The sequence below is a fragment of the Streptomyces sp. NPDC001381 genome (assembly GCF_042895685.1).
Classification (GTDB): Bacteria; Actinomycetota; Actinomycetes; order Streptomycetales; family Streptomycetaceae; genus Streptomyces.
Genome location: NZ_JBIAWO010000007.1, coordinates 112,865 through 169,781, shown reverse-complemented (window position 1 = coordinate 169,781; position 56,917 = coordinate 112,865). Strand labels below are relative to the sequence as shown.

The 56,917-nt window shown below is 72.4% G+C and carries 50 protein-coding genes (1 of these 50 only partly in view); 31 read left to right on the top strand and 19 right to left on the bottom strand.

Features of this window, described 5'->3' with window-relative positions; genetic code table 11:
* Window positions 1–358: the 3' portion of a hypothetical protein gene (locus tag ACFY2L_RS28570; protein WP_390823833.1), read on the top strand. The gene continues 347 nt to the left of window position 1, outside the view; only the last 358 of its 705 coding nucleotides appear in the window; the start codon falls outside the window, past its left edge; it ends in the stop codon at window positions 356–358.
* An 81-nt stretch (window positions 359–439) separates the two neighbouring features.
* Complete coding sequence (locus tag ACFY2L_RS28565) at window positions 440–1,297, top strand: endonuclease/exonuclease/phosphatase family protein (RefSeq protein ID WP_390823908.1); 858 nt, start codon at window positions 440–442, stop codon at window positions 1,295–1,297.
* A 33-nt stretch (window positions 1,298–1,330) separates the two neighbouring features.
* On the opposite strand, the gene ACFY2L_RS28560 is transcribed toward ACFY2L_RS28565, so the two are convergent.
* Entirely contained in the window at window positions 1,331–1,939 is a 609-nt protein-coding gene (locus ACFY2L_RS28560; RefSeq protein ID WP_390660342.1) for a DJ-1/PfpI family protein, read from the bottom strand.
* A gap of 629 nt (window positions 1,940–2,568) precedes the next feature.
* Between ACFY2L_RS28560 and ACFY2L_RS28555 the strand changes: the two genes are divergently transcribed.
* The 6 genes from ACFY2L_RS28555 (at window position 2,569) to ACFY2L_RS28530 (ending at window position 9,671) form a co-directional block, all read left to right on the top strand.
* A complete protein-coding gene (locus ACFY2L_RS28555) occupies window positions 2,569–3,312 on the top strand; it encodes an IPT/TIG domain-containing protein (RefSeq protein WP_390823832.1) in 744 nt (247 codons plus the stop codon).
* Window positions 3,313–3,526: 214 nt separating this feature from the next.
* Entirely contained in the window at window positions 3,527–4,582 is a 1,056-nt protein-coding gene (locus ACFY2L_RS28550) for an IPT/TIG domain-containing protein (protein ID WP_390823831.1), read from the top strand.
* Window positions 4,583–4,733: 151 nt separating this feature from the next.
* The gene (locus tag ACFY2L_RS28545; RefSeq protein ID WP_390823830.1) at window positions 4,734–5,225 is read left to right on the top strand and encodes an Ig-like domain-containing protein; all 492 of its coding nucleotides are present in this window, start codon (window positions 4,734–4,736) and stop codon (window positions 5,223–5,225) included.
* A gap of 244 nt (window positions 5,226–5,469) precedes the next feature.
* Window positions 5,470–6,336, top strand: a complete 867-nt coding sequence (locus ACFY2L_RS28540) for an LLM class F420-dependent oxidoreductase (protein WP_390823829.1) — start codon at window positions 5,470–5,472, stop codon at window positions 6,334–6,336.
* Window positions 6,337–6,403: 67 nt separating this feature from the next.
* A complete protein-coding gene (locus tag ACFY2L_RS28535; protein WP_390823828.1) occupies window positions 6,404–9,007 on the top strand; it encodes a bifunctional FO biosynthesis protein CofGH in 2,604 nt (867 codons plus the stop codon).
* Between the two features lie 67 nt (window positions 9,008–9,074).
* Window positions 9,075–9,671, top strand: coding sequence for a L,D-transpeptidase (locus ACFY2L_RS28530; protein ID WP_390660336.1), 597 nt, complete (start codon window positions 9,075–9,077; stop codon window positions 9,669–9,671).
* 5 nt (window positions 9,672–9,676) lie between these two features.
* Here the strand turns inward: ACFY2L_RS28530 and ACFY2L_RS28525 are convergent, their stop codons facing one another.
* Window positions 9,677–10,201 carry a DUF2165 domain-containing protein gene (locus ACFY2L_RS28525; RefSeq protein WP_390823827.1) on the bottom strand — a complete coding sequence of 175 codons (525 nt, stop codon included), beginning with the start codon at window positions 10,199–10,201 and terminating at the stop codon, window positions 9,677–9,679.
* A gap of 101 nt (window positions 10,202–10,302) precedes the next feature.
* Here ACFY2L_RS28525 and ACFY2L_RS28520 point away from each other — a divergent pair, with 101 nt between their 5' ends.
* Together ACFY2L_RS28520 and ACFY2L_RS28515 are read left to right on the top strand one after the other, a co-directional pair.
* On the top strand, window positions 10,303–13,620 hold the full coding sequence (locus ACFY2L_RS28520; protein WP_390823826.1) for a tetratricopeptide repeat protein: 3,318 nt from the start codon (window positions 10,303–10,305) through the stop codon (window positions 13,618–13,620).
* Window positions 13,621–13,720: 100 nt separating this feature from the next.
* A complete protein-coding gene (locus ACFY2L_RS28515; RefSeq protein WP_390660333.1) occupies window positions 13,721–14,839 on the top strand; it encodes an ADP-ribosylglycohydrolase family protein in 1,119 nt (372 codons plus the stop codon).
* A 41-nt stretch (window positions 14,840–14,880) separates the two neighbouring features.
* Here ACFY2L_RS28515 and ACFY2L_RS28510 read toward each other — a convergent pair whose 3' ends face one another.
* The gene (locus ACFY2L_RS28510) at window positions 14,881–16,446 is read right to left on the bottom strand and encodes a sodium:solute symporter family protein (RefSeq protein WP_390660332.1); all 1,566 of its coding nucleotides are present in this window, start codon (window positions 16,444–16,446) and stop codon (window positions 14,881–14,883) included.
* A 140-nt stretch (window positions 16,447–16,586) separates the two neighbouring features.
* Complete coding sequence (locus tag ACFY2L_RS28505; protein ID WP_390823825.1) at window positions 16,587–17,372, bottom strand: SDR family oxidoreductase; 786 nt, start codon at window positions 17,370–17,372, stop codon at window positions 16,587–16,589.
* 77 nt (window positions 17,373–17,449) lie between these two features.
* Here ACFY2L_RS28505 and ACFY2L_RS28500 point away from each other — a divergent pair, with 77 nt between their 5' ends.
* A complete protein-coding gene (locus ACFY2L_RS28500) occupies window positions 17,450–18,289 on the top strand; it encodes a hypothetical protein (RefSeq protein ID WP_390660330.1) in 840 nt (279 codons plus the stop codon).
* Here the strand turns inward: ACFY2L_RS28500 and ACFY2L_RS28495 are convergent, their stop codons facing one another.
* Window positions 18,290–20,203, bottom strand: a complete 1,914-nt coding sequence (locus tag ACFY2L_RS28495) for an MFS transporter (RefSeq protein ID WP_390823824.1) — start codon at window positions 20,201–20,203, stop codon at window positions 18,290–18,292.
* 170 nt (window positions 20,204–20,373) lie between these two features.
* Entirely contained in the window at window positions 20,374–22,875 is a 2,502-nt protein-coding gene (locus ACFY2L_RS28490) for a D-alanyl-D-alanine carboxypeptidase (protein WP_390823823.1), read from the bottom strand.
* A 216-nt stretch (window positions 22,876–23,091) separates the two neighbouring features.
* Between ACFY2L_RS28490 and ACFY2L_RS28485 the strand changes: the two genes are divergently transcribed.
* The 3 genes from ACFY2L_RS28485 to ACFY2L_RS28475 all read left to right on the top strand — a co-directional run bounded on the left by ACFY2L_RS28485 (window position 23,092) and on the right by ACFY2L_RS28475 (window position 25,434).
* Window positions 23,092–23,850, top strand: coding sequence for a GPP34 family phosphoprotein (locus ACFY2L_RS28485; protein ID WP_390823822.1), 759 nt, complete (start codon window positions 23,092–23,094; stop codon window positions 23,848–23,850).
* A 349-nt stretch (window positions 23,851–24,199) separates the two neighbouring features.
* A complete protein-coding gene (locus ACFY2L_RS28480) occupies window positions 24,200–25,057 on the top strand; it encodes a helix-turn-helix domain-containing protein (protein WP_390660326.1) in 858 nt (285 codons plus the stop codon).
* A gap of 185 nt (window positions 25,058–25,242) precedes the next feature.
* Window positions 25,243–25,434 (top strand): DUF397 domain-containing protein, encoded by a 192-nt coding sequence (locus ACFY2L_RS28475; protein WP_390660325.1) that lies wholly within the window; start codon window positions 25,243–25,245, stop codon window positions 25,432–25,434.
* Between the two features lie 131 nt (window positions 25,435–25,565).
* Here ACFY2L_RS28475 and ACFY2L_RS28470 read toward each other — a convergent pair whose 3' ends face one another.
* The 3 genes from ACFY2L_RS28470 to ACFY2L_RS28460 form a co-directional block, all read right to left on the bottom strand.
* A complete protein-coding gene (locus tag ACFY2L_RS28470; protein ID WP_390823821.1) occupies window positions 25,566–26,435 on the bottom strand; it encodes a MerR family transcriptional regulator in 870 nt (289 codons plus the stop codon).
* Between the two features lie 74 nt (window positions 26,436–26,509).
* Window positions 26,510–27,025: a glutathione peroxidase gene (locus ACFY2L_RS28465; RefSeq protein WP_390660323.1), complete on the bottom strand. Its 516-nt coding sequence runs from the start codon at window positions 27,023–27,025 to the stop codon at window positions 26,510–26,512.
* A gap of 9 nt (window positions 27,026–27,034) precedes the next feature.
* The gene (locus ACFY2L_RS28460; RefSeq protein WP_390823820.1) at window positions 27,035–28,096 is read right to left on the bottom strand and encodes an ArsR family transcriptional regulator; all 1,062 of its coding nucleotides are present in this window, start codon (window positions 28,094–28,096) and stop codon (window positions 27,035–27,037) included.
* Window positions 28,097–28,178: 82 nt separating this feature from the next.
* Here ACFY2L_RS28460 and ACFY2L_RS28455 point away from each other — a divergent pair, with 82 nt between their 5' ends.
* Window positions 28,179–29,453: an MFS transporter gene (locus ACFY2L_RS28455; protein WP_390823819.1), complete on the top strand. Its 1,275-nt coding sequence runs from the start codon at window positions 28,179–28,181 to the stop codon at window positions 29,451–29,453.
* A 184-nt stretch (window positions 29,454–29,637) separates the two neighbouring features.
* Here the strand turns inward: ACFY2L_RS28455 and ACFY2L_RS28450 are convergent, their stop codons facing one another.
* The 3 genes from ACFY2L_RS28450 to ACFY2L_RS28440 form a co-directional block, all read right to left on the bottom strand.
* On the bottom strand, window positions 29,638–30,207 hold the full coding sequence (locus ACFY2L_RS28450) for a DUF4232 domain-containing protein (RefSeq protein WP_390823818.1): 570 nt from the start codon (window positions 30,205–30,207) through the stop codon (window positions 29,638–29,640).
* 81 nt (window positions 30,208–30,288) lie between these two features.
* On the bottom strand, window positions 30,289–30,879 hold the full coding sequence (locus ACFY2L_RS28445) for a GNAT family N-acetyltransferase (protein WP_390823817.1): 591 nt from the start codon (window positions 30,877–30,879) through the stop codon (window positions 30,289–30,291).
* Between the two features lie 34 nt (window positions 30,880–30,913).
* A complete protein-coding gene (locus tag ACFY2L_RS28440) occupies window positions 30,914–31,198 on the bottom strand; it encodes an SHOCT domain-containing protein (protein WP_390660318.1) in 285 nt (94 codons plus the stop codon).
* A 120-nt stretch (window positions 31,199–31,318) separates the two neighbouring features.
* Between ACFY2L_RS28440 and ACFY2L_RS28435 the strand changes: the two genes are divergently transcribed.
* The 5 genes from ACFY2L_RS28435 to ACFY2L_RS28415 all read left to right on the top strand — a co-directional run bounded on the left by ACFY2L_RS28435 (window position 31,319) and on the right by ACFY2L_RS28415 (window position 35,879).
* Window positions 31,319–31,744, top strand: a complete 426-nt coding sequence (locus tag ACFY2L_RS28435; RefSeq protein ID WP_390660317.1) for a hypothetical protein — start codon at window positions 31,319–31,321, stop codon at window positions 31,742–31,744.
* 144 nt (window positions 31,745–31,888) lie between these two features.
* A complete protein-coding gene (locus ACFY2L_RS28430; protein ID WP_390660316.1) occupies window positions 31,889–32,740 on the top strand; it encodes an SDR family oxidoreductase in 852 nt (283 codons plus the stop codon).
* Between the two features lie 45 nt (window positions 32,741–32,785).
* Window positions 32,786–34,276: a cytochrome ubiquinol oxidase subunit I gene (locus ACFY2L_RS28425; RefSeq protein ID WP_390823816.1), complete on the top strand. Its 1,491-nt coding sequence runs from the start codon at window positions 32,786–32,788 to the stop codon at window positions 34,274–34,276.
* Window positions 34,273–35,328 carry a cytochrome d ubiquinol oxidase subunit II gene (locus ACFY2L_RS28420; RefSeq protein ID WP_390823815.1) on the top strand — a complete coding sequence of 352 codons (1,056 nt, stop codon included), beginning with the start codon at window positions 34,273–34,275 and terminating at the stop codon, window positions 35,326–35,328. Before ACFY2L_RS28425 ends, ACFY2L_RS28420 begins: the two co-directional genes overlap by 4 nt.
* Complete coding sequence (locus ACFY2L_RS28415) at window positions 35,325–35,879, top strand: gluconokinase (protein WP_390660314.1); 555 nt, start codon at window positions 35,325–35,327, stop codon at window positions 35,877–35,879. Before ACFY2L_RS28420 ends, ACFY2L_RS28415 begins: the two co-directional genes overlap by 4 nt.
* 370 nt (window positions 35,880–36,249) lie before the next feature.
* On the opposite strand, the gene ACFY2L_RS28410 is transcribed toward ACFY2L_RS28415, so the two are convergent.
* Window positions 36,250–37,995, bottom strand: coding sequence for a cation:proton antiporter (locus ACFY2L_RS28410; protein ID WP_390660313.1), 1,746 nt, complete (start codon window positions 37,993–37,995; stop codon window positions 36,250–36,252).
* Between the two features lie 203 nt (window positions 37,996–38,198).
* On the opposite strand from ACFY2L_RS28410, the gene ACFY2L_RS28405 reads away from it, so the two are divergent.
* A complete protein-coding gene (locus ACFY2L_RS28405) occupies window positions 38,199–38,570 on the top strand; it encodes a hypothetical protein (RefSeq protein WP_390660311.1) in 372 nt (123 codons plus the stop codon).
* A 20-nt stretch (window positions 38,571–38,590) separates the two neighbouring features.
* Here the strand turns inward: ACFY2L_RS28405 and ACFY2L_RS28400 are convergent, their stop codons facing one another.
* A complete protein-coding gene (locus ACFY2L_RS28400; RefSeq protein ID WP_390660612.1) occupies window positions 38,591–39,013 on the bottom strand; it encodes a DUF6325 family protein in 423 nt (140 codons plus the stop codon).
* A gap of 157 nt (window positions 39,014–39,170) precedes the next feature.
* On the opposite strand from ACFY2L_RS28400, the gene ACFY2L_RS28395 reads away from it, so the two are divergent.
* From ACFY2L_RS28395 to ACFY2L_RS28375, 5 genes are all read left to right on the top strand, one after another.
* On the top strand, window positions 39,171–40,478 hold the full coding sequence (locus ACFY2L_RS28395; RefSeq protein ID WP_390823814.1) for a hypothetical protein: 1,308 nt from the start codon (window positions 39,171–39,173) through the stop codon (window positions 40,476–40,478).
* A 1,117-nt stretch (window positions 40,479–41,595) separates the two neighbouring features.
* Entirely contained in the window at window positions 41,596–42,687 is a 1,092-nt protein-coding gene (locus tag ACFY2L_RS28390; RefSeq protein ID WP_390823813.1) for a YhjD/YihY/BrkB family envelope integrity protein, read from the top strand.
* Window positions 42,688–42,781: 94 nt separating this feature from the next.
* Window positions 42,782–42,991 (top strand): hypothetical protein, encoded by a 210-nt coding sequence (locus ACFY2L_RS28385; RefSeq protein ID WP_390823812.1) that lies wholly within the window; start codon window positions 42,782–42,784, stop codon window positions 42,989–42,991.
* The gene (locus ACFY2L_RS28380) at window positions 42,988–44,406 is read left to right on the top strand and encodes a DUF2252 domain-containing protein (protein WP_390660307.1); all 1,419 of its coding nucleotides are present in this window, start codon (window positions 42,988–42,990) and stop codon (window positions 44,404–44,406) included. Before ACFY2L_RS28385 ends, ACFY2L_RS28380 begins: the two co-directional genes overlap by 4 nt.
* A 14-nt stretch (window positions 44,407–44,420) precedes the next feature.
* A complete protein-coding gene (locus tag ACFY2L_RS28375; RefSeq protein ID WP_390660306.1) occupies window positions 44,421–46,244 on the top strand; it encodes a glycoside hydrolase family 15 protein in 1,824 nt (607 codons plus the stop codon).
* Here the strand turns inward: ACFY2L_RS28375 and ACFY2L_RS28370 are convergent.
* Window positions 46,192–47,499 (bottom strand): chloride channel protein, encoded by a 1,308-nt coding sequence (locus tag ACFY2L_RS28370; RefSeq protein WP_390660305.1) that lies wholly within the window; start codon window positions 47,497–47,499, stop codon window positions 46,192–46,194. The genes ACFY2L_RS28375 and ACFY2L_RS28370 overlap by 53 nt on opposite strands.
* A gap of 193 nt (window positions 47,500–47,692) precedes the next feature.
* On the opposite strand from ACFY2L_RS28370, the gene ACFY2L_RS28365 reads away from it, so the two are divergent.
* The 3 genes from ACFY2L_RS28365 to ACFY2L_RS28355 all read left to right on the top strand — a co-directional run bounded on the left by ACFY2L_RS28365 (window position 47,693) and on the right by ACFY2L_RS28355 (window position 51,444).
* Window positions 47,693–48,118 carry a helix-turn-helix domain-containing protein gene (locus ACFY2L_RS28365; protein WP_390823811.1) on the top strand — a complete coding sequence of 142 codons (426 nt, stop codon included), beginning with the start codon at window positions 47,693–47,695 and terminating at the stop codon, window positions 48,116–48,118.
* 5 nt (window positions 48,119–48,123) lie between these two features.
* The gene (locus tag ACFY2L_RS28360) at window positions 48,124–50,499 is read left to right on the top strand and encodes an ATP-binding cassette domain-containing protein (protein WP_390660303.1); all 2,376 of its coding nucleotides are present in this window, start codon (window positions 48,124–48,126) and stop codon (window positions 50,497–50,499) included.
* A 93-nt stretch (window positions 50,500–50,592) separates the two neighbouring features.
* Window positions 50,593–51,444, top strand: coding sequence for a hypothetical protein (locus tag ACFY2L_RS28355; protein ID WP_390823810.1), 852 nt, complete (start codon window positions 50,593–50,595; stop codon window positions 51,442–51,444).
* Between the two features lie 80 nt (window positions 51,445–51,524).
* Here the strand turns inward: ACFY2L_RS28355 and ACFY2L_RS28350 are convergent, their stop codons facing one another.
* A complete protein-coding gene (locus tag ACFY2L_RS28350; RefSeq protein ID WP_390823809.1) occupies window positions 51,525–52,853 on the bottom strand; it encodes a hypothetical protein in 1,329 nt (442 codons plus the stop codon).
* Window positions 52,854–53,127: 274 nt separating this feature from the next.
* Entirely contained in the window at window positions 53,128–53,325 is a 198-nt protein-coding gene (locus tag ACFY2L_RS28345; protein WP_390660300.1) for a hypothetical protein, read from the bottom strand.
* A gap of 133 nt (window positions 53,326–53,458) precedes the next feature.
* Between ACFY2L_RS28345 and ACFY2L_RS28340 the strand changes: the two genes are divergently transcribed.
* Entirely contained in the window at window positions 53,459–53,827 is a 369-nt protein-coding gene (locus ACFY2L_RS28340; RefSeq protein WP_390660299.1) for an amphi-Trp domain-containing protein, read from the top strand.
* 873 nt (window positions 53,828–54,700) lie between these two features.
* Here ACFY2L_RS28340 and ACFY2L_RS28335 read toward each other — a convergent pair.
* Window positions 54,701–55,048: a carboxymuconolactone decarboxylase family protein gene (locus tag ACFY2L_RS28335; protein ID WP_390660298.1), complete on the bottom strand. Its 348-nt coding sequence runs from the start codon at window positions 55,046–55,048 to the stop codon at window positions 54,701–54,703.
* A 429-nt stretch (window positions 55,049–55,477) separates the two neighbouring features.
* Between ACFY2L_RS28335 and ACFY2L_RS28330 the strand changes: the two genes are divergently transcribed.
* A complete protein-coding gene (locus ACFY2L_RS28330) occupies window positions 55,478–56,011 on the top strand; it encodes a hypothetical protein (RefSeq protein ID WP_390823808.1) in 534 nt (177 codons plus the stop codon).
* Between the two features lie 131 nt (window positions 56,012–56,142).
* On the opposite strand, the gene ACFY2L_RS28325 is transcribed toward ACFY2L_RS28330, so the two are convergent.
* On the bottom strand, window positions 56,143–56,469 hold the full coding sequence (locus tag ACFY2L_RS28325; protein WP_390660611.1) for a GYD domain-containing protein: 327 nt from the start codon (window positions 56,467–56,469) through the stop codon (window positions 56,143–56,145).
* Window positions 56,470–56,917 lie beyond the last annotated feature (448 nt).

Sequence of the window (56,917 nt, the reverse complement as noted above, 5' to 3'; positions counted from 1 at the left end):
GGAGTTCGAGGCCTCCGTGTCGGCGGAGGTCGCGCGCGCCAACGCGGCCGCCGAGAAGCAGCTCCAGGACGTCGACGGCCGGGGCAACGCCGTCTCCGACGTCTCGCTGACCGGAAAGCCGAGATCCGAGACGGGCGGTCTGCTCGCCGTCGTCGTGAACATCACCAACCGCACCGCCAGCACCGCGTCCTTCGCGGTCCAGGTCGACTTCCGTGACTCCGACGGCACGGTCGTGGAGACCCGGTTCGTCGGCGCCGAGGACCTCGCGCCGGGCGGCCGGGCCCATCCCCTCGCCATCAGCCGCAAACCCCCCGAGCCCCCGCTGACCGCCGAGATCGCCAAGGCCCAGCGGTACTGAGTCTTCGCGCCACTCCCGCGGACGAAGGGCCGGGACTGTTGCTTGAATGGGGGCCGGCGCGGAGGAGAGCGGGTGCTGCGGATGCGAGTCGTGACCTGGAACCTGTGGTGGCGCTTCGGACCGTGGCGGGAGAGACAGAAGGCGATCCTCGCCGTCCTGCGCGATCTGCGCCCGGACGTGGTCGGCCTCCAGGAGGTGTGGGCGGCGGCGGACGGGGAGAACCTCGCCGAGTGGCTCGCGGACGAGCTCGGCCTGCACTGCGCCTGGGCACCTTCCCCGGCCCCGGAACGCTGGCGCCGAAGGATCTCCGCCGCCGACTCCGACGGGGTCGACATCGGCAACGCGGTGCTGAGCCGCTGGCCGGTGACACAGCGGGAGACCCTGCTGCTCCCCGCACCCGCCGACCTGGCCGACGGCCGTATGGCGCTGTACGCCCGCCTGGCCGCCCCCGCCTACGACGTCCCCTTCTTCACGGCCCACCTCACGTCGGGGCCGGGTGCCTCCGCCGTCCGCCGCGAACAGGTCACCGCCCTGGCCGGGTTCGTGTCCCGGCACTCGGGCGGCACCCCGCACCCGCCGGTCGTCACCGGCGACTTCAACGCCCGGCCGGACTCCGACGAGGTCCGCCTCTTCGGCGGCCACCGCACCGCGCCGGCCGTCCCCGGGCAGGTGTTCCACGACGCCTGGGACTACGCCGACCCGTTTGCGCCCTCCGCCACCTGGACCCCGGAGAACCCCTGTGCGGCAAGGGTGCTGGAACCCCCCGTCCGCATCGACTACATCCACGTGGGCCCGCCGGGCCCGGTCGGCGAGGGCCATGTCCGGCACGTACGGCGAGCGGGGGACGGCCCGGTGGAAGGGGTCTGGCCCTCGGACCACGCGGCGGTCGTCGCCGACCTGGCGGAGGGGGCGGAGGAAGGCTCGGCGGAGGGGGAGTAGCCGAGCGGCCCTCACGGTGCCGACGGTCGGCTGTCAGCGCAGTGCGGCCTCGCCCGTGCCGACCGCGCGCAGGGCGCGGTCGACGGTCTGCGCGTTCTCGCCGACCGGGGCCACGTAGTCGAGGACGCCGCGGGCGGCGTCCTCCCCGAGGGTCCGGGTGACGACCCAGGTGGCGAGGTACTGGGACGACAGACAGCCGCCGGCCGTGGCGATGTTCCCCTCGGCGTGGAACGGCACGTCCAGGACCGGGATGCCGAGGGCTTCGACGAAGGGACGGCTCGTGCGGTCCGTACAGGCGGGCATCCCGTCCAGGAGCCCGAGCCGGGCGAGCACCAGCGCTCCGGAGCACTGCGCGCCGATCAGCTGGCGCGAGGCGTCGAGCGTCAGCCTGGAGATCAGCCGGTCGTCGGCGACGACGTCCCGCGTGCGCACCCCGCTGCCGATCAGCACGACGTCCGCCTCGGTCACGAACTCCATCGGCCGCTGCCCGGTCACCCGGACGCCGTTCATCGAGGTGACCACCGGCGTCGGCGTGGTGACGAAGGCTTCCAGGCCGTCCTTGCGGCACCGGTTGATCAGCGCGGACGCGATGAAGCTGTCGAGCTCGTTGAACCCGTCGAAGGTGATCACGGCTGCCTGCATCACGACTCCTCCCGGCACGGCGGGCTCCCCGGCCTCCGCGGCACGCCGTAGCGGCCCTCCTCATGGAGTAGCCCACTCGTCACGGGGAGTGGCAAGAGTAGAGAGCATATGTCACCCGAATGAGGGACGCGTTCGCAGATGCGCATCCAGCGATCGCGCAAGCTGACCCGAGTCCGTTCCGTGCCGGGCCGTGGTGTCGTCTTCGCAACACATCCGAAGCCGGACCGAGTTGTCTGATGAGCCGATTTTCATCAATGCGCCGCCACTGTGCCGTGTCTTCACACCGTGGCGCTCACCTGAACGGCTGATTATGTGCTGGCGAGCCTTGTCGGCCCATCACTCCGATGGGTTCATTTCTGTGTCCGCATCAGCGGCATTCGAGTCCGCAAACAGACATGGGCAAGCCTCTGGTCGGGCGGCAGTTGACGCCTGACGGATCGTGATCCCCGACAGGCCCTGCGCACGAGGCCGACGGCTGCAGACCGTCGGCCGGGCATCGGCGCAAGGCCGTCGGGACACCACCTGGCCAGTGGCACGAGAGCCGGCTCGCCCTCATCGGGGACGTACGCGGACCGAACGCCCCATCACTGCTCGGCAATGTACTGCATTGCGAGCGAGGAGGAACCCTCATGCCCATCAGCCCGAACCAAGGATCGAGCGGCGGCGGCACGACCGTCACCATCACCGGCACCAACCTCACCGGCACCACCGCCGTGCGCTTCGGCACGCGGCTCGCGACCAACGTCGTCAACGTCTCGCCCACCCAGGTCACCGCGGTCTCCCCCTCCGGCACCGGAGCGGTCGGGGTCACCCTGACCACCGCGGGAGGGACGAGCAACCCGATCCCGTTCTACTACGTCGGGGCGCCGTTCAAGCAGGCTCTCAGTCCGACCACCGGGTCGACCGCGGGCGGCGAGACCATCACCCTCACCGGCACCGGACTCTCCACCGCCACCAGCGTCGCCTTCGGCGCCAACAGCGTGACGCCCACGGTGGTGTCCGACAGCCTGATCACGGCCGTCGCACCGGCCGGCACGGCGGGCTCGGTGGGCGTCACCGTCACCACGGCCGGCGGCACCAACAACGGGCTCTCGTACACCTACGTCGCCGCTCCGACGCTGACGGCGATCGCCCCGACCGAGGGACCGACCTCCGGAGGCACCCTGGTGACCGTGACCGGTACGGGCTTCACCAGCACCAACCAGGTCACCTTCGACGGCGTTCCGGCGCCGTTCACCGTGCTCTCCGACACCGCGGTGTCGGCCGCCACGCCGCCCGGCGCCGCGGGCACCGTCGACGTGGTCCTGACCAACGACGCGGGCAGCGCGACGCTCGCGGACGCGTTCACCTACGTCGCCGGCCCCGGCGTCTGACCACTCCTCAGCGGCCGGCTCTCCCAGGGGCCGGCCCGTCCGGAGCGGACGCGGTGACTCTCGCGGGGTCCGTCCGTCTCCAGCCCCCGGCCCAGGCCCCCCCGGGCCGGGGGCCCTCCGCCCGCGGCCGGCAGGCAGCGGCCCGGGGCGACCACCCGACCAGCGTGCTCTTCGGCCTTCCCGGCCGCCCCGCCCGACACCCATCGGAGACACCGTGAAAGACAGCTCACCCGCGGAGGCGGCGGTCCGGCCCACCGCCGTGATCGCCGCCGCTCCCGTTCTCACCTCGGTCGTGCCCAGTACGGGCCCCGCCGCAGGCGGCAACAACGTCGTCCTGAACGGCAGTGGATTCGCCGGAGTCACGGCCGTCATGTTCGGTACCAAATCGGCCCTCGGCTACACGGTCGACTCCTCGACGAAGATCACCGCGGTGGCCCCGTCCGGAACCGGGACGGTCGCCGTGACCGTCAAGACGCCCGGCGGAACCAGCAACTCGGTCGCCTACGCCTACGCGCCACCCCCCTCCCTGAGCGCCGTGTCGCCGGTCCAGGGGCCGTCCGCGGGCGGGACCTCCGTCGTCCTCACCGGGGCCGGCCTGACCGGTGCCACGGCGGTCACCTTCGGCACCACGGCCGCCACCGCCTACACCGTCAACTCCGCCACCCAGATCACCGCCGTCGCCCCGGCGGGGACGGGCGCGGTACCCGTCACCGTCACCACGCCAGGCGGTACGACCGGGCCCGTCTACTTCTTCTATGTCAACGCCCCCTCCCTGAGCGCCGTGTCGCCGGTCCAGGGGCCGTCCGCGGGCGGGACCTCCGTCGTCCTCACCGGGGCCGACCTGACCGGCGCCACGGCGGTCACCTTCGGCACCACGCCCGCCACCGGCTTCACCGTCGACTCCGCCACCCAGATCACCGCCGTCGCCCCGCCCGGAGCGGGCTCCGTCCTCCTGACCGTCACCGGTCCGGGCGGCCTCAGCAACTCCCTCGTCTACACCTATGTGACCGCACCGGTCCTCTCCTCCCTCGTCCCCGGCCAGGGGCCGGCCGGTGCCGGAACCGCCGTCACCCTCACCGGCACCGGCCTGACCACCACGACCGCCGTCCGGTTCGGCGCCGTACCCGCGGCGTTCTCCGTGCTGTCCGACACCAAGGTCGCCGCGACCGCCCCGGCGGGGGCACCCGGCCCGGTCTCCGTCACCGTGACGTCGATCGGCGGCACCAGCAATTCCCTCGTCTACACCCGGGTCGCCTCTCCCGTCATCTAGCGCCGCGGCCCGCCGTTCTTCTTGCCGAAATGCGTGGCCCAAGTGGGTTGACCGTGCCTCAGCCTCCCCGGAATGCGAGGAACCGCGGCGTAGCGTGACGCTCCCGGAGCCGTCATGACGGAATTCCGTCCGGACCGACAAAGGAGTGACTGTGAAACGCACGCATCACCGAAGAACGTGGAAGACGGCCACCGCCGTGGCGCTGGCCGCGGTCGTGGGACTCGCCTCACCGGCGGTGGCGGCGCCGACGACGTCGACGACATCGGTCACGGCGTCACCCGCCGCGGCGTACGCCGGTGCGTACGTGACCCTGAACGTCACCGTGACCTGCGAGGGGGACCCGAGCGGAAACCCCCTGGGCGTGACGTTCTTCGACGGTGCCGACCCGCTGGAGCCGAACGCGGCCGTCGGGCCGGACGGAAAAGCCGTCAAGACGGTGAAGTTCACCACGCCCGGCTCGCACGTCATCACGGCCGCCTACAACGGAAACGACAACTGCTTCGCCTCCAGCGGCAAGACGACCGTCGAAGTCACCGCCCTGCCCACGCCTCCCACGCCGCCCGCGAACGGGTTCTGTTTTCTCGTCTGCAGCCTGATCGGTTTCTCGGTCGGCAACATCGGCAACCACATCGAAATCCACTGATCCCTGACGGGTTCAGCACCATCGACCGGCACGAGTTCCGCGTCTGTTCTCCCGCGAGACGGTGCCGTTTCGGCGCGGGCGCCCCGTTGGCGGTCCGCCGGCTCCCGCGCCGCCCGCCCCGCCCGATGCGCACAGCCGCGGGCCCGCGCAATGCCGACCGGTCGGTATGGACTTCCGTGCCACAGCCGGGTAGAGATGGGCACGTCACCCGCGACGAAGAGACGTACGCATCGAAGGGCCCGCCATGCGCATCGCCGTCACGATCTTCCTCACCGACGAGACGATCACCCCGACCCGCCTCGCCCGTGAGCTGGAGCAGCGCGGGTTCGCCGGGCTCTACCTGCCCGAGCACACGCACATCCCGGTGGAGCGGTCCACCCCGTACCCCGCGGGCGGCGAACTGCCCCGCGAGTACGGCCGCACCCTCGACCCCTTCGTCGCCCTCGGCCAGGCCGCCGCCGTGACGGAGAACCTCGGCCTCGGCACCGGCATCACGCTCGTCGCCCAGCACGACCCGATCGACCTCGCCAAGCAGGTCGCCACCGTCGACCACCTCTCCGGCGGCCGCCTCACCCTCGGCCTCGGCTTCGGGTGGAACGTGGAGGAGGCCGCCGACCACGGGGTCGGATGGCGGTCCCGGCGGGAGCTGGTCCGGGACCGGATGGGCCTCATGCGCGCCCTGTGGAGCGAGGAACCCACCGCGTACGACGGCGAGTACGGCTCGGTCCGCGCCAGCTTCGCCCACCCCAAGCCGGTACAGAAGCCGCGCGGCCCGGTCGTCGGGCCCCGCACCCTGGTCGGCGGCGCCGCCGGGCCGAAGCTGTTCTCCCACATCTGCGCGTACGCCGACGGCTGGCTGCCGATCGGCGGGCGCGGGCTGACCGAGTCCCTGCCCGTCCTGCGCGCCGCGTGGGCGGACGCCGGGCGCGAGCCGGAGGCGCTCCAGATCGTGCCGTACGCCGTCCACCCGTCCCCGGGCAAGCTCGCCCACTACGCCGACCTCGGCATCGAGGAGGTCGTGCTGCAGCTGCCGCCGGCCGGGGAGACGGAGGTCCTCGCGGTCCTCGACGAGTACAGCCGCTACCTGACCGGCGCCAGTGACACCGTGTAACGACCTCCCGCAGGGCCGGACAGGACTCCCTCACCGGCCCTGATCAGCCCGAACGTATGCTCAAGAAATGACGACTTCCGCGAGCTCCGGAACCGGCACCGGCCCTACTCCCGGCCCCACCGAGAACTCCATGCGTCGCGCCCTCAAACGCGCCCGGGACGGCGTCGCCCTCGACGTGAGCGAGGCGGCCGTCCTCCTCCAGGCGCGCGGCGAGGCCCTCGACGACCTCGCCGCGTCCGCCGCCCGGGTGCGTGACGCGGGCCTGGAGGCGGCCGGCCGGCCCGGTGTCATCACGTACTCGAAGAGCGTCTTCATCCCCCTCACCCGGCTGTGCCGGGACAAGTGCCACTACTGCACCTTCGTCACCGTGCCCGGCAAGCTGCGCCGCGCCGGGCACGGGATGTTCATGTCCCCGGACGAGGTCCTCGACGTCGCCCGCAAGGGCGCCGCACTCGGCTGCAAGGAAGCCCTCATCACCCTCGGCGACAAGCCCGAGGAGCGCTGGCCCGAGGCGCGCGAGTGGCTCGACGCGCACGGCTACGACGACACCGTCGCCTACGTCCGCGCCGTCTCCATCCGCATCCTGGAGGAGACGGGACTGCTGCCGCATCTCAACCCGGGCGTCGTCTCCTGGACCGACTTCCAGCGGCTCAAGCCCGTAGCGCCCAGCATGGGCATGATGCTGGAGACCACCGCCACCCGTCTGTGGTCCGAGCCCGGCGGGCCCCACCACGGCTCCCCGGACAAGGAACCGGCCGTACGGCTGCGCGTCCTGGAGGACGCCGGGCGCTCCTCCGTCCCCTTCACCTCCGGGATCCTCATCGGCATCGGAGAGACGTACGAGGAGCGGGCCGAGTCGCTGTTCGCCCTGCGGAAGGTCTCCCGCGCCTACCACGGCATACAGGAACTGATCATCCAGAACTTCCGCGCCAAGCCGGACACGGCCATGCGCGGCATGCCGGACGCGGAGCTCGACGAGCTGGTGGCGACCGTGGCCGTCGCCCGGCACATCATGGGGCCGGGCGCCTGCCTCCAGGCCCCGCCCAATCTCGTCGACAGCGAGTACGGCCGGCTGATCGGGGCCGGCATCGACGACTGGGGCGGGGTGTCCCCGCTCACGATCGACCACGTCAACCCCGAGCGGCCCTGGCCGCAGATCGAGGAGCTGGCCGCGAAGTCGGCGGCGGCCGGGTTCGAGCTGCGGGAACGCCTGTGTGTGTACCCCGAGTTCGTCACCCGCGGCGAACCCTGGCTGGACCCGCGGCTGCTGCCGCACGTCCGCGCGCTCGCCGACCCGGAGACCGGGCTGGCCCTGCCGGACGCCGCCGTCGAGGGGCGGCCGTGGCAGGAGCCCGAGGAGGTGTTCGTCGCCTCCGGCCGTACGGACCTGCACCACACCATCGACACCGACGGCCGGACCTCCGACCGCCGCGACGACTTCGACGAGGTGTACGGCGACTGGTCCGCGCTGCGGGAGGCGGCCGCCCCCGGCATGGCACCGGAGCGCATCGACACGGACGTACGGGGCGCCCTGCGGACGGCGGCCGACGACCCCACCCGGCTCACCGACGAGGAGGCCCTCGCCCTCTTCCACGCCGACGGGCCCGCGCTCGACGCCCTCACCCGGATCGCGGACGACGTCCGCAGGTCGGCGGTCGGCGACGACGTCACCTACATCGTCACCCGGAACATCAACTTCACCAACGTCTGCTACACCGGCTGCCGTTTCTGCGCGTTCGCCCAGCGGCGCACGGACGCCGACGCCTACACCCTCTCCCTGGACCAGGTCGCCGACCGCGCCCAGCAGGCCTGGGAGGTGGGCGCGGTGGAGGTCTGCATGCAGGGCGGCATCCACCCCGATCTGCCGGGCACGGCGTACTTCGACATCGCGCGGGCCGTGAAGTCCCGGGTCCCCGGCATGCACGTGCACGCCTTCTCCCCGATGGAGGTCGTCAACGGCGCCACCCGCACCGGGCTGTCCGTCCGCGAGTGGCTGATCGCGGCCAAGGAGGCCGGTCTGGACTCCATCCCCGGCACCGCCGCCGAGATCCTCGACGACGAGGTCCGCTGGGTCCTGACCAAGGGCAAGCTGCCCACGGCGACCTGGATCGAGGTGATCACGACGGCGCACGAGGTGGGCATCCCGTCGACCTCGACGATGATGTACGGCCATGTCGACCAGCCCCGTCACTGGCTCGGCCATCTGCGCACCCTCGCCGGCATCCAGGAACGCACCGGCGGCTTCACCGAGTTCGTCACCCTGCCCTTCATCCACACCAACGCGCCCGTGTACCTGGCGGGCATCGCCCGCCCCGGCCCCTCCCTGCGGGACAACCGCGCGGTCACGGCGATGGCCCGGCTCCTCCTGCACCCGCACATCCCCAACATCCAGACCAGCTGGGTGAAGCTGGGCACCGAGGGCGCGGCCGAGATGCTGCGCTCCGGCGCGAACGACGTCGGCGGGACGCTGATGGAGGAGACGATCTCCCGTATGGCGGGCTCGTCGTACGGCTCCTACAAGTCCATCAAGGACCTGATCGCGGTCGCGGAGGCGGCGGGCCGTCCGGCCAGGGCCCGGACGACCCTGTACGGGGAGGTGCCGGAGGAACGGCAGCGGGCCGGGCAGGCCTCGGACGGACATCTGCCGGAGCTGCTGCCCGTCCTGGAGTGAGTACGATGATCCGACCTCCCTTCGGAGGGGAGACCCCATCGGCGGGGTCCCGTAGCTGAGGAGATGCGTGCCCGTGCCTGCCCGACGGCTTCCCTCGTGGGTCTGGGTCACCGGTCTGACGACCGGCGCGATCGCCGCGGTCGCCGTGCTGACGGTGCGAGCCGAACAGGGCCCGCATCCGACGGCGTCGGCGGCCCGCGCGAGCGCGTCGGCGTCCGCCTCGGCCGCGCCCGACGCGAAGGCCTCCGCCTCGCCGAAGGCCTCGGCCTCACCGGCGGCGACGGATGTGCCGAAGGCGTCCGGCACGGGCCGCCGGGTCGTCTACGACCTGTCCGACCGCAGGGTCTGGCTGGTCGACGCCGACGACACGGCCCGCCGCACCTTCACGGTCTGGCCGGGCACCGTGGCCCCGGCCCCCGGCACCTACACGATCTCGGTCCGCAAGGACGCGACGACGGGCTCCGACGGCGTCGAGATCGAGCACATCATCTACTTCTCCGTCGTCTCCGGCGTGAACATCGCCTTCTCCAACGCCGTCGACGGCTCCTCCCCGCCCCCGGCCGCCTCCGGCACCCGGACCGGCGGCATCCGGATGGCCAAGGCGGACGGGGCGGCGCTGTGGGCGTTCGGCGACCTGGGGACGAAGGTCCGGGTCGTCGCCTAGGGCGGTCAGGCGGCGGTCTTCGGGCCGTCCGTGAACGGCAGATGGTTGACGAGCAGGACGACCCCGCTGAACAGGAAGACGCGCGTCGCCGCCTCCAGTCCGTTCCAGGTGTCCGACTGCCACATCGAGAACCACTCCCCGCCGATCGCGATGAAACCGGCGCCGAACAGCAGCATCAGCATCAGCAGGCCGTACGTGGAGAAGGCGCGGGCACGGACGAAGTCCCGGCGCGCCCACCACCACGTCCCGGCGGCCAGCACGACCGCGGTGACGGTCTCCCACGCGATGATCGCGACGTACGCCGCGTCCTGCAGCCCCCTGCTGGTCACCGCCCGCCACATCAGGTCGTCGTCCTTGAAGGTGTCGTCCATCGCGAGCACATGCCGGACGAACTGCTGGTTCGTCCCGAAGTCCGTGATGTTCCCGAACGCCACGAGCGCTATGTAGAGCGCGACCGTTCCGGTGAGCAGGGTGGCGGTCAGCGGCAGAACGCGCGAGGTCTGTGTGAGTCTTGAGGTGGGGGTGGTCATGCCGCTTCCCCTACCCCGCCAAGTCCCCTGTGTCCCCTCCGTGTTGCGTCACAATGGTGGGCGCCCGGCGTCGGGGGACGTCCGGGGGAGAGGGCGGACGGATGGCGCGGATCCAGCGGTCGATGCAGCAGCTGATCGCGCAGCGCAGACGGCAGGGTTTCGTCGGCCGGAGCGCCGAGCGCGCCGCCTTCCGGGAGAACCTGGAACTGCCCCCGGAGGACGAGCGGCACCGCTTCCTGTTCCATGTGCACGGCAACGCGGGCGTCGGAAAGACCTTCCTGGTAAGGGAGTTGGAGCAGCTCGCCCGGGAACGCGGCGCGCTCACCGCGTATGCCGACGAATCGGTCGGCAGCGTCCCGGAGGCGATGGCGGAGCTGGCGGAGCAGTTCGCCCGGCAGGGCCACCGGTTCAAGGAACTGGAGCGGCTGCTGGCCGCCCACCGGGAGCGGCGGCACGAGGCCGCGGCGGTCGTGGAGGCCGGGGCGGAGACGGGCGAGCCGTCGGCCGGGAGCATGGCGGCGGCCCGCGCGACCCTGGTGGTGCTGGGCATGACGCCGGGCGTGGGCCCCTTCGCGGGAGCCCTCGACCCGGCCCAGCTCGCGCAGGGCGCCGACCGGTTGCGGGCGGGCCTGAGCTCCCGCTTCCGCAGCCAGGAGGACCTGCAGCTGGTCCTGGCCCCCGAGCGCGTCCTCACCCCCGTGCTGCTGAGGGAACTCGCCGAGGCCGCGGCCGAAGTCCCCTGGCTGGTCCTGGTCTTCGACACCTACGAGCGGACCGGTCCCGTCCTCGACGGCTGGCTGCACGAGCTGATGACCACCGACCGGTACGGCGGTTCCCTGCCCGCGAACACGGTCGTCGTCACCGCCGGACAGCTCCCCCTCGCCCCGGCACGGTGGGGCGGCTTCGCCGACTTCGTCACGGAGGTCCCGCTCGGACCGTTCACCGAGACCGAGGCGCGCGGACTGCTCGCCGGCAAGGGCGTGGTGGCGGAGCCCGTGGTCGAGGAGGTGCTGCGGCTCACCGGCGGGCTGCCCGTGCTGGTGTCGACCCTGGCCGAACAGCGGCCCGCCGACCCGGACGACGTCGGCGATCCCGGCGCCACCGCCGTGGAGCGGTTCCTGAAGTGGGAACAGGACCCGGTGCGCCGGGCCGCGGCCCTCACCTGCGCGCTGCCCCGGCGCCTGGACCCGGAGGTGTTCCGGACCGCCTCGGACTGCCCCGAGGAGGACGCCGACGCGCTCTTCGGCTGGCTGCGCGGGCTGCCCTTCGTGGACGACCGCGGCGCCCATGTGCGCTACCACGACCTGGTGCGGGAGCCGATGCTCCGGCTGCAGCGGCGCCGTTCCCCGCGCGCCTGGAGCGGGCGTCACGAACGGCTGGCGGCGGCGTTCGCGGGCCGGCGCGAGGAGGCGGCGAGCGGGCTGCGCCCCGACGACGTGTGGGAACACGAACCGTGGCGCGAGCTGCGGCTGGAGGAGACGTACCACCTGCTCTGCGCCCGGCCGCGCACGGCGCTGCCCGCCGCGCTGCACGACGCCGTCGCGGCCTGCCGGGAGAGCCCGGCCGCCGGCCGCCGCTGGGCCCGGATGCTGGAGGAGGCGGGCGGCGCGGCGGACGCGCCGGCGGTCCGGGACTGGGGCCGGGACCTGCGCGAGACGCTCGCGGACGACGCCGGCGGGGTGCTCGGGGCGGCGGAGCTGCTCCTGGCCCGCCCCGGCCTCGACGGCCCCGGCCGGGCGGTCGCGCACGCGCTGCGGGGCCGGGAACTGCGCAACGACCACCGGTACGAGGCCGCCCTCGCCGAGTACGACCGGGCGATCGCCCTCGATCCCGGCCTGGTCAGGGCCCACTACGGCCGGGGCCTCACCCTCCAGCTGACGGGGGACCTCGCCGCCGCCACGGCGGCCTTCGACCGGGCCGACGAGCTGGCCCCCGGCACCGACTGGATCGTCGCCGAGCGCGCCGAGACCCACCGGCTGGCGGGCCGGTTCGCGGAAGCGGTCGCCGACTACGACCGGGCGATCGCCCTCGACCCGTCCTACGAGGAGGCGCTGGCCGGCAGAGCGGTGTGCCTGCACGCCCTGGGGCGCTACGACGAGGCCCTCGCGGACTTCGACCGCGCGGTAAGTCTGGACGGGGACGCGCTGTGGCCGCTCGTGCGCCGGGCCCGGCTGCGGCGTACCCGGGAGGAGTGGGACGAGGCCTTCGCCGACCTGGACCGGGCGGCGGGTCTCGCGCCCGACTCCGCGTGGGTCGCCTCGGAGCGGGGTGACGCCTACCGGCTGGCGGGCCGTCACGAGGAGGCCGTCACCGAACTCGGCCGCGCCCTGTCCCTCGACCCGGACTACGCCTCGGCGCTGGCGAGCCGCGGCGCGAGCCACCTCGGACTGGACCGGCCCGAGGCCGCCGCCGCCGATCTGGACCGCGCCGTCGAGCTGTCCCCCGAATACACCTGGGCGCTGGTCAAGCGGGCCGAGGTGCGCCGCCGGCTGGACGACACGGAGGGCATGTTCGAGGACCTGCGGCGGGCGGAGGAGGTGGGCCCGAAGGACGGCTGGGCCGCCGCCGAACTGGGGGAGGCCTACCGGGTCGCGGGCCGTCACGAGGAGGCGGTCGCCGCCCTGCGGCGCGCGCTGGAGCAGGACCCCGACTACGACTACGCGCTGGCGTCCCTGGGCGCCGCCCACCACGCCCTGAACGACCGTGCGCAGGCCCTGCGGTGTCTGGACCGCGCCCTGTCGCTCACCCCCGGCTACCCGTGGGCGCTCGCCCGGCGCGCGCAGGTCGGTCTGGCCACCGGGCGGGCCGAGCAGGCGCTGGCCGACCTGGACCGTTGCGTCGCCCTCGGCCAGGAGACGGACTGGGCACGGCGTACCGCCCTGGAGCTGCTGACGCGGTGCGGACGGTGGGAGGAGGCGGCCGCCCGGCTGGCCGAGGCGGACCGGGCGGGGACGGCCGACGACGAACTCGACTTCACCCGCATCGAGCTGCACTGGCGGACCGGGCGGTGGACCGAGGCCCGGCGCACCGCCGAACGCGTCCGGGAGACGGACCCCCTCAACGGCGTGTACCTGCTCGCCCTGACCGCGAGCCGGGCCGAGGGGCTGCGGGCCGCCGAACCCCTCTGGCGGGAGTTCGCGCGCCTGCTGTCCGAGGACGGCAGGCTGGTGCCCGGGGAACTGGCCCTGGGGCAGTGCGTCGTCGGCTGTGCCCTCGGGGACTGGGCCCGGGCCGACCGGGCGCTGGCCGAGGCCCTGGGCACGGACCAGGACTGGGACGACCTGGCCGACATCGGCACCGCCCTCACCGAGCTGCTGCACAGCCCCGGCGCCGACCGCGCCCGCCTGGCACCCCGCCTGGCGGAGATCACCGCGGCCCGCGACGCCGTCCGGGCCCGCTACGCGCCCGAACCGGGGTGAGAGACCTCCACCGCGCCTCCACGATCGCCTCTCTGCCCGGTGAGCCCGTTCGATTACAGTGACGAACGTCGTACGTACGGACGGTGCCCGGGAGGACTTGGTGAGTACGACATCAGGCGCCGTCTGGGGCCGGGCCGAGCAGCAGGACTTCCGCAGCCGGGTGCGCGGCACGCTGCTGGGCGCCGCCGTCGGCGACACGCTCGGGGCGCCCGTCGACGGACTCGGGATCGAGGAGATCCGGCAGGTCCACGGCCCGGAGGGGGTCGCCGACCTCGCCCCCGCCTACGGCCGGCGCGGTGCCGTCACCCACCACACCCAGCTCACCCTGTTCACCGTGGACGGGCTCATCCGCGCCCAGGTGCGGCGCGACACCGGCGCCTGGCATCCGCCGACCGATCTGCACCGGGCGTATCTGCGCTGGGCCGCCACCCAGCGCGACTGGGGCCCCGACCTGCGCCGCAAGGACGACGGCTGGCTGGCCCGGGAGGAGTGGCTGTACGTCCGCCGGGATCCGACCCGGGCCCTGCTCATGGGGCTCGGCGACGAGCGGATGGGGACGCTGGACTCGCCCAAGAACCCGGAGGCCGGCGGCCCCGAGCCCGTCGCCCGCTCGGCGCCCTTCGGGCTGCTCGTCGGCTGGGAGCCGCAGCTCGTCGCCCAGCTCGCCGTCGAGTGCGCGGCCCAGACCCACGGCCACCCGGCGGCGTACCTCTCGGCGGCCGCGTACGCGATCACCGTGCACGGGCTGGCCCGGGGCGAGAGCCTCGACGGGGCGGTGCAGCGCACGCTCGCGCTGCTGGCCGCGCGACCGGGGCACGAGCCCGTCTCGGCCGCCCTGCAGCACGCCCTGGGCGCCGTACGGCAGGGGCTGCCGGGGCCGGGCAGGGTGGAGGAGCTGGTGGGGGAGGGCGCGGCACCGGGCGTTCTGTCCGGCGCCGTGTACTGCGCGCTCGTCGCGGAGGACGTCAGACACGGCCTGCGCCTCGCGGTGAACCACGGCGGCCCCTCCGCCCCGACCGGCGCCCTCACCGGCGGACTGCTCGGCGCCCTGCACGGTGAAACGGCCCTCCCGCCGGCCTGGCTGGCCGAGCTGGAGGGCCGTCCCACGATCCTGGAACTGGCGGACGACTTCGCCATGGAGATGACCCAGGGCCCGGCCCTGCACAACCCGTCCGGAGCCTCCCCGGGCTGGCTGGCCCGGTATCCGCGCGGCGCCTGATCCCCGGCGGGATCCGCGGGAGGGACCGCGGTGCCCGGTGGTCAGTCCTGTGCGGGAGCGGGTACGGCGTCCCGCGGCGCCGGGACGGCGGCCGCCGCTCCCGAGGAGTCGTCGTCCGTGTTGATCTTCTCGATGAGGGCGAGCCGTTCCGGGGTGTCCTCCGGCTTGAGGAAGCCGATGAGGATGTAGAGCACCAGGGACACGGCGAGCGGGATGGAGACCTGGTACTGGAGCGGGACGCCGCCGTCGACGTTCCAGTTGATCGGGTAGTTGACCAGCCAGAAGGCCAGCAGGCCCATGGACCAGCTCACCAGGGCCGCGGTCGGGCCGGAGCGGCGGAACGGGCGGAGCAGGCCCAGCATCATCGGGATCGCCATCGGGCCCATCAGACCGGCCACCCACTTGATGACGACGGTGATGATGTCCTTGAAGGTGGGGGAGTTGACCTGCGTCGCCGCCGCCATGGACAGCCCGAGGAAGACCACGGTCGTGATCCGGGCGACCCGCAGCCCCTGCCCCTGACTCCAGCTCCGGGCCCGGCGCCACACCACCGGGGCGCAGTCCCGGGTGAACACGGCCGCGATCGCGTTGGCGTCGGAGGAGCACATGGCCATGGTGTGCGAGAAGAAGCCGACGATGACCAGGCCCAGCAGGCCGTGCGGCAGCAGCTGTTCGGTCATCAGGCCGTAGGAGTCGGAGCCGTCCGGCTTCTGCGCCTCGACCAGCAGCGGCGACATCCACATGGGGAAGAACAGGACGACCGGCCACACCAGCCACAGCACCGCCGACAGCCGCGCCGACCGCTCGGCCTCCTTCGCGCTCGCCGTGGCCATGTAGCGCTGGGCCTGGTTGAGCATGCCGCCGTTGTACTCGAAGAGCTTGATGAAGAGGAAGGCCAGGAGGAAGACCGTGCCGTAGGGCCCCACCAGCGCCTTGTCGTGCCCCTGGAGCGCGGGTTCGTCCCAGGCGCCGAAGAAACCGATGCCCTTGTCGTCCAGCTTCAGGACCACCGCGACGAACATCGCGATGCCGGCGAGCAACTGGATGACGAACTGGCCGAGTTCGGTGAGCGCGTCCGCCCACAGGCCGCCGATCGTGCAGTAGACGGCGGTGATCGCGCCGGTGATGAGGATGCCCTGGTTCAGCGACACACCCGTGAACACCGACAACAGGGTGGCGATGGCGGCCCACTTGGCGCCCACGTCCACGATCTTCAGCAGCATCCCGGACCAGGCGAGGGCCTGCTGGGTCTTCAGGTCGTAGCGGTTCTTCAGGTACTCCAGCGGGGAGGCGACATGGAGCCGCGACCGCAGCCGGTTGATGCGCGGCGCGAACAGCCTGGAGCCGATCGCGATGCCGAGGGCGATGGGGAAGGACCAGGTGACGAAGGAGGTGACGCCGTAGGTGTAGGCGATGCCCGCGTACCCGGTGAACATCACCGCGCTGTAGCCCGACATGTGGTGCGAGATGCCGGACAGCCACCAGGGCATCTTGCCGCCCGCGGTGAAGAAGTCGCTGACGTCGTCCACGCGCTTGTGCGACCAGACGCCGATCGCGACCATCACGCCGAAATAGCCGATGAGCACGGCCCAGTCGAGACCGTTCATGTGCGCCCTCCCAGGGTTCAGCCCGGCGCTCATCGTGGGCGCTGCCGCGTGAACACGACAAGCAACCGTAAGGTCAAAGGGAGGTAAAAGTATTCGGTATGGTGGTCTGTGTTCACCTACATGAACTCACTCCGTGCGTCTCACCGCATCAGCTCCCCCGCGTTGACCAGCAACGACTGCCCGGTGATGGCCCGCGCCCGGTCCGACGCCAGGAACACCGCGGCGTCGGCGACGTCCCCGTCCGTGGCGAGCTCGGGCAGAGCCGTCCGGTCCGTGAGCCGACCGAGGACCTCCTCCTCCGGAACGCCCTCCGCCTGGGCCGTGAACTGGACGTACGCCCGCACCGGCGGCCCCCACATCCAGCCCGGCAGCACGCTGTTGACCCGGATCCGGTACGGGCCGAGCTCCCGGGCCAGCGAGTACATCGCACTGGTCAGCGCCCCCTTCGAGGCCGCGTACGCCGCCTGGCGCACCTGGGACGGGGCCGCCACCGCCGACTGCGTCCCGATGAAGACCACCGAGCCGCCCCGCCCCTTCAGCCCGCCCAGGCACGCCCGGGTCATCCGCAGCGTCCCCAGCAGGTTCACGTCGATGACCGACTGCCAGGTCGTGAAGTCGGCGTCCTCCAGCCCGCCGAAGCAGGAGTCCCAGGCGGCGACCTGCACCATCGCGTCGATCCCCCCGAACCGCTCCAGCGCCAGGCCGGCCAGGGCCGCGCACTGCTCCTCGTCGGTGATGTCGGTCGCCCGCCAGGCGGTGTGCGACCCGTCGGGGTCGATCTCGGCCGCGCTCTTGCCGAGGTTCGCCTCGGTGCGGGCACCCAGCACGGCGTTCCCGCCGTCCCGGACGACCGCCGCGGCGACCTGGTGACCGAGCCCGGCACCCACTCCCGAGACGACGACGGTCCTGCCGGCGAGCAGTGACATCGGGACCTCCCTGACCCTGGCGCATTACCTGACGGAGCGTCAGAGTATGGTCCGGTCACCGAGGAAGGGGAAGACGCGTGAGCGAGGAGACCCGCAGCGAGACATACGCCGAACTGGCCGCCGTAGGACCGTACGGGGTCCGCCCCGGCCACGCCCTGATCACCCTGGTCGAACCGCACCCGGGCCACGAGTACGCCTACAACCGCTGGTACGAGGACGACCACTACTACGCCGGCGCGATGGCCATGCCCTGGATGTACGCGGGACGCAGATGGGTCGCCACCCGGGATCTGCAACTCCTGCGCCACCCCGAGAAGTCGGCGGTCGCCCGGCCCGTCACCGCCGGCTGCTACCTCTCCACGTACTGGATCACCGACGGACGCTACGACGACCACATGAGGTGGACGGTCGCGATCAACAAGCGCCTCAACCGGGACGCCCGGGTCTACCAGGACCGCACCCACGTCTTCACCGCGTTCCAGGACCACGAGGCGACGGTCTACCGGGACGGGGCGGCGGGGCCGAGGGACCACCACGCCCTCGACCACCCCTACGCGGGCCTCGTGCTGGAGGTCATCGACACCGACACCCCCGAACAGCGCCCGGCACTCCTGGAGTGGCTGCGCACCCGCCACCTCCCCCGACGCCTCGCCGGCTCCCCGGCCGCCCTGGTCACCGTCTTCCGTCCGACCCCTCTCCCCGGCGACCGCATGACCTACGTCAAGCAGGTCGAGGGCGTCGACACCCGGCTGACCCTGCTGTGGTTCCTGGAGACGGACCCGAGGGAGTGCTGGCAGACCCACTTCGCGGACCTGGGAGAAGCGGTCGCGGAAGCGGGCCTGGGCCGGGCGGAACTGGTGGCCCCGTTCATCCCGACGGTGCCGGGCACGGACCGGTACGTCGACCGGCTGCGCTGATCAGGGCTGCTTCAGTTCGTCCGGGCACGGGGTGCCGCGGGGCAGCTGGTAGGGGGCCGCCAGCCGGTAGGTGCCGGCCTTCGGGGCGAGCAGAACCGTCCACTTGTCGCCCTGGGGGTCCTCCTCCGTCTCGTAGAGGCAGCCGTTGGGGTTGGTGTACGACTTGGGCTCGCCCTCGGCGCGGTCCTTGGAGGCCTCCGTCTCCTGCGGGGCCCGGAGGCTCCTGCCCTCCGCGTCGACGACGCTCAGCCACGGCGAGTACGGGATGCGGATCGTGATCCGGCCCGCCTTCTTCACGTCGATCGTCATCTCGCCCTGCTCGGCGCGCTCCACGATCGCGTGCGGCTCGGCGAGCGGCGCCGGGTCGGTGACCCGGAACAGCTGCCAGTTGGCGTCGCCCCAGATCTGCTCCAGATACGGCAGCCCGCGCTGCACCAGCTCCCGCTCCCGTTCACCGCCGTCTCCGTCCAGCGCGTCCCTGGGGACGACGACGAAGTGCACGGCCCAGCGCTGGAGCCACTCGTGGTAGTTCGCCGAGTTGAGCGTGTCGTCGTAGAAGAGGGGGTTGCGCTCCATGTCGGCCTGGCGGTTCCAGCCGCGGGCCAGGTTGACGTACGGCGCGAGCGCGGAGGCCTCACGGTGGGAGCGGGCCGGTACGACCTCGACGCGGCCCTTCTCGGCGCCGACCCCCTGGAGTTCGTTGACCAGCGGCGCCAGCTCGCGCGCCCAGGAGGCCGCCGGGGTCGTACGGATGACGTCGTCGACCGACTTGAAGCCGATCCAGCCGGCGAACCCGACCGACGCCAGGACGATGACGTACCACTTGCGGCTGCGCGGCACCGCGAACGGCAGCGCGGCCATCAGCACCACACCCGCGAACAGCATCGCGAGACGCGTGATGTTGGACCCGATCTGGGAGCTGATCAGCCACACCAGCAGCACGCCGAGCCCGTACACCGCGGCCGTGATCCGTACGGTCCTCCAGTCGCGCGGGACGACGGCGAACACGACCGCCGAGAACAGCAGCGGCAGGGACGCCGAGCCGAAGGACATCGGCTGGGTGCCGGAGAAGGGGAACAGCCAGGCGGAGACGGCGACGACGGCGGTCGGGGCGAGCCCGAGGGCCCAGGCGCCCGGCCGCCGCTTCTGCAGGAACAGGGCCACGGCCACGATGCCCACGAACAGGCCCGCCACCGGCGAGCCCATCGTCGCGAGCGCGGCGAGCGGGGCGGCGCACAGCGCCTTCGCCCAGCGTTTGTAGCGCCAGCGGTACGGCCAGCAGAACACGACGGCCACGGCGGCCAGCGCGAACATGTTGCCGAGGCCGAAGGTCACGCGGCCGGACGCGGCGTTGCACAGGAGCGCGAAGACACCCGCGAGCGCCGGCCACACCGGGTTCTTCACGGGACGGCAGCGCAGCAGGACGAGGGTGAGGAGGCCGGCCGACAGGGTCCCGGCGATCATCATCGTCGTACGGACACCGAGGACCGACATCAGGTACGGCGACACGACGCTGTACGACACCGGGTGCATTCCGCCGTACCAGGCGAGGTTGTACGCGGAGTCGGGGTGACGGCCGACGAACTCGGCCCAGGCGTCCTGCGCCGCGAGGTCGCCACCGCTGTTCGCGAACGTGAAGAACCAGATGAGGTGGAGGATGCCGGACAGCGCGGTGACGGAGAGGACGAGGTGCCGGCGGAGGAGGCCGCCGAGGCGGTCGAGCACGGCGCGCGGCCCCGCCTTCGCCGGGTCCTGCGGCGCGGCGGCCCGCCCCGAGGCCTTCGTCGGGGCCGTCATCGCGTCGTGCGGGTCATGGTCGTGGTCACCGGACTGGGGTGCGGGCAGCTCGATGCGCGGGCCGGTGTCCGGGCCCGGACCGGTGTCGTCGGCGCGTGTCGGCTCCGCAGTGGCCACCTGAAGGCACTCCCCGTGTCCCGTCTTCTGTTCTCGGCCGCGTCCCGTTCGCGTCCGCCGCACGGCAGTGTCCTCGCGACCGGCGACCTGTCCCGTTTCGCGACGCTAGCACGCACCCCGCCGAGCGGCTGCCCGGCGGGGTGGTGAGAGGTACGGACGCGTCCGGCGGTTCAGCCGAGACGCGTCAGCTTGTCCGGGAAGCCCGGCTCGGCCAGGTCGCTCTGCAGGGCGACCGGCACCTCGACCGCGCCGCCGGAGGCGTCGCCGACGGTGAGCGTGCCCACCCGGGTGCCCGCCTTCGCCGTGTGCGGGACGTCGTCCGCGGCGAACGACAGCTTCACCGTCAGCCCGGCCCAGCCGACCGCCGGGACGTCCTTGGTGACGACGACCGGGGTGTGGCCGCCGAGCTGGTCGTCGACGTATCCGACGACGTCGCCCTTCTTCAGGATCTTCGCCGAGGTGATCGCGTCCTGGGCGGCGAGCAGCGCGGTCTTGCTGACCGCGTTGACCGTGTCGATGATCGGAACCTTGTGCTGGCCGAGGATCGCGCCGACCACGGTGACGGTCTCGCCGCCGGCCTCCTTGGTCGCGGCGAACAGCAGGTTGCCGCCGGCCGCGGTGGTGGAGCCGGTCTTGATCCCGATGGCGTTGTCGTAGGGGACGAGCGTGTTGTAGTTGCGGTGCTTCGTCCCGGACGGGTCGGTCCACTCGGGCAGCTTGGTGATCTCCACCAGGGCGGGGATCTTCACCAGCTCGTTGCCCAGCTTCACCTGGTCGGCGGCGGTGGAGACGGTGGTCTCCTTCAGGCCGGAGGCGTCGGTGTACGTGGTGTTCGTCATCCCGAGCTCCTTGGCGGTCGTGTTCATCTTCTTGATGAACGCCGCCTCGGAGCCCGCGTCCCAGCGGGCCAGCAGCCGGGCGATGTTGTTCGCCGACGGGATCATGATCGCCGAGAGGGCCTGCTTCTCGGTGAGCTTGTCGCCCTCCTTGACGGTGGCCAGCGTCGACTCGCCGTCCTCGTAGTAGCCGCCCTCCTTCTCGGCGAGGGCGTCGACGGTGATGCCCGGGCCCTCCTCGCCGGCCTTCAGCGGGTGGTCCTTGAGCACGATGTACGCGGTCATCGCCTTGGCGACGGACCCGATGGCGACGGGCTTCTCCTCGCCGAAGGAGTCCATCGTGCCGATGCCGTTGACGTCCATCGCGCCCTGGCCCTCGCTCGGCCAGGGGAGGGAGGCCTTGCCGCCCTCGAAGGTGTACGAGTCCTTCGCGGTGAGCGTCAGCGAGGTCGCCGGCAGCGGGCGGACGGCCTGCACGATCGCAAAGACGATCACCAGCAGGATGAGCAGCGGCGTCCAGATCTTGATCCGCCGGCCGAGGGTGCGCAGCGGGGTCGGCGGGGGCGGCGGGGTGTTCGTCAGCTCCGCCAGCAGGTCCAGCGGGGGCTTCGGCGGCAGCGGCTGCTGCGTGGTCCGCTCGGGGCCGACCTGGGGCACGAGCGCGGTGACGTCCGCCGCGGCCTTCGGCGGCCGGGGCTCGTCGAGCGGCTTGAGCGCGACGAACCTGCTGGTCCGGTCGGCGGGCGGGGCGGCCTCGGACCCGGCGTCGTCCGCGTCGGCCCGGGTGCCGGTCCGGTTCTCGGCCGCCTTGTCCGCGGCGGTCTTGTCCGCGTCGGTCCTGTCCGTGGCGGCCTTGCCCACGGCGGCTTTGCCCGCGTCGGTCTTGTCCGTGGCGGCCTCGGCGGCTTCTGGCTTGTCCGCGGCCGGCCGGTCGTCCGCCGGCTCGTCCTCGGGCGCCGGCTTGGGCCTGGCCGCATCGCCCAGCTTCAGCATGGTGGTCGGCTGGTCGATGGTGGGCTTGGGCCGGGGGGCCTTGAAGATGGCGGTGGGCTGGTCGACGGGGGAGCGGTCGGACGCGGGGGACGCGGGGGAGTCGTCGGACTCGGCGGCCTCGTCCCGCTTGTCGCCGTCCTCCTCCTTCTCCTCCTTCTCCCGCTTCTTGTCCTCTCCGTCCGTCGTCCTGTCCTCGTCGCCGGTCTCGCCCGCGGCGCCCTCGTCGTCGGCAACGTCCGCGTCGTCCGTGTCGTCCGCGTCGTCCCGGGAGGCCCACTTGGGGGCGGGCTTGGCGGAGGACCTGGCATCTGACGCCAGCTCGGATTCCGGGGCGTCGTCGGCGTCGGCGGCGGCATCCTCGGACCGCCCCTCCGCGCCGCCGTCGGTGTCGCCGGCGTCGTCGCCGGCCTCCTCGGAGGCCTCGGGGCCCCCGGAGGCGTCCGGGTCGGGCTCGGCGTCCTCCGCGGCCTCGGAGGGGCTCCCGGCGTCCCCGGAGGCGTCGGAGGCCTCAGAGGGGCTCTCAGCGCCTTCCCCGGCACCCTTCACGCCCTCGGAGCCGTCCGGCCCGCCGGCTGCCTCGGACGCGTCGCCCCCGGCCCCGTCGGCCTTCGCGCTCGCGTCCTCCGGATCCTCGATCTCCAGTTCCCGTACGGAGAACACCCGCGTCGCGGTGTCCACACCGCCCCGCGAGGCGGATTCCGAAGCCGAGGCCCCGCTGTCCCGGGCCACCGCGACCCGGGGATCACGGGGCTCGCGTGCCTCGGGAACCGTGCCCGCACTCCCCGACGTCGGTTCCGCCGACGACTCGCGCTGCTTCGACCTGTCGGGGGACTCGCCCGCCACCGATGCCTCCTTGTGCCTGTCGAACCGTGAACGCCCGCCCGGGACCCGCCTCAGAGCGTTGTCCGAACCATGTACCAGTGTCCTGTGCAGAGGGCTCGGCTCCTGCGGTAGACGAGAACGACATACCTACTGGTTCCACTACAAACAGGTCACGCACCCTCGACAGACCAATGTGAGAGGGGTCACCCTGTCATTCATCCACGCGGGGAGGCATGGATGGGCAGGAGCCGCAGAACGATTCCGGAAGAGCTTCTTCTGCTGGCGTTGGACCCGACCACGGGTACCACCGCACAGCCGCAGTCGCTCGACCTTGGTCTGGCCGGAGCACAGCTAGTGGAGCTGGCGCTGGCCGGACGGATAGCCCCTGACGGGGATCGTATCGCCGTGGTGTCCCCACGGCCGACTGGAGATCCGACTTTGGACTGCGCGTTGGAGTTGCTGCGAAGGCGTGGCGCTCCCGTACGGGCCGTCCACTGGATCGGCGGGCCGCGTCTCGGGCTCCGCCAGACCTACCTCTCGCATCTGGAGCGGTGCGGCATGGTGCATGCCGTGGCGGGCCAGATGTGCGGGGTGCTGCCGACGACTCGCTACCAGGCGACGGACACCGAGATCAGCCGGGAGATCAGGGCCCGGCTGGACTCCGCGATCCGCACCGGCGTTCCGCCGGACCCGCGGACCGCGGCGCTCGCCGCACTGGCGCACGCGGTCGGCCTCGGCAAGCACCTGTACCCGGGGAACGAGGGGCGCTCGTCCCGCTCCCGGTTGCGGGACCTGATCAGGCACGACCCCATGGGCGGTCTCGTCGCGCACGCCGTGATGGACGTCCAGAACGGCGCGGCGGCCCAGCCGCGCCGCGGTCCGGCCGCTCCGGCCGGCCGGCAGGCAGGACCGGGTGGCAGGCCCGTACCGGAACCGGCCCGTGGTGTTCCGGCACAGCCGCACCGCGGCCCCATGGCGCGTGTCGTGGCGCACTGAGCCGCAGTTCCACGACCCGTCCGCACGCAACTCGTAAGACCCGTAAGGCCCGTAAGACCCGTTCGGGAGCCGCCGCGGCCCGCGCGGGGTGGTGAAGCCGTGTGTCCGTCGCGACACCCGGTCCGCCGCCCCGCGCGGACGCATGTACGGGGGCGCACGCCGGGGGCGCACCGGGCCGGGCGCCCGGATCCGGCGAGGTCCGCGCGCCGCGGCGGGCGGTACCCGAACTGACGTGTACCGGCCGCATATCCACCGTTTTCCAGCGGTACGAAGCACCTTGGTGGCAGTCTGCTGAACAGCAGATACGCAAAGTGTCAACTACAGGCATGCAGCCGGAGGTGCGCGTCCCGTGACGTCCAATGTCAATCCCACGGTCAGGCGACGCCGGTTGGGCCAGGAGCTGCGCCGACTCCGTGAGGAGAAGGGCATGACGGCCGAACAGGTCGCCGAGCGCCTGCTCGTGTCCCAGTCGAAGATCAGCCGTCTGGAGAACGGCCGGCGCAGCATCAGCCAGCGCGATGTGCGTGATCTGTGCGGAGTCTACGAGGTCGAGGACCAGCGGATGGTCGAATCGCTGATGGAAATGGCGAAGGACTCCCGCCAGCAGGGCTGGTGGCATGCCTTCGGGGACATTCCCTACAGCGTGTACATCGGCCTGGAGACCGACGCGGAGTCGCTGCGGGTGTACGAACCCCAGACCGTCACCGGCCTGTTGCAGACCCGCTCGTACGCCGAGGCCATCATCCGGGGGTCGCTGCCCGAGCGGCCGGAGGCCGAGGTCGACAAGCGGGTGCAGGTGCGTCTGCGGCGGCAGGAACGAATCACCACCGGCGACAGTCCGCTGCGCCTGTGGGTCGTGCTGGACGAGGCCGCCCTGCGCCGGGTCGTCGGCAGCCGGCTGGTGATGCGTGAGCAGCTGGAGCATCTCGCCGAGATGTCGCGGCTGCCGCATGTCACCGTGCAGGTGCTGCCGTTCGAGGTCGGCGCGCACCCCGGTCTCAACGGCCAGTACACGATCCTGGAGTTCGCGGACGCGTCCGACTCGAGCGTGGTGTACATCGAGGGCGTGACGAGCGACCTCTATCTGGAGAAGGCCTACGACGTCCAGCAGTACTCCGTGATGTACGAACACCTGCGGGCGCAGGCGCTGAACGTGGAGCACTCGCGGCGGGTCATCGACGACCTGGCGAAGGAATACGCGCGATGACCTCCGCGCGCGGTCGCGCATAGTACACCGCTGACACGCTCGACTGGAAGACTCACCTGGAATATGCCATTCGGTCGAGTGAATGGCTCCTCCGGTCAGCGGTGTGGGCGAGTAGCGTCGATCACGCCAACGATCACCGACGTTGGCGCAAAACCGTGACTCGCCAACTGGCTAACGGAGCAACCATGGCAATTCGTCTGGGCGCCACGGACACGTGGACCACGTCCTCCTACACCAACGGCAACGGCGCCTGTGTGATGGTCAGGTCGACCGTCGAAGAGACGCTGGAGCTCGGGGACACCAAGATCCCCGAGGGTCCCAAGCTGGCCTTCGACGCCGGCGTGTGGAACGCCTTCGTGGCGTCGGTGAAGGGGTAGGGGCACGGAGTCTTCTGAGCCTCGCCCCCGTTACCGGCGGACCACCGCACAGCCACCGACAGAGCCCTCTCGACAAGATCGCCGTCCTTGCCGAGGGGGCTCGGCCCGTACCCCGGCGCGGCCGGCCTCCGTCAGGCCCGCTTCACCGGGAACGCCACGTCGCACACCGGGTCCTCCGGGCCCGCCGTGTCCCACTCGGCGAAGTAGATCTCGCGGCACGGGCCGTCGTACTCCCAGCCCTCCCGCTTCATCCATGCCTCCACCGCCTCGAACGCGGCGATGATCTGCGGATGGGCGACCTGTGCCTTGGTGATCCGGGTGTACGCCAGCCGCCGGGCCGGCTCCACCCGCGCCTCGACGTGCCGCCCCCGCCCCTGCGCGGCCGCCCACGCCCGGGCCGCCGCCTCGTCGGCGACGGGCACGCACGCCTCGGCCGGTCCGTCGCTCTCCATGGAGACCTCGGCGTGGTAGACGACGAACGGCGCGCCGATGCTGCCCCCGCACTCCCCGGCCGCCTCCTCCAGGCGGCCCAGCGAGGCCGGGATCCAGGCCGGCAGCTCGTCCGCGAGGGTGTGCCGGGTCTCGGTGACGACCACCCGCGCGGGCACCTCGGCCATGGCGATCTCGAACTTCTCGTACATCTCGGAGCTCCTCCCCGACAGCCGTCCACGGAGGTACGCGGCGAGCGTGCGCTGGGCGGCGAACCGGGCCTCGACCTCGCCCCAGTAGGCGGCGAGCCGGTCCCCGGCCTCGGCGCCCACCGGGGTGCCGACGATCTCGGCGATCCGCGCGAGCGGCATGTCGAGCTGCCGCAGCATCGCCACCAGCCGGGCGCGGTCCACCTGGGCGGCCCGGTAGTAGCGGTAGCCGCTGACCTCGTCGACGTGCGCCGGGGCCAGCAGGCCCAGCCGGTCGTAGAGCCGCAGCGCCTTGGCCGACAGACGGGCCCGTGCGGCGAACACACCGATGGTGAGCAGCTCGTCGTCGTTCCGTACGTTCACCTGGCCGACCTCCGTCGCCGGGCGGCCTTCTCCGCCCGGCGACGAGGAGACTCCGCCTTGCCCCGGGGGCAAGGTCAAGCGGTCCGGCCGAGCTGCGCCTCGATCGCGGACACGACCTCGGCCGCCTCCGGCTCGGTCTGCGGGGAGAAGCGGGCGACGACGGTCCCGTCGCGGCCGACGAGGAACTTCTCGAAGTTCCAGCGGATGTCGCCCGCGTGGCCCTCCGCGTCCGCGAAGCCGACGAGGCGCTCGTAGAGGGGGTGCCGGCCCTCCCCGTTCACCTCGGCCTTCTCGGTCAGCGGGAAGGTCACGCCGTACGTCGCCGAGCAGAACTCCGCGATCTCCTCGGCGGTGCCGGGCTCCTGCCCGAGGAACTGGTTGCACGGCACCCCGAGCACGGTGAAGCCCTGGGCGGCATACCGCTCCTGGAGCCGCTCCAGGCCCGTGTACTGCGGGGTCAGCCCGCACTTGGAGGCCACGTTCACGATCAGCACCACCTGGCCCGCGTACTGCGACAGCTCCGCGGAGCCGCCCCGGAGAGCGGCGATCTCGACGTCGAGGGGGGAGGAGGACACGGCATCAGTAGTCATGCGTGGATGCTAGGGGGTGTTTCGAAAGTCCCGTGCGGTGCCCGGGGCAGGTGACGGAACGGGCCGCACGACCCGCGGCCCCGACGGCCGGACCGGGCCGCTCCCGGGATCGGAAGCGCCCACCAGCACCTCCCCCGCGCCGGTCCGCGAGTACAGCACCGACCGCCCCGCCCGCCGCCGCTCCACCAGCCCCGCGTCCCGCAGCACCCGCAGATGCCGGCCCACCGAACCCAGCCGCTGCCCGGTCAGGGCGACCAGCTGGGTCGTGCTCAGGGGCCCCTGGCCGAGCAGCACCAGGACCGACGCCCGTGCCGGACCCAGCAGGGCGCCGAGGGCCGCCGGCGCGGCCCGCTCCCGGTCGTCCCCGGCCAGCGCCCCCGCGCACGGGTACACGACGGCGTACCGCTCCCGCCCCTCCCACGACACCCACCCCGCCGTCGGGGTGACGGGCACGAGGACCAGTTCGGCGCCGGAGATCTCGCGGGGCGGGTATTCATGGGTGTTGACCTGGAACCGGTTCTCCCCGAGCCACCGCGTCCCCGGCCGGAGAGAGTCCAGCACCGCCGCCCAGCCTCCCTTGCCGACCTGCGCGGTCCGCGCGACGACATCGGCTTCCAGCACATGCCGTCGGCGCTCCCAGGACGGCCGTACCGCCGTCTCCCACACGTACTCCAGCAGCGCGGCCGCCCGCTCGGGCAGGTCGTCGCGGTCCAGGGCGGCGGGCAGCGGGCCGGCGAGGGACATCCGCAGATGCGCGCGGGCGTCCGCCGGGTCCGCCGCCCGCACCCGGGCCACGCCCTGCTCGAAGGTCTCCCCGGCGTGCGGGGTCGGAGTGAGGAAGTCGGCGATCCAGCTCCTCCCCAGCCCGGCGCGGACCAGCAGCGCGGTCACCGGGTCGGCCGCCAACCCGGCGCGGTAGCCGGGCAGATGGGTTCGCAGCCAGGCGTGCTCGCCGGGATGCGTCCCGGACCCCGCGTGCAGCAGCTTCAGGCTCGCGAAGGTCTCGGCGAGCGGCGACAGCACGAACCGGCTGCGGGCGAGGGTGTCCGCGTTGACCTGCCACCAGCCCACGGCAACTCCTTCCGCGCGCACGAGGTTTCGCGTGTCCGCGAAACAATGATGACCCGCCGCGGGGCCGCCGGAGACTCCGGCCATGACCGGCTACCGACAGCTCCTGCGCACCCCCGAGTTCACCCCTCTGTTCCTTTCCTCCGCCGCCCACACCGCCGCCTCGACGGTGAGCGGGCTCGCCCTCGCCACCCTCGTCTACCGCGCCACCGGCTCCCCGCTGCTCTCCGCCGTGAGCATGTTCGGGCCGTCACTGGCCCAGGTGCTGGGTGCGACCGTGCTGCTCTCGGGCGCCGACCGGCTGCCCCCGAGGGCGACCCTGGCCGGCCTGTCCCTCGCCTTCGCCGTCACCACCACCCTGCTGGCCCTGCCCGGGCTGCCGGTGTACGGCGTCCTCGCCGTCGTCCTCCTCCAGGGCCTGATCGACTCGCTCGGCGGGGGCGTCCGCTGGGGACTGCTGAACGAGATCCTGAGCGCAGGCGGCTATCTGCCGGGGCGTTCGCTCTTCAACGTCATGCACGGGCTCCTCCAGGTCACGGGGTACGCCACCGGAGGGGCCCTGATCGCCGCCCTGGGCCCGCGCCCCGTGCTGCTGCTCGCCGCCCTGCTCCACGCCGTCGCCGCCCTGCTCGCCCGCCTCGGCCTGACCGCCCGCCCGCCGCGCGCGGCGGGCCGCCCCTCGGCCGCCGCCACCTGGCGCACCAACGCCGTGCTGTGGTCCTCCCGTCCCCGCCGTCTCACCTATCTCGGCCTGTGGGTGCCCAACGGCCTGGTCGTGGGCTGCGAGGCCCTGTTCGTGCCGTACGCGCCCGGATCGGCGGGCACGCTGTTCGCGTGCGCGGCGCTGGGGATGCTGGCCGGTGACGTGACGGTGGGCCGCCTGCTCCCGCCGGCCGTACGGGCCCGGGCGGCGACTCCTCTGCTGCTGCTCCTGGCCGTCCCGTACCTCTTCTTCGCCCTGCGCCCCGCTCCTCCCCTCGCCGCCGCCTGCGCGGCCCTCGCCTCCGTCGGCTTCGGCGCGAGCCTGGTCCAGCAGGAACGCCTGATGTCCCTCACCCCCGCCGAACTCGGCGGACAGGCACTGGGGTTGCACTCCGCCGGGATGCTCACCCTCCAGGGGACGGCCGCGGCGCTGGCGGGCGGGATGGCCCAACTCACCTCTCCGGGCGCCGCGATGACGGTGATGGCGCTGACGTCGGCCGTGGTGACGGTGGCGCTGGCCGTGGCGGCCCGGACGGGCTCCGGCGGCACCCGGAAGGGGCAGGGCGGAGCAGGCGACCGGTCAGGCCGCCGCGCACGGTCGAGCGCGGATCACGGCACGTCGGGCGGAGCGCTCAGGCTCCGCTCTCCGGGCCGGTGAAACACCTCGGTCACCTTGCTGCCGAGGACCACGTGGGCGAGGAGCGCGGGCAGGGGGGCGCGTTCGGCCGCGAGGGGGGGGCGTCGCGACACGGCCGCACGCGGCGTCATGCTCCGGGGCGAGCCGGCCGCCCCGCTCGGTGAGCGCGGTCCGCACGGCCCGCCCGTCGCGCGGATCGGCGCGGTCAGGCGGGTTCGACCGCGGAGACGGGGGTGACCGTCACCGTGTCGTCGCACTCCGCGAACTCGCCGTCGTCCAGGGCGACCTGGTACGAACCCGAACCCGGCAGCCCCACGACCGTCGTCGGGTACGTGACCGGGTCCGCGCCCGACGCGCAGGAGCCGTCGCCCTCTCCCTGGACCTGTACGAAGGTCAGCTTCACCCAGGCCGTCCCGCCCGGCGCCACCGTCACCGGGGTCGCCGTACCGCTGGGCGTCACCTTCAGGGGGCGGTTGTGCTCCGGGGATCCGTTGCCCGCGCCCGCGACCGTCGGGTGGCCCCGAAGGACGCAGGAGGCGCCGGAGGTGTTGGTGAACGCCACGACCGCCGCGCCGGTCCCGGTGCCGTCCGGCCGCTCGGCGGCCTGCCGGGCCGCGGCCTCGAGACTGCCGGCGGAACAGACGGGCGCACCCCCCGAGGCCGGAGCCGGGCCGGCCGGGTCCGCCCCCGCGTCACCGGGTTCGCACCCCGTCACCACCAGCGCGGCCGAGACCGCGAGCACCACCGACGCCGTCCTGTGGATGCCGTACCGCATATCGTCCCCCGAGGTCGCTCCGGCGGGACCTGCCCTCGCCGGCCCCCACCGGCGCAGACGGGCGGGCGGGGACGCGGGGTTCTACCGGGTGACGTCCTGTGACGGACCGGTGACGAAACGTACGTGGAGATGGCCGTCGAGCGGAAAGGCGGGCGGCGCGGCGGGCAGGGTGCGGGCGAAGGCGTAGCCCGCCTTCCCGGCCACCCGGCACGACGCCTCGTTGTCGGCCTGGTGGAGGAGTTCCAGGCGGTTCAGCCCGGCCTCGGCGAAGGTGTCGAACGCCCAGTGGGTGAGGGCCTCAAGGGCACGCGGTGCCACGCCCCTGCCGCGCGCGTGGGCGGCGGTCCAGTACCCCACCTCGGCACTCGGCTCGCCGGCCGCGACGTCCTTGAGGACGATGTGGCCCGCCAGCCGCCCCTGCTCCGGCACCGGTCCTGCCTCCAGCACGGCGAAGGCGAACCGCTCGCCGGCCTCCCAGTCCGCCCGCTGCTTCTCCAGCCACCGCGCCACGCCGGGCCCGTCGGTCGCGGGCACGCTGCCCCAGCGCCGCAGGACGGGATCCCGGAAGGCCTCGACGAGGTCCGCGACGTCCTCCGGCCGCCAGGGGCGCAGGCTGAGAGCGGGGGCGCCGGGCCTCGCGTCGGCCCGGAGCACGACCGTGGTGGGTGGCATCCGTCGATCGTACGCGGCGCCGGCGGCCCGGCCGTCAGGCGAGCAGCCTGCGCTTCTGCTCCTCGAACTCCGCCTCGCTCAGGACGCCTTGGGCCTTGAGCTCGCCGAGCTGCTTGAGCTGGTCGATCTTGCTGCTCATGTCGTCGGCGAGGGGCGTGGTCTGCGGAGGCTGCTGGGGGGCCTGGGGTTCCTGGTAGGCCGGAGCGGCCTCCTGGGCGGCCCAGCGGCCCTGTTGGCGGCGTGACACTCGGTTGGAGACCGCGGTCGCCGTTCCCGCGACCACCGCGGTGCGGGCGACACCGCGAAGAAGACCTGGCATGGCGATCTCCTTTCACCCGGACGGTACCTCCATTGGAGCACGGTTCCCGCTGATCTGCCGGGGACCGCAATTCGTGGCAGGCTGGAAATGCGTTTTTGCCCCGGGTCGAAGGAGCTCGAAATGGCTACGCAACGCACAGGAATGTCGCAGGGCACCGCGCGCGGTGGAATGGCCGTATCCGGCTGGACTCTGTTCGCCGCGATCATGATGGTGTTCGGCGGCGTCATGGCGATATTCGAGGGAATAGCCGCCATAGCCGAGGACGACGTGTTCGTCACCACCAGGAATTTCAGTTTCCAGTGGAGCCTCACCGGTTGGGGCTGGCTGCACCTCGTGCTCGGCATCGTGGTGACGCTGGCGGGCATCGCGCTGTTCAGCGGCGCCATGTGGGCGCGTGTCGTCGGTATCGCCCTGGCCGGACTGTCCATGATCGCCAACTTCGCGTGGCTGCCCTGGTACCCGTTCTGGGCCATCATGCTGATCGTCATCGACGGCTTCGTGATGTGGGCGCTGTGCGTCGGACCCAGCAAGGACGCCAGAGCCTGAAGCACGGCATTGCGCCGTTCGGCCCCGGCCGTCACCCGCACGGGCAGCCGGGGCACGCGTCGCCGGGCCGTCGTGTCCCCGCGGTGTTTTCGTTGAGGGTGGACTTTCCCCGGCCGACGGGGGTGCACCCGTAGGGAGACATCGATGGCGACCAGCAGCGGCAGTCCGGATGTTCAGCCGGTCGCGCCGATCCCCTTTCCTCTGCTGAAGGGGCAGAAAGCCCTCGTCACCGGCGCCAATTCCGGTATCGGCAGGGCGACCGCCGTCGCACTCGGGCGGGTCGGCGCCGACGTCGTGGTGAACTACGTCGCCGGCCGGGACGCCGCCGAGGACGTGGTCCGCGAGATCGAGGGGTTCGGGGTCCGGGCGTACGCGCACGAGGCGGACGTCTCCCAGGAGGACCAGGTCGTCGGCATGGTCGCCCGGATGGTCGAGGAGTTCGGCACCATCGACGTGATGGTGGCCAACGCGGGCCTGCAGCGGGACGCGCCCATCACGGACATGACGCTGGACCAGTGGCACAAGGTGCTGGACGTCAACCTCACCGGCCAGTTCCTGTGCGCGCGCGAGGCCACCAAGGAGTTCCTGCGCCGGGGCGTCGTCCCGGAGGTCTCGCGGGCCGCCGGGAAGATCATCTGCATGAGTTCGGTGCACCAGCTCATCCCCTGGTCCGGACACGCGAACTACGCGACGTCCAAGGGCGGGGTGCTGATGCTGATGGCGACGCTCGCGCAGGAACTCGCCCCGCACCGCATCCGGGTCAACGCGGTCGCCCCCGGAGCCATCCGCACCCCCATCAACCGCGATGCCTGGGACACCCCCGAGGCCGAGGCCGACCTGCTGCGGCTCATTCCCTACCGCCGGGTCGGCGACCCCGACGACATCGCGAACGCCGTCGCCGTCCTGGCCTCGGACCTGCTCGACTACGTCGTGGGCACCACGATCTACGTGGACGGCGGCATGACGCTGTTCCCCGGCTTCGCCACGGGCGGCTGACACCTTCCGTACCCCCGCCCGTCCCGACGACCAGCGAGGCCCCGCGTGACCCACGCGATCGACGTCCTGGCGGCCACCCCGCCCCAACTGCTGCCCGCACGCGAACTGATGGCCTTCACCCTGGCCTCCCACATCCTGCTGGTGCCCTTCGGCGTCGCCCTGCCGTTCCTCACCCTGCTGATGCACCACCGCGGACTGCGCCGGGGCGACGAGGCCGCGCTGCGGCTCGCCCGCCGCTGGTCCGCGGTGATGGCCGTGCAGTTCGCCATCGGCATCGTCACCGGCACCGTACTGTCGTTCGAGTTCGGGCTGCTGTGGCCCGGCATGATGGGGCGCTGGGGCGACGTCTTCGGACTCGCCTTCGGCATCGAGGCCTGGGCCTTCTTCCTGGAGGCCGTCCTCCTCGCCGTCTACCTGTACGGCTGGCGCACGCTCCGCCCGTGGCCGCACTTCTGGGTCGGCGTCCCGCTGTGCGCGTCCGCGCTGCTCGGCGCGTTCGGGATCATCGCCGCGAACTCGTGGATGAACACCCCCCGGGGCTTCACCCTCGACGCCTCGGGAAGACCGGCGAGCGTCGACGTGCGCCGGGCGATCTTCACCCCCATCTTCGGCCCCGAGTACTGGCACTTCCTGGGCGCCGCCTACATGACCGCCGCGTACTGCGTGGCCGGCGTGTACGCCGTCGGCCTGCTGCGCGGACGCCGGGACCGCTACCACCGGCTCGGCTTCACCGTGCCGTTCACCGTCGCGGCCGTCCTCACCCCCGTCCAGTTCATGCTGGGGGACTCGCTGGCCCGCGCCGTCTTCCACAAGCAGCCGGTGAAGTTCTCCGCCATGGAGATCGTCTGGCGGACCGGCACCCATGTGCCGGAGTACATGTTCGGACGGCTGCACTCCGACGGAAGCATCTCGGGAGGCATCAAGATCCCTCAACTGGACTCGATCCTCGCGGGCTTCAGCCCCGCCACGAAGGTGCCGGGGCTCACCGCCGTCCCCGCGGACACCCGGCCGACCGCCGCCCAGGCCACTCTCGTGCACTGGGCGTTCGACATCATGGTGACGCTCGGCAGCCTGCTGATCCTGCTCGCGCTCTGGTACGGCTGGTCCTGGCTGCGCCGCCGCGACCTGCCCCGGTCGCGCTGGTTCCTGCGGTGCGCGGCCGTCGCCGGCGCGGCGTGCCTGGTGTGCGTCGAGTGCGGCTGGGTCACCACGGAGGTGGGCCGTCAGCCCTGGATCGTGTACCAGCACATGCGGGTGTCGGAGGCGGTCACCGGAACGCATGCCTACGGGCTGTGGACGATGCTCGGGATCGTGGTCGTCGTGTACGCTGGCGCCTTCGCCGCGTTCCTCACGGTCGTACGGAAGATGAGCGCCCGCTGGCGGGAGGCCGACGCCGGCGGGGACGTCGTACCGGAGGGGCCGGAGAGCGACATCCCCTACGGGCCGCGCGCCCTGTCCCGCGTCGGCGGCGGCGGGCCCGCGCACCCGACGCCGGACCACCGGACGCCGCCACCCGGCAACGGAGCCGGGGGATGAGCGTCGCCGACCTGATCGCCTGGGTGCTGCTGGTCCTGGTCGCCGCCTACGCCTGCGCCGGGGGAGCGGACTACGGCGCCGGGTTCTGGGACCTCATGGCCGGCGGCGCCGAGCGCGGGAAACGGACCCGCGGGCTGGTCGACCACGCGATGGCGCCGGTCTGGGAGGCCAACAACGTCTGGCTCATCTTCATCCTGGTCGTCCTGTGGACGGGCTTCCCGGTCCTGTTCCAGACGATCTTCTCGGCGATGTGGCTCCCGCTGGCCCTCGCGGCCGTGGGCCTGGTCCTGCGCGGTGCGGGCTTCGCCCTGCGCAAACCGACCCGGCGGCTCGCCGGACGCAGGGTCTACGGGGCCGCGTTCGCGGTCTCCTCCCTGCTGACGCCCTTCTTCTTCGGCACGGTCGTCGGCGGCCTGGTCACCGGCCGGGTGACCCCGGGGACGCCGGCGTCGGCCGACGCGTGGTCCAACAAGACGTCCGTGATCGCGGGCCTGCTCACCGTCGCGGCGACCGCCTTCCTCGGCGCGGTGTTCCTCACCGCCGACGCCCGCCGCTACGGGGAGCGCGCGCTCGTCGGGTACTTCCGGCTGCGGGCCTGGGGCAGCCTCGGCGTCATCGCCGTCCTGGCGGGCGTCGGACTCGGCGTGACGCGGGACGACGCCCCGTACGTGTACGACGGTCTCACCGGCGGGGCGGGGCTGGTACTGGTGCTCCTGGCGGTGGCCTGCGCGCTCGCCACCGCGGGACTCCTGTACCGCCTCGCCACCGGGTGGGCGCGGGTCACGGCGGCCGCCGCGGTGGCCCTCGTGGTCGCCGCGTGGGGGGTCGCCCAGCGGCCGTATCTCCTCCCGACCTCGCTGACCGTCGCCCAGGCGGCGGGCGCCTCGACGACGCTGCGCTGGCTGGCCCTGGTCACCCTGATCGCGGTGGTGCTGGTCGGGCCGCCCCTCGTGCTGCTCTACCGCCTCGACACCCAGGGCGCCCTGCGGCCCCTCACCGACGCCGACCTGCGCAGGGCGGCACCCGGGGACGGTCCCGGGGGGCCCACGTGATCGTCGTGGTGCTGGGCGTGTCGGGCTCCGGGAAGTCCACGGTCGGCGCCGCGCTCGCCGACGCGCTCGGCATGCCGTTCCTGGACGGCGACGCGGTCCACCCCGCCGCCAACGTCGCCAAGATGCGCGCCGGGCAGCCCCTGGACGACAGGGACCGCGAGCCGTGGCTGCGCGTCCTCGCCGACCGCATCCACGCGGCCGCCGAGGCCGGCGGGGGGCTGGTGGTGGCCTGCTCGGCGCTCAGGCGCCGCTACCGCGACGTACTGCGGTCCGCCGCGCCCGGCGTCTGGTGTCTGCACCTGGCCCTGGACCGCGACACCGCCCGGCGACGGGTTGCGGCACGCACCGGGCACTTCATGCCGGCCGAACTGGTCGACTCCCAGTTCGACACCCTGGAGCCCCTGACCCCGGACGAGCCCGGCACGACCCTCGACGCCACCACCCCCCTCCCGACCACCCTGACCCGGGCCCGCTCCGCACTCGCGGACTTCGGCCGGGGTGGGGGTGGCGGTGGGGACGGGGGCGGTGGGGACGGAGGCGGGGAGGGCTGAAGGGGGCCTGTCGGGGGGCGTCCTCGTGTGGACCGGGGCGCGGGACCGGGGCGCGGGACCGGGGCGCGGGACCGGGGCGCGGGGTGGTGGTCGTGGGGTCCGGTAGGCCGGCCGCGTCCTGGTGCTGACCGGGTGGGCGTTCTCGTGGGTGTCCCTGTCGTGGGGCCGTGTTCGGGGTGCGCCGCCGGGGAGGGGCGGTGGGCGTGGTGGTTCAGGCGTGAGGGGGCCTCGTAGAGGGCCGGTCGTGGGGCGGTGGGGGTGAGGGGCGGTCGTCGGGGTGTTCGCGGGGGAGCTCTGGCGGGGGAGGGCGTCCTCGTCAGGTGTCGGGATGAGCGAGCGCGGTCGTAGGCGGGCCTGTGGGGAGGGGGCTTCAGCCGAGCAGTACCGCCACGTCGCCGTTCCTCGGGGTGGGGGTGGTCGTGCGGGTCGCGGGGAGGAGGCGGCCGTCGGGGCGGACCAGGAAGAGGAGTTCGGTGCCGTGGGGGAGGGGGCCCGTCACCGGGTGGGGGCGGACGCGGGCGCCCCGCGCGTAACGGCGGGTCAGCTCCGCTCCGGTCAGGTCCGCGCCGAACAGCACCTGGCCGCCGGAGTACGGGGCGACGACGCCCTCGCTGTCGACGGGCGGCGCCAGACGATGGACCGGGCCCTCGACACGGCCGGCCAGGTTCGTGGCGGCCAGCGCGTTGAAGTCGTCCTCCTCGGTCAGCAGCAGGACCCCGGTGAGGCCCTCCAGTTCGGCGCCGGCCCCGGTGGCCGCCGCGAACAGCTCCCCCGGGGCGAGGTCGAGGCCGGCGGCGGTGATCCGCTCCCGCTCGTCCTCCCGGCCCGCCCACAGGGCCACCTCCAGCCCCGCCGACCGCAGCGCCAGCCCCAGGTCGACCACCCAGGGAGCACCGCCCACCAGCAGCGGACGGGAGCGCGCCGAACGCACCACCCGCAGCCGTCGTGCCATGGGCGCGGCCGTCAGCCCGTACAGCGTGACCGTCGCCACGATCACCACGAAGGCGGCGGGCAGGATCTTCGACGCGCCGCCGACCCGCTCGTCCACCAGCGCCGCCGAGAAGGTCGAGGCGGTGGAGGCGGCCACGATGCCCCGGGGCGCCATCCACCCGACGAAGCCCCGCTCCCCGCGCGTCAGATCCGTGCGCACGGACGCGACCAGCGCCACCACCGGCCGGGTCACCAGGACGAGCACGGCGACGATCCCGAGCGCCGGCAGGACGACGTGCCGCAGCGAGTGCGGGGTCACGGTGGCGGAGATGGAGACGAACAGCAGCCCGATGACGAGCTGGACGAGGGTCTCGAAGAAGGGCCTGCGCGCCGGCACGTCGACACCGGGCAGGTTGGCGACGGCGAGGCCCATCAGGACGGCGGCGATGAGCCCGGTGTCGTCACGGGCGACGTCGCAGCCGGCGGCGACCCCGACCACCGCCGCCAGCTGCATCGTCGTACCCAGCACCTCGCCCGGCCGGAGCCGGCGCAGCAGCAGGACCAGTACGGCCGCCCCCACCGCGCCCCCCACCACGCCGACCGCCGTGCTGAGCAGGAACGCGCCCAGCCGGCTGCCGAAGCCGTGGAGGCCGCCGGCCGCCACCGCGTGGAAGACCAGCGCGCCCAGGACGCCGCCCACCGGGTCGATGAGTGACCCCTCCCAGACGAGGATCCGCTGGACGCGGTCCGTGGGGCGCACGAAGTGCAGCAGCGGGCCGACCACCGTCGGTCCGGACACGACCACGATCGCGCCCAGCATCAGCGCCGCTCCCCGGGACATCCCGAGCAGCGGGGCGGCGAGGAGCGCGGCCGAGAGACAGGTGACCGGCACGCCGAACCACAGCAGCCGCAGCACCACCCGGCGGGTGTGCGAGGCGAACCGGCGCAGGTCCAGGCCCAGACCGGCGTCGTAGAGGATCACCGCGACGGCGAGGGACACCAGGGGCGAGAAGGTGCTGCCCAGCAGCCGCTCGGGGTCGACGTCGTCGGTGAGGGCGCCGGCGGTGAAGCCGGCCGGCAGCAGCAGGATCAGCGCCGGGACGCGCAGCCGGCTCGCCAGCACCTGCGAGCCCACCGCCAGTACGACGATCAGGGCCAGGCCGGTGAACACCTGGTCGGTCGTCACCGCCGGTGCGCCCTGGGGGATTCAGCCGACTGGGCCCGCCCCGGATGACGCGGACGGCGGGTCACGGCAGCCTGGGCTGAAGAGGCCTCGGGCTTCCCGCAGGACCCGATGGACCCGATGGACCCGCACAACCCGCTTGACCCGCAGGACCCGCTCGACCCGCAGAATCCGTTGACCTCCCGCACAGACGAGGACTCGCCGCCATGATCTGTCGTAGCCGCGCCGGCCGGCGGGCCGGAGCCGTCGTTCTCGTGCTCGCCGCCGCGGGCTGTACGGAGCACAACGCCATGGGCACGATCGAGTACACCACCCCGGCCAAGCGGGTGGTGAAGATCCAGAGCCCGTCCGACGAGGACTGCCACCAGATGCCGGGCGGCGCCCATCAGGTGACCAACTACACGGTCAGCGACATCCGGCTCTACGCCAACGACGACTGCGTGCTGACCAAGGCGGGCGACGACCAGAGCGGCCGAACCGGCGGCGAGAGCTTCTATCTCGGGACGCAGATGTCCGTCGAGTTCACGCCCGGCCAGACGCCCTGGCTCAGCTACTCCGTCGTGGGCGGGGGCGGCTGAGCCCCGGGGCGGCATCCCGCTCAGGTAGCTGCCTCGGCCGCCTCGAGGGAGGCGAGGATCGCCTGCACGGGCAGGCGTCCGGAGGCGACCAGCTGCGCGCCGCTGTGCCGCAGGGCGGTGGCGAAGGGCGCCGCCCACAGGTTCTCGTAGACCAGCAGTCCGGCGGAGCTGCCGGGTTCGACGGCCGCGGCGGCCTCCTCCAGGTCGTCCTGGCCCAGCAGACCGGAGTGGGCGCCCTCGAAGACGGCGAGGTCGAGCTTGCCGTCCCCGGTGAGGTCGGCGATCTCCAGGGCGGTGACCGAGCCGTCCTCTTCCTTCCTGATGAACATCAGGTCCAGGATGCGGATGATGCCGCGGTCCACCAGATCGACCAGCAGCGGAAAGCCCTCGCCCGTCATACGGTTGCCGGGGAACTCCACCACCACGTAGTCGATGGGTCCCATCTCGTCGAATTGCTCGCTCACGGTGGTCACCTCTGGTGCTCGCGGGCCCCCGACTGCCATTGCAGCACCGGTCCCGGGCCGTCGCACCCGGGCGCACGTCACCCCACCGGCCCTTCCCGGCTCGCACGGCGGTCGGCGCCGGGTTCCCCTCGAAGACATGACAGTCAGCAACGGACCCCCGCCCGGCCGGCCACGGGACGGTGAGCTGGAGGAACTGCGGCGCAGGATCAGCGAGTTGGAGGGCGCCCGGCACGAGCCGAAGCACCGGCTGCGGGCGCTCGGCTCCTGTCTGCTGATCATTCTGGCGTCCGTGCTGGCCCTGCTCGCCGTGGTCGCGGTCTGGGCGAACAGCATCGTCCGGGACACCGACCGCTACGTCGCCACCGTGGCGCCGCTGGCCTCCGACCCCGCCGTCCAGCAGGCCGTCACCACCCGGGTCACCGACGCCGTGCTCCAGCAGATCGACGTGGACGGCCTGGTCGCGGAGCTGAGCGACGCGGCGAAACAGCAGGGCGTGCCGCCCAGGATCGCGAGCCTCGTCGGCGACCTGGACGGCCCCATCACCAGCGGTCTGAAGGAGCTGGTGAGCGGCACCGTGATGCGCGTGGTGTCCAGCGACGCCTTCGCGACGGTCTGGGAGGACGCCAACCGCCGGGCCCACGACGCGGTGGACAAGGCCCTGACGGGCAGCTCCGACAGTGTCGTGACGCTGAAGGACGACCAGGTCGCCATCGACGTCGCGCCCATCGTGGCCCAGGTGAAGCAACGGCTGGTCGACGCGGGACTGACGGTGGCGTCGAAGATCCCGGACGTCCACACGGACTTCGTCGTGGTGGAGGGCAAGGACGTCGGCAAGATCAAGTCGTATCTGAGGGTGCTGGAGATCGTCGGCAACTGGCTGCCGGTCATCGCGGTCCTGATCGCCGCCGGGGGCGTGTTCCTGGCGTCCCATCGCCGGCGGGCGCTGATCGGGGCCGCGATCGGGGTGTTCCTCGCCATGGTCCTCCTCGGCGTGACCCTCACCGTCTTCCGCGCGGTGTATCTGGACCACCTGCCCGCGGGCACCAACGAGGACGCCGCGGGCGCGGTCTACGACGCGCTGGTGCGGTTCCTGCGTTCCAGCGTGCGGGCGGTCGGGGCGCTGGCCGTCGTGACGGCCCTCGGCGCGTTCTTCGTCGGTCCCTCCCGGGGCGCCGTCCTCACCCGTCACTTCTTCGGCACGGGCATCGCCGCGGGGCGGGACGTGGCCGTCTCGGCGGGTCTGCGGCTCGGCCCGGTGGGCCGGTTCGTGCACCGCTTCAAGACGTGGATCGGGGCGGCGATCCTGGTGGTGGCCGCGATCGTCCTGTTCACCTGGAGCTATCCGACCATGGCGGTCGTGCTCTGGACGGCCGTGATCGTGCTGGCCGCCTTCGGCATCCGCGAGTTCCTGGACACCGACCCCGTCGACCGCCCGGCACACTGAGCACGGACCGGGCCCGGGACCACGGGGCGGCGCCGCCTCCCGGCCGCCGCACCGGCGGCTGCTCTGCGGCCCGGCTTCCCCGGCCGCACGGGTGGTCGCGCGGCGGGCCGACCCCGGGGGCGGTGGGTTGTTCGGCGGGGCCGTTCCGGTTGTCGTGGCGGCGGCTGCTGTGTGGGGCCGGTCTTCCGTGGCCGCAGTGGTGGTCGCGCGGCGGGCCGACCCCGGGGCGGTGGGTTGTTCGGCGGGGCCGTTCCGGTTGTCGTGGCGGTGGCTGCTGTGTGGGGCCGGTCTTCCGTGGCCGCACTGGTGGTCGCGCAGCGGGCCGACCCCGGGGCGGTGGGTTGTTCGGCGGGGCCGTTCCGGTTGTCGTGGCGGCGGCTGCTGTGTGGGGCCGGTCTTCCGTGGCCGCACTGGTGGTCGCGCGGCGGGCCGACCCCGGGGGCGGTGGGTTGTTCGGCGGGGCCGTTCCGGTTGTCGTGGCGGTGGCTGCTGTGCGGGGCCGGTCTTCCGTGGCCGCACGGGTGGCCGCGCGGCGGGCCGACCCCGGGGTGGTGGGTTGTTCGGCGGGGCCGTTCCGGTTGTCGTGGCGGTGGCTGTTCGGCGGGGACGGTTTCCGGGAACCCGTGCCGGCTGCTGTTCGGCGGGGCTGGTTTCCCGTGGCCGCAGTGGTGGCCGCGCGGCGGGCCGACCCCGGGGCGGTGGGTTGTTCGGCGGGGCCGTTCCGGTCGCCGCACCGGCGGCTGCTCGGCGGGACGGCCCCTTGCTGACGGGGGTGGGTGCTCTGCGAGGCCGGCCTCCGGGTGTCGTGCCCTCGGCCGCTCTGCGGGGCCGCCTTCCGGGCGCCGTACCGGTGGTCGCTCCGCACGGCACCCGGCGCCGCGGCGCCCGGGGTCCACGGGCGGACCGGAGCCGTCGCCCCCTGTTGCCGGCACCCGCTCAGGGCGGACCGTGTGCGTACGGGGTGGGGCGCTCGGTCCCACCGGCCTCCGCCTGTCGCTGCGAGTCGCGCCGCTCGGTGACGCGGGGGCCCAGGACCTCGGCCGGTCCGTTCACCCGTTCGGCCCGTGTCGCGCTCCCGCCGCGAGCCGGGGGGTCGGCGCGGCGGCACGCTGGCAGCATGCAGCCAGGGACAGGGGACCGCCCACGCCGGCCCGGCCGGCCGCGCAGGGACCGGCGGCGGGAGCGGCGGCAGGGGCGGGTGGCCTCGGTCCGGTCCCGGCTGGTCGGGCTGCGCAGCCGGGCCGAGACCCGGTTCCCGCTGATCACGCATCTGATGTCGCACCTGATCTCGGTGAACGTGCTCGACTCGGCGACGCGACTGGCCGCCCAGACGTTCCTCACCGCGGTCCCCCTGCTCTTCGTGGTGGCCTCCATCGCCCCCCAGGAGCTGCGCGACCAGTTCGTCAGCTCGCTGCACCACGTCTTCGGCCTGTCCGGAACCGCGGACGCCGAACTGAAGAAGGCCTTCCAGGCCGGCGAGAACGACGACGAACTGCGCCAGACCACCGGCATCGTCAGCGGGCTGATGGTGCTCGTCTCGGCCACCGCGTGCAGCCGCGCCATGCAACGGCTGTGCGAGCGCGCCTGGAGCCTGCCCAGGGCGAGCGCGCGGGTGGCCGCGTGGCGCTGGATCGCCTGGCTCGCGGCCTGGCTGGTCATGATCGCGGTGCAGGGGGGCCTGCGGGAGGGCTTCGGGTGGGGATGGTGGCTGGGCCTGCCGCTGCTGCTGGTCGCGGAGGTCGGCATGTGGTGGTGGACCCAGTACCTGCTGCTGACCGCGCGCGTGCCGTGGCTGCCGCTGCTGCCGGGAGCGCTGCTGACCGGCGCGGCCCTGAGCGTGCTCACCTCCACCGCGTCGCTGTACGTCCCCCGGGTTCTCAACCACAGCCTGGAGAAGTACGGCTCGATGGGCGCGGTCTTCACCCTGCTGTCCTGGCTCATCACGCTGTGCGTGGTCGTGACCCTCTGCGTCACGGCCGGCGCGGTCGTCGCCCGGGAACCCTGGGCGGCGCGGCACCTGGGCTCGCCGGAGCCGCCGGGCGCGCCCGGCGCGCCGGGTCCCCAAGGACCGCAGGGCCCGGCCGGTTCACCGGGGACACCGGGCCCTGCCGGTTCACCGAAGCCGCCGGGACCCGTCGATTCGCCGGGGTCAGCGTCCGGGGATACGTTGGTAGACGGACCGAGGTCGACCAGTTCACCACCGGAATGACCACCGCTGCACCCGGCAGAACCGGACCGTGCTCCGAGGACGGCGGCGCGCATGTCCGACGCGCGGCACCACGGCGTCCTCATGCTCCAACGGGGTGACCGTCTCCCCCCGCGCACGGGACGACCGGATGTCCCCCGCGGTCCTCGTGACGAGCCGTCACCACGTCGCCGGGGCCCATGACCTCGATCACCTCCACGTCGCCGGCACGAGTCTCCTCCCGGGCCTCGGGGCGGCCGAACCGTCGTTGACGGCCCTCGCCGGCGCCCCGCGCACCGGCGACCACCTCGCGGAGCGTCTGCAATGAGCGAGCACAACCCCACCGGCCACGACATGCGCCACCGCACCCCGAAGGAGCGCGCCGAGCGCGGCCGGGCCGCCCGGGCCGACGTACCGCGGTCGGCGCACGCCGAGTTCACCCCGCCGCCCACCCGCACCGACCCGGTGGACATCATCGAGGCGCAGTCCGCGAAACGGGTCCCCGAACTCGTACCGATCCGCTACGCCAGGATGAGCGAGTCGCCGTTCCGCTTCTACCGGGGAGCCGCCGCCATCATGGCCGCGGACCTCGCGAAGACGCCCCGCACCGGCATCAGGGTGCAGCTGTGCGGTGACGCCCACATGCTGAACTTCCGGCTGCTGGCCTCCCCGGAACGCCGGCTGATGTTCGACATCAACGACTTCGACGAGACCCTCCCCGGCCCGTGGGAGTGGGACGTCAAACGGCTGTCGGCGAGCCTGGTCATCGCGGGCCGCGCCAACGGCTTCAGCGCCAAGGAGCGGGCGTCCGTGGTGCGCGCGACCGTACGGTCGTACCGCGAGCGGATGCGGGAGTTCGCGGGGATGGGCAATCTCGAGGTCTGGTACACCCGCTTCGAGGCGGACGAGCTGCAGCAGCGGTTCGACGTGGACCTCGACGCCGCCACCCGCGAGCGCTGGGCGCAGACCCGGGCGCGGGCCCGGGGACACGACACGCTGCAGGCCTTCGACAAGCTCACCCGTGTCGTCGACGGCCGGCGCAGGATCGCCGACGACCCGCCGCTGCTGATCCGGCTCGAGACCCTGCTTCCGCACGCCGAGAGCGGCGCGCTGGAGAGGGAGATCAGCCGGCTCGTCGAGCGGTACGGCCACTCCCTGCCCTCCGACCGCCGGTTCCTGCTGGAGAGCTACCGCGTCGCCGACATCGCCCGCAAGGTCGTCGGCGTGGGCAGCGTCGGCACCCGCTGCTGGATCGTGCTGCTGCTCGGCAAGGACGACGAGGACCCGCTGTTCCTGCAGGCGAAGGAGGCCGACGAGTCGGTCCTGGCGCCCTACGCGGGTTCCGGCGGGTACCGCACCCAGGGCGAGCGGGTCGTCGCCGGGCAGCGGCTGATGCAGGCCACCAGCGACATCTTCCTGGGATGGGAACGCGTCACCGGCATCGACGGCCGCCGCCGCGACTTCTACGTCCGCCAGCTGCGCGACTGGAAGGGCATCGCGGTGGCCGAGAACATGTCGCCCAAGCGGATGACCCTGTTCGGCCAGTTGTGCGGCGCCACCCTGGCCCGCGCCCACGCCCGCTCCGGCGACCGCATCGCGATCGCCGCCTACCTCGGCGGCGGCGACGCCTTCGACCGCGCGCTGGCGACCTTCGCCGAGCTGTACGCCGATCAGAACGAGAAGGACCACCAGGCCCTGCTCGACGCCGTCGGGGCGGGACGGGTCCGCGCCGAAGCGGTCTGAAGGGAGCTCGTTCCATGGACCGTTACCCGCCCATCGCCGAACACGGGCTGATCGGGGACCTGCAGACCGCCGCCCTGGTGACCTCCGAGGGCGTGATCGACTGGTTCGCGGCACCGCGCTTCGACTCGCCCAGCATCTTCGCGTCCCTGCTGGACCACGACCGCGGCGGCCACTTCCGGTTCGCGCCGACGACCACCGAGGTGACCCGCCGGCAGATCTACTACCCCGACAGCGCCGTCGTGGTGACCCGCTTCCTGTCACCCGACGGCGTCGGCGAGGTCGTCGACCACATGCCGGTCATCCGCTCGCGCACCCCGTCCGACCGGCACACCCTGGTGCGGATCGTACGGACCGTGCGCGGCACCGTGCGCTACGCCCTGGAGTGCCGTCCGCGCTTCGACTACGCCCGGGCCCCCCACACCCTCGACATGGCCGACGGGGTCGCCGCCTTCCGCGCGCCGGGGATCACCTCGTACCTCCAGGCCACCTTCCCGCTGGAGCGGGACGGCACGGACGTCCGGGGCACGGTCACCCTGGAGGCCGGGCAGTCGGCCGCCGCCGTGTTCACGGTGTGCGGCCGGGACGGCGAGCTCCCGCCGCCGCTCACCGTGGACTCGGCCGACGAGGACCTGGGGGACGTCATCGAGTTCTGGCAGGGCTGGGTGCGCACCTCCCGCTACCGCGGCCGCTGGCCGGACATGGTGAACCGCTCGGCCATCACCCTCAAACTGCTGACCTACGGCCCGAGCGGCGCCCCGGTGGCCGCCGCGACGATGGGCCTGCCCGAACAGGTCGGCGGGGAACGCAACTGGGACTACCGCTACACCTGGATACGCGACGGCTCGCTGTCGGTGCGCGCCCTGCTCGACCTGGGATTCGTCGAGGAGGCCGCCCGGTTCGTGCGCTGGCTCGGCGAACGGCTGCGCGACCGCGACGGAATGGGCGGGGAACCGCTCCAGATCATGTACCGGGTCGACGGCGACCCCCAGTTGTCGGAGGAGATCCTCGACCACTTCGAGGGCTACCGCGGTTCCCGCCCCGTACGGGCCGGGAACGCCGCCGCCGACCAGCTTCAGCTCGACATCTACGGCGAGGTCTTCTACGCCATGTCCGAGGGCATGGACGAGATCGGCCAGCAGGTGGGCTACCACGGCTGGAAGGGCCTCAGCCGGCTGATGGACTGGCTCACGGACCACTGGGACCGGCCCGACGAGGGCATCTGGGAGACCCGGGGCGGCCGCAAGGACTTCACCTACAGCCGTGTGATGTGCTGGGCGGCCCTGGACAACTGCCTGAAGATGGCCGAGGAGTTCCGGCGGCCCGCCGACCTCCAGCGCTGGACGCGGGCCCGGGACACGATCCTGGAGGAGGTCATGGAGCGCGGCTGGAGCCAGAAGGAGCAGGCGCTGGTCCAGCACTACGGCGGTGACGTCCTCGACGCCTCCCTCCTGCTGGCCCCCCGGGTGGGCTTCATCGCCCCGCGCAGCCCCGGCTGGCTGTCCACCCTCGACGCCATCGAGCAGCGGCTGGTCTCCGACAGCCTGGTCTACCGCTACGACCCGGCGGCCTCCCCCGACGGACTGCGCGGCTCGGAGGGCACGTTCAGCCTGTGCACCTTCCTCTACGTCGACGCCCTCGCCCGGGCCGGCCGTCTCCCGCAGGCCCGCTACACCTTCGAGAAGATGCACACGTACGCCAACCACGTGGGCCTGTTCGCGGAGGAGATCGGCCCCAGCGGCGAGCAACTGGGCAACTTCCCGCAGGCGTTCACGCACCTGTCGCTCATCACGGCCGCGGCGACCCTGGACGAGGCGCTCGACCGGCTGGCCGCCCGCTGAACGCGGGGATGCCCGGACCCTGCGGCAGCAGCTGGGTGAGGACGAACGACACGACGGCGGCGAGCACCACCAGCGCCACCGTGTCCACGTTGCCCAGCAGGAGTACGACCAGGATCACGCTGCTCACCGGCAGCCGCAGCGCCGCGGTCACCGACGCCGCCATGCCCGCCGCCATCGCCGGCACCAGCCCCAGACCGGGCAGCGGCGACAGCAGCACCCCGGCCGCCCCGCCCAGGAACAGGGCGGGGAAGACGGGGCCACCGCGCAGGCTGCCCAGACACAGCGTGTAGGCGAGGGACTTGAACGCCAGCACCGCGATCAGGGCGCCCACCGACCAGGCGTGCGGGTCCTGTGCCAGCCGGCCCAGGGTGGCCTCCCCGGACAGGGCGGCCTCGGCCGGCGAACGGCCGGTGGTGACGGCGTAGAGCGAGACGCAGACCGCCGCCCCCAGCGCGCACAGGGTGGTGTTCCGTACCGTCCGGGTCGTCACGAAGCCGGCCACGAACCTGCCGCCCACGAAGATCCAGTGCACGAGCAGCGCCAGGGCCGGCGCGATCAGCAGCACCCACAGCACGTCAGCCCAGTCGAGGGGCGGCGGCTTGGGCAGGCCGATCTCCAGGCTCCCCGTCCTCAGGCCGGTCCAGTGGACGAACCCGGTGAAGATCAGGTCCCCGACGCCGCTGGCCAGCAGGGCCGGCAGCATCACCGCGAACAGCTGCGGGCCGCCCACCCCGGCCACCTCCATCAGCATCACCGCGCCCACCAGAGGGTTGCCGAACAGCGCCGAGATCGCCGCCGCGGCCCCGGCCACGCCGAGCAGGGTCGTGCCCGCCTCCGTCTGCGGCGCCCGGACCAGGCTCGCCAGGAGCAGCGCCAGACCGCCGCCCAGGGCGATCAGCGGCGCTTCGGGTCCCAGCACGACGCCGAGCGGCAGACCGGCCAGCGCGGCCACGACGACACCGGGCAGGGCCTCCTTGGTGACCCCGCCCGAGTGCAGCCCGCCCGCCGGGATGTGCCCGCCCCGGCCGGGCAGCCGCGCGACCACCACACCGACGACGAGTCCGGCCACTGTTAGCAGCGGAAGCCCCCACCACCAGGGAGCCCGCTCCCAGCCGAGGTCTTCGGGCCAGTCCTGCCAGATCAGGCGCTCCAGCTCCTGAATCGCCACCAGGAACCAGAACGCGACCAGCGCCACCGGGACACCGATCAGCCCGCAGAACAGCAGCGCCCTGCGGTACTCCGGCCGGCGCAGCATGGTCCGCAGCAGATCGGCTTCCTGGGGCTGGCTCCCCGGCGCGGACCCGGAGCCGCCCTCCGACTTCGTCCCGGCGATGGGGGCCTCCCGAGGTGACGCGTCCTGTAAGTGACTCCGCCTTATATCAGGACGAAGATACACATCACGGATTAATCGCGCTCCGTGGCGCCGGCCCCTGTGGGAAGGTGATCCCGTGACGCTGGAGGATCTGGTCCGGCTGCGCCGGGCACGAGACACGATGGACCGCCACTACGCCGAGCCGCTCGACGTCCCGGCGCTGGCGCGCCTCGCCCTCATGTCGCCCGGCCACTTCTCCCGCAGCTTCCGCGCCGCCTTCGGGGAGACGCCGTACAGCTACCTCATGACGCGCCGCATCGAGCGCGCCAAGGCGCTGCTGCGGCGCGGCGACCTGACCGTGACGGAGGTCTGCTTCGCCGTCGGCTGTACCTCGCTGGGCTCGTTCAGCTCGCGGTTCACCGAGCTGGTCGGCGAGACCCCGAGCGCGTACCGGGCCCGCGAACACGACGAGGGCGCCTCCGTACCGGCCTGCTACGCCAAGATCCACACGAGGCCGGTGAGGAATGGAGAAGCCAAGACGGGCCCTCCGCCCGTAGCGTGAGCCGCATGGGCCTCACCGTCGAACCGCACCTCGCCGACCGCCACGATCTGATCCGTGTGCACGGCGCACGCGTGAACAACCTCAAGGACGTCAGCGTCGAGATCCCCAAGCGCCGGCTCACGGTGTTCACGGGCATCTCCGGGTCGGGCAAGAGCTCGCTGGTGTTCGGCACGATCGCCGCGGAGTCGCAGCGGCTGATCAACGAGACGTACAGCGCGTTCGTCCAGGGCTTCATGCCGGCCCTGGCGCGGCCCGAGGTCGACGTGCTCGACGGGCTGACGACCGCGATCATCGTCGACCAGCAGCGGATGGGCGCCGACCCCCGCTCCACGGTCGGCACCGCCACCGACGCCCACGCGATGCTGCGCATCCTCTTCAGCAGGCTAGGGACCCCCCACCTCGGCCCGCCCAGCGCGTTCTCCTTCAACACCGCCTCGGTCCGGGCGAGCGGCGCGATCACCGTCGAGCGCGGCGCCAAGAAGACGGTGAAGGCGACGTACACCCGCACCGGCGGCATGTGCCCGCGCTGCGAGGGCCGCGGCACGGTCACCGACATCGACCTGACCCAGCTCTACGACGACACCAGGTCGCTCAACGAGGGCGCGCTGACGGTCCCCGGCTACAGCATGGACGGCTGGTACGGCCGCATCTTCAAGGGCTCCGGCTTCTTCGACCCGGACAAGCCGATCCGCAGGTACACCAAGCGGGAACTGCACGACCTCCTCCACAAGGAGCCCACCAAGATCAAGGTCGACGGGATCAACCTCACGTACGAAGGACTGATCCCCAAGATCCAGAAGTCGATGCTGTCCAAGGACGTCGACGCGCTGCAGCCGCATGTGCGGGCCTTCGTGGAGCGGGCGATGACGTTCACCGTGTGCCCCGAGTGCGACGGCACCCGGCTCGGCGAGGGGGCACGCTCCTCGAAGATCGAGGGGCTGAGCATCGCCGACGTCTGCGCGATGCAGATCAGCGACCTGGCCGACTGGGTCCGCGGCCTCGCCGACCCGACGGTGGCACCGCTGCTCACCGCGCTGCGGCAGACCCTCGACTCGTTCACGGAGATCGGCCTCGGCTACCTCGCCCTCGACCGCCCGGCGGGCACCCTCTCGGGCGGCGAGGCCCAGCGCGTCAAGATGATCCGCCACCTCGGCTCCTCCCTCACCGACGTCACCTACGTCTTCGACGAGCCCACCACCGGCCTGCACCCCCATGACATCCAGCGGATGAACGACCTGCTGCTGCGGCTGCGGGACAAGGGCAACACCGTGCTCGTCGTCGAGCACAAGCCGCAGGTGATCGCGATCGCCGACCACGTCGTCGACCTCGGCCCCGGCGCCGGCACGGCGGGCGGCACGGTCTGCTTCGAGGGCACCGTCGAGGGACTGCGGTCCGGCGACACCGTCACCGGCCGCCACCTCGACGACCGCGCCGCCCTCAAGGAGACGGTGCGCACACCCACCGGGAAGCTGGAGATCCGCGGCGCGACGACACACAACCTCAAGGACGTCGACGTCGACATCCCGCTCGGCGTGCTGACCGTCGTCACCGGCGTCGCCGGCTCCGGCAAGAGCTCCCTGGTCCACGGCTCGATCCCGGCGGGCGAGGGCGTGGTCTTCGTGGACCAGACGCCGATCCGCGGCTCGCGCCGCAGCAACCCGGCGACGTACACCGGACTGCTCGACCCGATCCGCAAGGCCTTCGCCAAGGCCAACGGCGTCAAGCCGGCCCTGTTCAGCGCCAATTCCGAGGGCGCCTGCCCCACCTGCAACGGCGCCGGTGTCGTCTACACCGACCTGGCGATGATGGCCGGCGTCTCCACGACCTGCGAGGACTGCGAGGGACGGCGCTTCCAGGCGGCGGTCCTCGACCACCACCTCGGCGGCCGTGACATCACCGAGGTGCTGGCGATGCCGGTGGCCGAGGCCGAGGAGTTCTTCGGCGCCGGCGAGGCGCACACACCGGCCGCGCAGCGCATCCTCGGCCGGCTCGCCGACGTGGGCCTCGGCTACCTCACCCTCGGTCAGCCGCTCACCACCCTCTCCGGCGGCGAGCGGCAGCGCCTCAAGCTGGCCACCCACATGGCCGACAAGGGCGGCGGCCGACTCGTCTTCGTACTCGACGAGCCGACCGCCGGCCTCCACCTCGCCGACGTCGAGCAGTTGCTCGGACTGCTCGACCGGCTGGTCGACTCCGGCAAGTCGGTCATCGTCGTCGAGCACCACCCGGCGGTCATGGCCCACGCCGACTGGATCATCGACCTCGGCCCCGGCGCCGGTCACGACGGCGGCCGCGTCGTCTACGAGGGCACCCCCACCGACCTCGTGACCACCCGCCCCACCCTCACCGGCGAACACCTCGCGGCGTACGTGGGCGCCTGAGCGGGCGGGGGCGCGGCTGGAGCCCGCAGCCGGCGCCCGGCGGGACGGCGTTGCGCCGGGCTTCCGCCGCCGCCCCGCGTCTAGGCTCGGCCCGTGAGGAATCGGCATCCCGACCAGCGCGCCGAGGGCGCCGCGGGGCCGTTCACCACCCGGCTCACCTGGCACCCTCCCGGCGGCGGCACCGCGCTCTGGGAGTCACGGCCCGCGCGGCGGCGCGGAGTGCTGACCGTCCGTCAGCCGGGTGCGCGGACCGGCCGGCCCACCCGCGCGGACGCCGTCGGCCTCACCCGGCTGCGCAGACTGAACACCGTCGCGGCCCTCGCCTTCGTCATCGGCGGGGCCCTGTTCGCGGCCGGTGCGGCGCTCGCCCAGCTCGGCTCCGGCGACGCCGTCGAGTGCGCCTCGATCTACTTCGCGGGCGGTCTGTTCTTCAACACCGGTGGCTACGTCTCACTGCTCCAGGTGATCAACGCACCCCGCCACGTCGCCGGCGGCGAGGGCAGACTGGTCACCCCTGCCTGGCGGTGGTGGAGCTACGAGCCGATGCGGGTGGACTGGCTGAGCGTCTTCGTCCTCTTCACGGGCACCCTCGTCTTCGCCGTCACCCTGCTGAACTCCTTCCTGCAGGGCCTGAGCGTCCAGCAGGTCAACCGGCTGATCTGGGTGCCCGACGTGATCGGCTGCGTGCTCTTCCTGGTCTCCGGGCACCTGGGCTTCATCGAACTCTGCCACGGTCGGTACTGCGTCCACCCGCGCAGCCTCGGCTGGTGGATCGTCGCGGTGAACCAGCTCGGCTCCGCTCTCTTCATGGTCTCCGCGCTCGCCGCCTACACCCGCCCCGCGACGGACAGCGCGGTGAGCGCCGGCATCGCCAACTGGGGCACCCTCACGGGCGCCCTGTGCTTCTCCCTCGCCGGCCTCCTCCAGCTGGGGGAACGCCCTTGAGGTGCTGCTCGACCAGCCCCGGGCAGGACCGACGGAGGGCGGGCCGGAAGGGAATCTCCTGGCCCGCCCTCCTCCCGATGTCAGCGGCTCGCCTTCACGGCCTCCGACGTGGCCGCGCGGAACGCGTCGGTCGCCGCGAAGTACGCGCGGAAGTAACCGTGCCGCGCACCGGCGACGTCGGCCGAGAACGCGTAGCCGCTGCCGGACCAGGTGGCCTCCGCCGTGACCAGGTCCGCCCACTGCTCGCCGTCACGCGAGTACTGGATGTGCACGGGGATGTCGGCGGGCGTCCAGCCGTCGGGGAAGTCCATCGCGCCCTCGACGTGCACGCCGTGGTCCGGTGTCCGGGTGGCCGAGAACGACGTGAAGACCGAGGCACGCAGAACGGTGATCCGGGCACTGTTCGAGGACGCGTCGGCGATGAACGGGTCGTCGCTGTGCGAGGCCACGCGGAAGCTGCCGGACTCCCACGGCGTGTGGGTGAAGGTGACCTTGCCGTCCGCGCCGGTGGTGAAGTACCCCACGCCGGCGGACTGACCGCCCCCGGAGGGTTCGAAGAGCACCCCGCCGCTCTGCCCCTCGAAGGGGACCCAGCCCTGCTCGGTCTCGCGCTCCAGGGTCGCCGTGAGCGTGACCTCCTGCCCGAAGTCGATGGTCCGGGCCTGCGCCGGCTCCTGGACGGTCCAGCGGGTGGCCACCTGGTGGACGCCGATCTGCGTCGACGGGGACTCGCCGTACAGGACGTACGGGTGTTCGTTGACGTGCCGGTAGACGGCCTGGACCGGCACCGCGGCGTTCACGGTGACCGTGCCGGAGAAACGCCCTTCCGCGTCGGTGCGGACGGTGTTCTCCGTCCAGTAGTCGACGTCGATGTCCACCGGGTGGTCGGCCAGCGGCTTCACCTCACGGGTCGCCGGCCACCGCCCCTTCAGGACACCGTCGACACGCACCTGGCGGTCGTCGACGTCCACCTCCGTGCGGTCGGTGCGCACGTCCTCGAACACCGCCGCGACGTAGTAGGCGAGAGAGCCGGCGGAGTTGTCGGTGGTGTGGTCGCCGTCGGCGTCCGTGGCCTCGACGTGGACGGTGTAACTGCCCAGCTCCGCCAGGTCCAGCGGCTGCTTCGTCTGCCACACGCCGTCCTCCGGCGTACCGGAGACGAGACTGAACGCGTCGTTCTCCACGACGGCCACTTGCTGTTGGGTGGCCGCGGAGACGATGTGGGCCCTGATCGCCGTGACGGCGCTGTCGGAACGGACACCGACCGCCAGGGTGCCGAGATCGTCCGAGACGCTGTGCGCCCACCGGACCTCAGGAGCCTGCCCCTCCACGGCGTGCGCTGCCGGGATGCCGGCCAGTAAGACGGCGACGGCGCCGGCGGCGGTCCACGCGGCCCGTGTTCTGAACATCTTTCCCCCACGGATGTGTCGAAGGCTGTGCCGGGCTCTGTCCGTGAACCTTGCGGTGGACGCCGCGGCAGAACAGCCTTTCTATCGCACCGGTGTGTCATCGGTCCCGTGAGTATCACCGGGGCGGGGGTGGGGTCGGGGTCGGGGACGGGGCATGGGTGCGGGCACGGGCACGGGCGCGGGCGGAGGTGAGGTCGGCTGCTGACGTCGGCAGCCGGCGCCGGCGCCGTTCGACGCGCCCCGGTCCGGTCCTGTCCGGTCCGGTCCTGTCCAATCAGGGACGGCGGTAGGCGGCGCGGTCGGTTCCGGGAACCGGAGCCCGGGACAGGACCACGTAACACGGGCGACCGGGGTCGCCCACCTCAAGGAGCGCGAACTGATCGACGTCGTGCTGGGCGAAGCGATGCAGATACTGCAGGAAGAGCTCGAGTTCGTCGTCGGAGAGCGGTTCGTCGCGTCGGTCGTCTCGCACGCTTCCACCCTACGGGGGCGCACGGTTCGTCGCGCTGGAGAGCAGCTCCGGGCGCCCGGCCGTGAGGATGTCCGATCCCGTGCACGGCCTCAGAATGGGCGTTGTCGACTCTTCTGTTCCCAAGGGGGAGCCCATGAAGGACCTCAAGTTCGAGCAGAAGCGCTCTTTGTCGCGCCTTGAGGCGGCTGACCAGCTCACGGCGCTCGCGGCCGCACTGAGGGAAGGCGGGGATGCCGAACTGCAACTCAGCCCCGGAACGCTCAGCCTGCGCATTCCCGACGACCTTCGCAGCGAACTGGAGGTCGAGATCGGCAATGGGGAGGTCGAGCTGGAGATCGAGTTCACATGGCCGACCGCACCGACCCGGACAACGCCCTCGCGGACGGTCGCAGCCACGGAGAAGGCCACAGGGAGGAAGAACGAGCCGACCGAGCCCGTTCGGAGCAGCACGGGCACCAACAGAAGCAAAAGTGCCAAGCGGCCCGCTTCGAAAGCGCCCTGAGGTTTCCCGCCGCAGTTCCACGTGCCGGCCATGGGGGCTTCCTGCCGCGGTTGCCCGCCTTCTGGGGTGGACAGCCCCGAAGCCACCCCTTCGGCGGGCCATCGGGAGCGAGACGGCGTCGTTGGGGACGGTGTGGCGGTGCCGTGCTGGTCGAGGCAGACCGGTCGGCACGCAGAGTGACGACGTTCAGGGCGGGGTCGCCCGGCGGAGGTTGGTATGAGTGGTTGGGGCGGATCTGCCTGGGCTCCGGAGGGGCGCGCCGGGCTCTGCCAGATGCTGCGTGAACAGCTCGTCGAGACGATCGACGTCATCCGCCTGCAGGCGGCGGCCGTGCCGTCGGCCCAGGGCAGCGCACCGGTGGGTGAGTGCCAGGTCCAGGAGCCCCGCACCTGAGGGCGGGGGCGCGACCCCTGTCCGCCGCCGCTCACGGGGCGCGCAGTCGACAGCGATCGTCCGGTTGACGCCGGTCCGCTCGTGTGCCGAGGGGGCGAGCGCGGGGTCCTCGAAGCGGCCGGACCGGGCCAACCGCCGCCAAGAGCCCGGTCACTGCGGCCCGGCACGGCCACCGCCCGGGGCCGTGAGCGCGCCGATCGCCCCTCGGACCGCCCAGCGTTGTGCCGGAACACCATCGGCGCCGACACGGCGGTCGCGGCCGGCCGCCGGGAGAAGAAGGCGCACCCCGCCGTCACGGCGGCCACGGCCGCCCCCGTCCACGCGCTGTCACTCACCGGAGCCATCGGCAGGACCGGCCGTGGGTCCCCCCGAACTCGTCCAGCGGCGTGCTTTCCGACCCCGATCAGGAGCAGAGCCACAGCGCGCCGCCGGCTCCTCGTCGGCCCGGCCGGGGCACGACCGCCCCGGCCGGGCCGGCCGTCACTGCTCGTCTTCTCCGGGGAGTTCCAGCCCGAAGGCCTCGCCGATGGCACGGGCGGCGGACACCACCCGGGCGCTGCCCACCACGGGGGCGATCGCCACGAGCGTTCCCTGGATCTTCTCCAGCGGCACGCCGGCTTCCGCGGCGGTGCCGATGTTGAGCAGGTATGAGGGGGCGGAGGCGTCCATGGCCACCAGAGCCGCGATGCGTGCCAGCAGATACGTCTCCTGGTCCAGTCCGGACCGCTCGAACGTGTCGAGCGTCATCTGGACGAGCGTCTCGAACACAGGCGCGTCGGCTTCGGCGAGTGCGGCGACGCCGCTCGCGCCTGTCTGTTCCTCAGCCATCTGAGGCTCCCTTTCTGACGGTTGGCGTGACGTTCGTCTTCAGGAGAGCCCCGGGACGCGCGGCCCCGCATCACCCGTGGCGGATGAATGGCCGGTCGGCGGCGGCCGCGCCCTGGTGGCTGTGCCGGAGGCCGCGGCGAGGATTCCGACGGGAGCCGGCACGAGGACGACGATGCCGGTGGTCCGCTTGCTGTGGCGCGCGCAGCCAGCGGCCGGTGGCGCCGGTGCGTTGCGGGGACGGAGTCCAGAAACTACGTGTTCGATTGCGTGATTTCCCTGATGACACCGGAAAATGTCTCGGGGAGAATCCTCCGAAACAGTGTTCGGGGCCATTTTCGTGGGCAAGCCGCGACCGGCCTGGATATCGGCAGCATGTCAGGGACTGTGCGACCCGAAGCGAGGGAGTGGATTTTGCCTGGCAATCCCCCGATGAATCCATACGTCACCGCCGCCTTCGACAATCCCGCGCCTGTCTACAATCCTGATTCTCGACTTTGGGCGGTCCTTCGGCACGCACTGTCCATCGCCATTACGACAGCAGTCATCACAATGGCCTTCATGGTCGTCACCCTTCCGATGGTGGCAGTCTTTCTCATTGACGAAGACTTCATCTTCGGCGAGTACGCCGAGACCGTTCTATGGGCCGCCGGCATGGGGTTTACTGCAAGTCTCCTCATTTCTCCTGTCGCCTTTGGATTTGAGCGGCTGGTCATGCGCGGCGGCCGCGCATGGAAGGTGCTGGCGGTGTGCGCACCGGTAGCCACTCCGGTCGCGGCTGCGCTGCTTGTTGTCTCACTGGCCAAAATTCAGCACTCGGCCGCCGTCTCTGATGCTGTCGGTATTGCGATCCTGTTGTTCATGAGCTTCTCCGTCTATTGGTTGTCGCTGTGGTCATTGAGTGCTGTCCGCTACGGCGCTTGGCGCCTTATCCAACGCATGAGCCGGGGTCGTGGAACGCCGTGAGCGGTTCGCGGGGACCGACGGGGACCAGCGCTGTAGTCGGCTGGCGCGACGGCCGGACAGGGTTGTTTATGTACCCCGCTGCTGTATCGATGCCTGGTCCTGAACCAGGCAGCTGCTGGCCGTCTGGAGTGCTACGCGCCGGGAGCCCGGTACTGGATCTGCCCGGCTTTGTGCAGGGCATCCATGGTTTCGTCGATGGTCAGGAGAACGGTCGTCTCGAACGAGCTGAGTGCGCCGCCTCCGCTGATCGCCAGGGCGACCGCGGCCATGGAGACGTTATTGGGGGCCTCCCACAGGTTGTAGCCGTCGCGTGTGCCGAACGCGTACCAGAAGCCGTGGAGCTTGCCTCCGACGGACTCGATGTACGACTGAGCGGCCTTGGCGCGGTCCTCGGGGTGACCGATGAGTCTCTGCCAGGTCTCCGGCGTGTAGCTGAACCTTGATAGATAGAGCGGCATCATGTCTCCCTTTCGTCCCAGCAAGGGATGCCCCCGCGGGGTGGGGTACGCCGCCGAGGCCGCGCGCGTATCCCCCGAACGGCCGGGATGATGACCGGCATGGCCACTGCGGGGCGTACGGCCGGCGGTCGGTCGGGGGAGTCGGCGAGTCGTCGGAGCGAGGTGCGGGCGGCGTTTCGTCAGACCTTCTCGACTCGCGCGGAGTGTCCCGCGAGGAGTTGCGTCATGTCGTCGGTGTCGGACGTGAAGACGGTCGCCTCAGCTCCCTGCTTGGCGATGCGCCCGCTCACGCAAACGGCCCCAGACGAGAAGTCCGAGGCCGAGTAGAGGCCGTCACTGGGGGAGAAACGCTGGTCTGCGAGCGTGCCGGTTCCTTGATCAGGAGAGCTCGGACGCTCTCAGGACCGCTCGCGTGGTTTCGTCGTCGATCCGGTGGCCGAGCTGTTCC

Excerpts from the sequence above, each read along its gene's own strand:
- ACFY2L_RS28565 (WP_390823908.1), top strand. The coding sequence starts at position 440 with ATGCGAGTCGTGACCTGGAACCTGTGGTGGCGCTTCGGACCGTGGCGG.
- ACFY2L_RS28560 (WP_390660342.1), bottom strand. The coding sequence starts at position 1,939 with ATGCAGGCAGCCGTGATCACCTTCGACGGGTTCAACGAGCTCGACAGC.
- ACFY2L_RS28555 (WP_390823832.1), top strand. The coding sequence starts at position 2,569 with ATGCCCATCAGCCCGAACCAAGGATCGAGCGGCGGCGGCACGACCGTC.
- ACFY2L_RS28540 (WP_390823829.1), top strand. The coding sequence starts at position 5,470 with ATGCGCATCGCCGTCACGATCTTCCTCACCGACGAGACGATCACCCCG.
- ACFY2L_RS28535 (WP_390823828.1), top strand. The coding sequence starts at position 6,404 with ATGACGACTTCCGCGAGCTCCGGAACCGGCACCGGCCCTACTCCCGGC.
- ACFY2L_RS28525 (WP_390823827.1), bottom strand. The coding sequence starts at position 10,201 with ATGACCACCCCCACCTCAAGACTCACACAGACCTCGCGCGTTCTGCCG.
- ACFY2L_RS28520 (WP_390823826.1), top strand. The coding sequence starts at position 10,303 with ATGGCGCGGATCCAGCGGTCGATGCAGCAGCTGATCGCGCAGCGCAGA.
- ACFY2L_RS28510 (WP_390660332.1), bottom strand. The coding sequence starts at position 16,446 with ATGAACGGTCTCGACTGGGCCGTGCTCATCGGCTATTTCGGCGTGATG.
- ACFY2L_RS28505 (WP_390823825.1), bottom strand. The coding sequence starts at position 17,372 with ATGTCACTGCTCGCCGGCAGGACCGTCGTCGTCTCGGGAGTGGGTGCC.
- ACFY2L_RS28485 (WP_390823822.1), top strand. The coding sequence starts at position 23,092 with ATGGGCAGGAGCCGCAGAACGATTCCGGAAGAGCTTCTTCTGCTGGCG.
- ACFY2L_RS28475 (WP_390660325.1), top strand. The coding sequence starts at position 25,243 with ATGGCAATTCGTCTGGGCGCCACGGACACGTGGACCACGTCCTCCTAC.
- ACFY2L_RS28465 (WP_390660323.1), bottom strand. The coding sequence starts at position 27,025 with ATGACTACTGATGCCGTGTCCTCCTCCCCCCTCGACGTCGAGATCGCC.
- ACFY2L_RS28455 (WP_390823819.1), top strand. The coding sequence starts at position 28,179 with ATGACCGGCTACCGACAGCTCCTGCGCACCCCCGAGTTCACCCCTCTG.
- ACFY2L_RS28450 (WP_390823818.1), bottom strand. The coding sequence starts at position 30,207 with ATGCGGTACGGCATCCACAGGACGGCGTCGGTGGTGCTCGCGGTCTCG.
- ACFY2L_RS28445 (WP_390823817.1), bottom strand. The coding sequence starts at position 30,879 with ATGCCACCCACCACGGTCGTGCTCCGGGCCGACGCGAGGCCCGGCGCC.
- ACFY2L_RS28440 (WP_390660318.1), bottom strand. The coding sequence starts at position 31,198 with ATGCCAGGTCTTCTTCGCGGTGTCGCCCGCACCGCGGTGGTCGCGGGA.
- ACFY2L_RS28435 (WP_390660317.1), top strand. The coding sequence starts at position 31,319 with ATGGCTACGCAACGCACAGGAATGTCGCAGGGCACCGCGCGCGGTGGA.
- ACFY2L_RS28430 (WP_390660316.1), top strand. The coding sequence starts at position 31,889 with ATGGCGACCAGCAGCGGCAGTCCGGATGTTCAGCCGGTCGCGCCGATC.
- ACFY2L_RS28420 (WP_390823815.1), top strand. The coding sequence starts at position 34,273 with ATGAGCGTCGCCGACCTGATCGCCTGGGTGCTGCTGGTCCTGGTCGCC.
- ACFY2L_RS28405 (WP_390660311.1), top strand. The coding sequence starts at position 38,199 with ATGATCTGTCGTAGCCGCGCCGGCCGGCGGGCCGGAGCCGTCGTTCTC.
- ACFY2L_RS28400 (WP_390660612.1), bottom strand. The coding sequence starts at position 39,013 with ATGGGACCCATCGACTACGTGGTGGTGGAGTTCCCCGGCAACCGTATG.
- ACFY2L_RS28395 (WP_390823814.1), top strand. The coding sequence starts at position 39,171 with ATGACAGTCAGCAACGGACCCCCGCCCGGCCGGCCACGGGACGGTGAG.
- ACFY2L_RS28390 (WP_390823813.1), top strand. The coding sequence starts at position 41,596 with ATGCAGCCAGGGACAGGGGACCGCCCACGCCGGCCCGGCCGGCCGCGC.
- ACFY2L_RS28380 (WP_390660307.1), top strand. The coding sequence starts at position 42,988 with ATGAGCGAGCACAACCCCACCGGCCACGACATGCGCCACCGCACCCCG.
- ACFY2L_RS28375 (WP_390660306.1), top strand. The coding sequence starts at position 44,421 with ATGGACCGTTACCCGCCCATCGCCGAACACGGGCTGATCGGGGACCTG.
- ACFY2L_RS28370 (WP_390660305.1), bottom strand. The coding sequence starts at position 47,499 with ATGCTGCGCCGGCCGGAGTACCGCAGGGCGCTGCTGTTCTGCGGGCTG.
- ACFY2L_RS28360 (WP_390660303.1), top strand. The coding sequence starts at position 48,124 with ATGGGCCTCACCGTCGAACCGCACCTCGCCGACCGCCACGATCTGATC.
- ACFY2L_RS28350 (WP_390823809.1), bottom strand. The coding sequence starts at position 52,853 with ATGTTCAGAACACGGGCCGCGTGGACCGCCGCCGGCGCCGTCGCCGTC.
- ACFY2L_RS28340 (WP_390660299.1), top strand. The coding sequence starts at position 53,459 with ATGAAGGACCTCAAGTTCGAGCAGAAGCGCTCTTTGTCGCGCCTTGAG.
- ACFY2L_RS28335 (WP_390660298.1), bottom strand. The coding sequence starts at position 55,048 with ATGGCTGAGGAACAGACAGGCGCGAGCGGCGTCGCCGCACTCGCCGAA.
- ACFY2L_RS28330 (WP_390823808.1), top strand. The coding sequence starts at position 55,478 with ATGAATCCATACGTCACCGCCGCCTTCGACAATCCCGCGCCTGTCTAC.
- ACFY2L_RS28325 (WP_390660611.1), bottom strand. The coding sequence starts at position 56,469 with ATGCCGCTCTATCTATCAAGGTTCAGCTACACGCCGGAGACCTGGCAG.